The sequence below is a fragment of the Burkholderia sp. CpTa8-5 genome (genome assembly GCF_017815045.1).
GTDB lineage: Bacteria > Pseudomonadota > Gammaproteobacteria > Burkholderiales > Burkholderiaceae > Burkholderia > Burkholderia sola.
Map to the genome: position 1 here is coordinate 1 of NZ_JAGIQD010000037.1, position 48,585 is coordinate 48,585.

A 48,585-nucleotide genomic window follows, 5' to 3' on the forward strand; every position below is an offset into this window, starting at 1 on the left:
CGATCGGGCCGTCAAGTCCCGTCCTGCTCGTTATGCTGTCCGGTTCCTCAGAAAGAACCTTAACTGAACGGCATTACCGCGATTGCGGGGCTTTTGCGTTGCGGCGACCGGTACGGTACGGCGGCGAACCGCCGCGCGCGATCAGGTGCCGCCGCTCGGCGTGTTGGCCGCCGTCAGGCGCTCGCCGCCGCCGGCATCGAGCCAGTTGCGCAGGCGCGAGGCATCGGCGAAACGCGAGTACTTGCCGAACGAATCGAGCAGCACCATGACCATCGGCCGGCCGTGAATCGTGGCCTGCATCACGAGGCATTCGCCCGCTTCGTTGATGAAGCCCGTCTTCTGCAGGCCGATGTCCCACGAGCCGTTGCCGCGGATCAGCGCGTTGGTGCTGTTGTAGACGAGGTTGCGCTTGCCCGTGTACACCTCGTAGGTGCGATCAGTCGAGAACTGGCGGATCATCGGGTACTGGTACGCCGCATTGACCATCTTCACGAGATCGCGCGCGCTCGACACGTTCGAGCTCGACAGGCCGGTCGAATTCTCGAAATGCGTATCGGTCATGCCGAGCGACTTCGCCTTCGCGTTCATCGCTGCGATGAACGCCGGACGGCCGCCCGGGTAGTAGCGCGACAGCGCGGCGGCCGCGCGGTTTTCCGACGCCATCAGCGCGATGTGCAGCATGTCCTCGCGCGACAGCACCGAGCCGACCGACAGGCGCGAGCCCGTGCCCTTCTCGTAGTCGCGGTCTTCGTCGGTGACTTCGAGCTGATCGGTCATCGGCGACTTCGAGTCGAGCACGACCATGGCCGTCATCAGCTTCGAGATCGACGCGATCGGCACGACCGCGTGCGAATTCTTGTCGAACAGCGGCTCGCCGGAATTCTGGTCGACGACGTACGCGACGCTCGAGCGCAGCGCGAGCGCGTCGGGCGTGTCGTGCAGGCCGAACGCCTGGCCGACCGTCGGACGGCGCGGCTGGAACGCGACCTTGCGCACCGCGCCGCGATGGCCGCCATGCAGGTTGTTCGCCGCGAGCGTCACGCGCTTGCGCGACGCTTTCGCGCGCGGCGCATCGGCGTCGGCGACCTTGGCGGATTTGTCGGAGGTCGCCCGGGCCGACTTCTTCTTCGCTGACGAAGCAGGAGCGACGGCCTTTTTCTTGGCGGCTTGGGTCTTCGCAGTGGCGGCGAAGGCGTCGGCAGGCGTGACGGACGCGGTGGTCGCGAGCAACGCGACTGCGACCGACACAGCGGTGCCGAGCGTCATGCTCTGCAACAATCTGCGCGGTGAAAACGATTCGGCTTTCATTGGGGTCTGGACAAAGCGGGCGGGAGGTTTCCGCAAGTGTAGTTAAAGCTGAAAAAAAGAGCAATATTAGGCACTTACCGATCGTCTTTAAACCGGAATGTAAGAGTCGGCCAACCTCCGGCCAATCGACCCTTCCGTTCCCATCGAAAAAATCGATGGGACGCACTGCCCGACAGCGCCCGTCTCCCGATTACCACGCGGTTAATTGAGATAACGTCACTTCGGCGGCAATTTAAAGCGGGGAAAGTACGTATCCGATGCTCGGCGTGCCCAGGGCGCCGGTCTCGGCCGTAACGGCGGCACGTCGCCACGGCACGCGCGTCGAAACGGCGCGTTTTTCGACAGGAACAGAAGGATAACGTTCCATGGGCCTGTCAGGTTTACCTGTGCGTGATCATGGTGCGGCGCGTTTTCCCCGGCGCCGTGCGCACCATGTGGGAACACGCATGAAACCGATTCCGCACGGGTGCGATAACTCGTTGTTTTATCGATAATTTGTCGCGATTGTGCAACGCACAAAAAGTGCTTGACATCCGTGCTCTCTGCCCTAAAATAGGCCTCATTGCTGCGTTGCACAAAGCACGCGGCGCCGAAGTTCCCCAGCGTAGTGCCCTTTATCCTGCGATCGACGCGATCGCTTTTCAGGAGCCTGACATGTCCTTGCTGACCCCCGAGCAAATCGCCGCCGCCCAAAAAGCCAACCTCGAAAGCCTGTTCGGTCTGACGACCAAGGCGTTCGAAGGCGTCGAAAAGCTGATCGAACTCAACCTGCAAGTCGTGAAGTCGACGCTGGCCGAAGGCCAGGAAAACGCGCAGCGTCTGCTGTCGGTGAAGGACGCGCAGGAACTGATCGCGCTGCAAGCGAGCCTGTCGCAGCCGGTCGCGGAAAAGGTGCTGTCGTACGGCCGTCACCTGTACGAAATCGCATCGTCGACGCAAGCCGAGTTCGCGAAGGTCGCCGAAGCGCAATTCGACGAGCAGAACAAGAAGGTCCAGGCACTCGTCGACAACGTCGCGAAGAACGCCCCGGCCGGTTCGGAAACGGCTGTCGCCGCACTGAAGTCGGCGCTGAACGCTGCGAACACCACGTACGAAACGGTTCAGAAGGCCACGAAGCAAGCGGTGGAAATCGCTGAAACGAACTTCAACGCCGCTGCTGCCGTCGCAACGAAGGCTGCAACCGCCGCTGCCGCACGTCGTTCGAGCAAGCCGGCCGCGTAAGCGTCCCCTGCTCCTGAAAGAGCCGCGCCCAGCGCGGCTTTTTCGTTTCTGGCGCCGGAATGTGCCGTGCGGGCGGCCAACTGCCCGCCACCATCGAGCCTGTCGCGCGCCACGCAAAACAAAACGCCGCCGTCCGGTTTGCCCGGGCGGCGGCGTTTTCGTGGCCGGCGCGTGGCCGGCCATGCCGGTCGCGTTACTGTTACTTCTTGCGTTGCGGCGGCAGGTCCGTACAGACGCCTTCGTACAGCTCGGCGGCCATGCCGACCGATTCGCCGAGCGTCGGGTGCGGGTGGATCGTCTTGCCGATGTCTTCCGCGTCCGCGCCCATCTCGACCGCGAGGCACACTTCGCTGATCAGGTCGCCCGCGTTCAGGCCGACGATCGCACCGCCGATCACGCGATGGGTTTCCTCGTCGAAGATCAGCTTCGTGAAGCCTTCGTCGCGACCGTTCGCGATTGCGCGGCCCGAAGCGGCCCACGGGAACACGGCCTTGCCGTACTTGATGCCTTCGGCCTTGCACTGGTCCTCGGTCTTGCCGGCCCACGCCACTTCCGGATCGGTGTAGGCCACCGACGGGATCTGCAGTGCGTCGAAGTACGCCTTTTCGCCGTGCGCGGCTTCCGCGGCGACGTGGCCTTCATGCACGGCCTTGTGCGCGAGCATCGGCTGGCCGACGATATCGCCGATCGCGAAGATGTGCGGGACGTTCGTGCGCATCTGCTTGTCGACGTCGATGAAGCCGCGATCCGTGACCGCGACGCCGGCCTTGTCGGCACCGATCTTCTTGCCGTTCGGGCTGCGGCCCACCGCGACGAGCACGAGGTCGTAGCGCTGCGCTTCCGCCGGCGCCTTTTCGCCCTCGAACTTCACGTAGATGCCGTCTTCCTTCGCTTCCGCGCCGACCGTCTTGGTCTTCAGCATCACGTTGCCGAAGCGCTTCGCGTTGTACTTTTCCCAGACCTTCACGAGATCGCGGTCGGCGCCCATCATCAGGCCGTCCATCATTTCGACGACGTCGATCTCGGCGCCTAGCGTCGAGTAGACCGTCGCCATTTCGAGGCCGATGATGCCGCCGCCGATCACGAGCATGCGCTTGGGCAGCTGGCGCAGTTCGAGCGCGCCCGTCGAATCGACGACGCGCGGGTCTTCCGGCATGAACGGCAGCTTCACGGCCTGCGAGCCCGCGGCGATGATCGCCTGCTTGAACTTGACGACCTTCTTGCCGTTTTCGCCCTGCACTTCCATGTGGAACGGATCGACGAACGCGCCGACGCCGGTGACCACTTCGACCTTGCGCGCCTTCGCCATGCCGGCGAGGCCGGTCGTCAGTTTCTTGACGACGCCGCCCTTGAAGTCGCGCAGCTTGTCGAGATCGACTTGCGGCTTGCCGAACGTGATGCCGTGCGACGCGAGCGCCGCGGCTTCCTCGACGACGAGCGACGTATGCAGCAGCGCCTTCGACGGGATGCAGCCGACGTTCAGGCAGACGCCGCCGAGCGTCGAATAGCGTTCGACGAGTACGGTCTTCATGCCGAGGTCGGCGGCGCGGAATGCGGCCGAGTAGCCGCCGGGGCCGGCGCCGAGCACGAGCATGTCGCACTCGATGTCGGCGGCGCCGCTGTAGCTGCCGGCTTGCGGCGCGGGCGCGGGTGCCGGCGCGGCTGCGGCCGGAGCCGGTGCGGCGGCTGCGGGCTTCGGCGCTTCGGGCGCTTTCGCGGGAGCGGCTGCGCCTGCCGACGCTTCGACGATGGCGATGACGGTGCCTTGCGAGACTTTCTCGCCGGCTTTGACCTTGACTTCCTTGACGGTGCCGGCGACGTCGCTGGGCACTTCCATGGAGGCTTTATCGGATTCGAGCGTGATGAGCGTTTGCTCTTTTTCGATCACGTCGCCGGGTTTGACGTTGACTTCGATGACATCGACGCCGCTGAAATCGCCGATATCCGGAACCTTGACTTCGATGAGACTCATGACTGTCCCCTTCTTGAATAGCTGCAGAGAGAGAGGGAGGGACCGGCGGAAAGACGGAACCTGACGACATGCGGCCTGACAAGAGCACGCGACGTTGGGCAGGACCACCTTTGCCGTCCGCCCAAGGACGCGCCTTTCTTTTGGTCACTTTTCTTTGGAAGACAAAGAAAAGTGACCGCCGCCCCGCGCAGGGGCGACGCTAGCAGACCGTTGGCAAAACAGGTTCAACGACAAGAGCGTGGAGAACAGACACGAAACCACGCCCCCGCGAGCCCCTCATCTCATCAAAGAATGATGCGACGGAAATCCCCGAGCAACGCGCCGAGATACGCATTGAACCGCGCGGCTTCGGCGCCATCGATGACACGATGGTCATACGACAGCGACAACGGCAGCATGAGCCGCGGCACGAACTGCTTGCCGTCCCACACCGGCTTCATCTGCCCGCGCGACAACCCGAGGATCGCCACTTCCGGCGCGTTGATGATCGGCGTGAAGTTTGTCCCGCCGATCCCGCCGAGCGACGAGATCGAGAAGCAGCCGCCCTGCATCTGGTCCGGCTTCAGCTTGCCTTCGCGCGCGGCCTTCGACAGGTCGCTCATTTCCTTCGCGATGTCGACGAGGCCCTTCTTGTCCGCATCGCGGATCACCGGCACGACGAGGCCGTTCGGCGTATCGGCCGCGAAACCGACGTGGAAGTACTGCTTGAACACGAGGTTGTCGCCGTCGAGGCTCGCGTTGAAGGTCGGGAATTTCTTCAGCGCGGCGACGACCGCCTTGATCACGAACGCGAGCATCGTGAACTTCACGCCCGCCTTTTCGTGTTCCTTGTTCAGCTGGACGCGCAGCGCTTCGAGCTCGGTGATGTCCGCTTCGTCGTTGTTCGTGACGTGCGGGATCATCACCCAGTTGCGATGCAGGTTCGCGCCCGAGATCTTCTTGATGCGCGACAGCGGCTTCGCCTCGAACGGGCCGAACTTCGAGAAGTCGACCTTCGGCCAGGGCAGCAGGTTCAGCTCGCCGCCGCCTGCCGGCGCGGCTGCCGTTGCCGGCGCCGCGCGCTGGCCCGTCATCACGCCCTTCACGAAGCCCGTGATATCTTCCTTCGTAATGCGGCCCTTCGGCCCCGAGCCCTGCACGCGCGCGACTTCGACGCCGAGTTCGCGTGCGAACTTGCGGACCGACGGCGATGCGTGGCTCGCGCGATATTCGCCCGACGGCGCGGCGGCCGGAGCCGGAGCGGCGGCGGCCGGTGCCGGCGCAGCCTTCGCGGGTGCCGGTGCGGCGGCGGGCGCCGGCGCGGCCGCGGCCGGAGTCGGTGCGCTGGCCTGCGGTGCGGCGGCAGCCGAAGCGCCGGCGGCTTCGAGCAGCACGATCAGCGTGCCTTCCGACACCGAATCGCCCACCTTGACCAAGATGCCCTTCACGACGCCGGCGGCCGGGCTCGGCACGTCCATCGTCGCCTTGTCCGACTCGAGCGTGACGAGCGACTGTTCCTTCTCGACCGTGTCGCCGACCTTCACGCCGATCTCGATCACCGGGACATCCTTGTAGTCGCCGATGTCGGGCACCTTCACTTCGAGCGTGCCGCCGGACGCGGCCGGTGCGGCAGCGGGCGCGGCGGCGGCCGGTGCCGGCGCTGCTGCGGGAGCGGGAGCCGCGGCCGGCGCGGCCGCGCCATTCGCCTGCGCGCCTGCGCCACCTTCGAGCAGGATGATCAACGAGCCTTCCGACACGGAATCGCCGACCTTGACCTTGATTTCCTTCACGACGCCGCCGACCGGGCTCGGCACGTCCATCGTCGCCTTGTCCGACTCGAGCGTGACGAGCGACTGCTCGGGCTCGACCGTGTCGCCGACCTTCACGCCGATCTCGATGACCGGCACGTCCTTGTAATCGCCGATATCCGGCACCTTCACTTCGATCGCTTGACTCATCTGTTTCTGTCTCCATGGCCGCGCGCGCTCCTCGCGGGAGCGGCGCGCGGCATCACACGGCGTGTGCGTTAAACGGTCATCGGGTTGGGCTTGGACGGATCGAGGTTGTACTTGGCGATCGCGTCCGCGACCACCTTGCGCTCGATCGTGCCTTCGTCGGCCAGCGCGTTGAGCGCGGCGACGGTGACCCAGTGACGGTCGACTTCGAAGAAGTGACGCAGCTTCTCGCGGGTGTCCGAACGACCGAAGCCGTCGGTGCCCAGCACGACGAAGCGGCGATCGATCTGGCCGCGGATCTGGTCGACCAGCGCACGGACGTAGTCGGTCGAAGCGATGACCGGGCCCTGCGTGTCCTTCAGGCACTTCTGCACGTGCGACAGGCGACGCTCCTCGGTCGGATGGAGCAGGTTCCAGCGCTCGACCTGATGGCCTTCGCGCGCGAGTTCGGTGAAGCTCGGCACGCTCCACAGGTCGGCGGCGACGCCCCAGTCGTTCTTCAGCAGGTCGGCGGCGGCGATCACTTCGTTGAAGATCGTGCCCGCGCCGAGCAACTGGACGCGCGGCGCCTTCTTGTCGGCGTCGGCCTTCCTGAACGCGTACATGCCCTTGATGATGTCGGCCGCCACGTGCTCGCCCTGCGGAATCGCCGGGTGCTCGTAGTTCTCGTTCATCACCGTGATGTAGTAGTACACGTCTTCCTGGTCCTGCACCATGCGGCGCAGGCCGTCCTGGACGATCACCGCGAGTTCATAACCGAACGTCGGGTCGTAGCTCACGCAGTTCGGCACCGATGCCGCCCACAGCAGCGAGTGGCCGTCTTCGTGCTGCAGGCCTTCGCCGTTCAGCGTCGTACGGCCCGCGGTGCCGCCCAGCAGGAAGCCGCGCGAACGCATGTCGCCCGCGGCCCACGCGAGGTCGCCGATGCGCTGGAAGCCGAACATCGAATAGAAGATGTAGAACGGCACCATGATCTCGCCGTGCGTCGAATACGACGTCGCCGCCGCGATCCAGTCGCACATGCCGCCCGCTTCGTTGATGCCTTCCTGCAGGATCTGGCCGGTCTGCGATTCCTTGTAGAACATCAGCTGGTCGGAATCTTCCGGCACGTACTTCTGGCCTTCCTGGTTCCAGATGCCGATCTGGCGGAACAGGCCTTCCATGCCGAACGTACGCGATTCGTCCGGGACGATCGGCACGACGCGCTTGCCGAGCGCCTTGTCCTTCAGCAGGATGTTCAGGATCCGCACGAACGCCATCGTCGTCGAGATCTCGCGGCCTTCGCCCGTGCCCTTCAGGAGCGGCTCGAACGCGTCGAGCGCCGGCACCGGCAGCGACGTCGCCTTCTCGCGGCGGTGCGGCAGGTAGCCGCCGAGGTCCATGCGCTTCTGGCGCATGTATTCGAGTTCCTTCGAGCCTTCCTCGAACTTCAGATACGGCACGTCGGCGATCTGCTCGTCGGTGATCGGCAGGCGGAACTGGTCACGGAACTTCTTCAGTTGCTCGACCGGCAGCTTCTTCTGCTGGTGCGTGATGTTCATCGCCTGGCCCGACTCGCCCATCCCGTAGCCCTTGATGGTCTTCGCGAGGATGACGGTCGGCGCGCCCTTCGTGTTGGTCGCTTCGTGGAACGCCGCGTAGATCTTGTGCGGATCGTGACCGCCGCGGTTCAGCGCCCAGATGTCGTCGTCCGACCAGTCGGCGACGAGCGCCTTCAGTTCAGGCGTGTTGAAGAAGTGCTCGCGGACGTACGCGCCCGACTCCGACTTGTACGTCTGGTATTCGCCGTCGACGCATTCCATCATCCGGCGCATCAGCGCGCCCGACTTGTCGCGCGCGAACAGCGCATCCCAGCGGCTGCCCCAGATGACCTTGATCACGTTCCAGCCGGCGCCGCGGAATTCCGATTCGAGTTCCTGGATGATCTTGCCGTTGCCGCGCACCGGGCCGTCGAGACGCTGCAGGTTGCAGTTGATCACGAACACGAGGTTGTCGAGCTTCTCGCGGCTCGCCATGCCGATCGCGCCGAGCGATTCCGGCTCGTCCGTCTCGCCGTCGCCGAGGAACGCCCACACCTTGCGGCCTTCCGTCTTCGCGATGCCGCGCGATTCCAGGTACTTCATGAAGCGTGCCTGGTAGATCGCCATGATCGGACCGAGACCCATCGACACGGTCGGGAACTGCCAGAAGTCCGGCATCAGCCACGGGTGCGGGTACGACGAAATGCCCTTGCCGTCCACTTCCTGACGGAAATTGTCGAGCTGCTCTTCCTTCAGGCGGCCGAGCAGGAACGCGCGCGAGTACACGCCCGGCGACGAGTGGCCCTGCACGAACACGAGATCGCCGCCATGCTGGTCGGACGCCGCGTGCCAGAAATGGTTGTAGCCGACGTCGTAGAGCGTCGCGGCCGACGCGAACGATGCGATGTGGCCGCCGACGTTCGTGTCCTTGCCCGCGCGCAGCACCATCGCCAGCGCGTTCCAGCGCGTGTACGAACGGATGCGGTGCTCGATGTCCTGGTCGCCCGGAATCTTCGCCTGGGCTTCGAGCGGAATCGTGTTGATGTACGGGGTATTGGCGGAGAACGGCAGGTGTTCGCCGTGCATGCGGGCGAATTCGATCTGCTTTTCGATCAGGTAATGCGCGCGGCCGGTGCCCACGGAGGAGATCACGCCATCGAGCGACTCCAGCCACTCGACGGTTTCTTGCGGGTCGTCGTCACGTTCGGCGGCGACATACTTCATCACTTCGTTCGGTACAGCGGACATTCTCGTCTCCTGGGTCCTGGAATGTGAGGATCGCTCTCGTGCAGACGACGCGGCGCGGCCGGCTGCGGGCAAGCTCCGACGGATTGTAATGAGCGTGGACGGGCCTGCGCAACAAAATTTTCGAATCGTGAGATCTTTTCTCATGATGCGAAATATTGCTGCGCTGCACCCATATTTCGGGGCTCCGCAGCCCGTCTCGTCGGAACAAAACCGTTTCCGTTCAACCTATCCGGTATCGGTTTTCCATGTATTGCGCTGCGCTACAATCCTGCCATGTTGACCGATCGGCTTTTCGCACGCTCGGCGCGACCGCCGGGCCCGCCGGCGGAGTCGCAGCCGTCCCGTTGGCACCACGGACCGTGGTGGTCCAATTCCTATTTGCTGACGCCGCTGCTGTCGATCCTGGTGTTCCTCGTCGTGATGAGCCTCATCCTGTGGAGCCTCAACCGGCGCGAACAGCAGCAGCAGGAAGACACCCTGTTTCGCAACGTCGCGTGGGCCCAGCAGCAGATCCGCCTGTCGATGACGGGCGCGCAGGAACAACTGCAGGCGCTGTCGCGCGACCTCGCGTCCGGCCGCCTCGACCAGAACGCGTTCCAGATGGCGGTCGCGGACGTGATGCAGACGCATCCGGAAATCCTCTACCTGAACTGGTACACGGCGCCGGGCGTGCAGCGCTGGCCGGCCGTGCATCCGCCGCTGCTCGGCCAACGGCTCGCGAAGCCCGGCGACGCGCAGATGCAGGACGCGGTGCGCGGCGCGTACGACGAGGCGCGCAGCACGCGCCGCCAGGCGTATTCGCCGCTGATCTACGACGAGTTCGGCAACGGCTTCATCACGTTGCAGACGCCGGTAATGCGCGGCGACCGCGAATATCTCGGCTCGCTCGCCGCGGTGTTCTCGGTCGAAGGGATCCTGAAGCACGACATCCCGCAGGAGCTGTCGTCGAAGTACAAGATCTCGATCACCGACTCGAACAACCGCGAACTGTCGTCCACGTCGACGCGCCCGCGACTGCCGCGCGACTCGCACTACGATCTCCCGCTCGACCCGCCCGGCCAGGGGCTGACGGTGCGCGTGTACGCGTTCCCGCAGCTCACGAACCTGACCAACAACACGCTCGTGTGGCTCGTCGCCGGGCTGTCGTGCTTCGTGCTGTGGAGCCTCTGGAGCCTGTGGAAGCACACGCGCCAGCGCTTCGAGGCGCAGCAGGCGCTGTACGCTGAGGCGTTCTTCCGCCGCGCGATGGAAAACTCGGTGCTGATCGGCATGCGCGTGCTCGACATGCACGGCCGCATCACGCACGTGAATCCCGCGTTCTGCCGGATGACGGGCTGGGACGAGACCGATCTCGTCGGCAAGGTCGCGCCGTTCCCGTATTGGCCGCGCGACGCGTACCCGGAAATGCAGCGCCAGCTCGACATGACGCTGCGCGGCAAGGCGCCGAGCTCGGGCTTCGAGCTGCGCGTGCGGCGCAAGAACGGCACGCTGTTCCATGCGCGCCTCTACGTGTCACCGCTGATCGACAGTTCGGGCCGCCAGACCGGCTGGATGTCGTCGATGACCGACATCACGGAGCCGAAGCGCGCGCGCGAAGAGCTCGCGGCCGCGCACGAACGCTTCACGACGGTGCTCGAAAGCCTCGACGCCGCGGTGTCGGTGCTCGCCGCCGACGAAGCCGAGCTGCTGTTCGCGAACCGCTACTACCGCCACCTGTTCGGCATCCGTCCGGACGGCCATCTGGAGCTGTCGGGCGGCGGCTTCGACCGCGCGCAGGCGTCGTCCGACTCGATCGACATGGTCGACGCGTTCGCGGGCCTGCCGGCCGCCGCGCTGACAAGCAGCACGGCGGACGCGCAGGAGGTGTACGTCGAGAGCATCCAGAAGTGGTTCGAGGTGCGCCGCCAGTACATCCAGTGGGTGGACGGCCACCTCGCGCAGATGCAGATCGCGACCGACATCACGACCCGCAAGAAGGCGCAGGAGCTCGCGCACCAGCAGGAAGAAAAGCTGCAGTTCACGAGCCGATTGATGACGATGGGCGAAATGGCGTCGTCGATTGCTCACGAATTGAATCAGCCGCTCGCCGCGATCAACAACTACTGTTCGGGCACGCTCGCGCTCGTCAAGAGCGGCCGCGGCACGCCCGAGACGCTGCAGCCCGCGCTGGAGAAGACCGCGCAGCAGGCGCTGCGCGCGGGGATGATCGTCAAGCGGATCCGCGAATTCGTGAAGCGCAGCGAGCCGAAGCGCCAGCCGGCGCGGGTCGCGGACATCGTCGCCGACGCGGTCGGGCTCGCCGAAATCGAGGCCAGGAAGCGCAGGATCCGGATCGTCACGGAAATCCTCGCAAGAATGCCTATTATTTATGTCGACCCCGTGTTGATCGAGCAGGTGCTCGTGAACCTGATGAAGAACGCAGCCGAGGCGATGGCCGACGTGAAACCGGCGTCGGTGGACGGCGTGATCCGCGTCGTCGCCGACATCGATGCGGGCTTCGTCGACATCCGTGTGATCGACCAGGGCCCGGGCGTCGACGAAGCGACCGCCGAGCGCCTGTTCGAACCGTTTTACAGCACCAAGTCCGATGGCATGGGCATGGGGCTGAACATCTGCCGTTCGATCATCGAATCGCATCGGGGGCGTCTGTGGGTGGTCAACAACGTCGAGCCGGACGGCCGCATTTCCGGCGCGACGTTCCACTGCAGCCTGCCCATTGGGGAACCCGCTGATCTCGGCCAAGGGGGGCGCGAGGCATCGGCATCACATACCGTTACGGGAGAACTATGAATAGCCCTGTCACCACCACTCAGGAAACCGTCTTTGTCGTCGACGACGACGAGGCCGTACGGGACTCGCTGCGCTGGCTGCTGGAGGCGAACGGCTATCGCGTGCAATGCTTCTCGAGCGCCGAGCAGTTCCTCGATGCGTACCAGCCGGCGCAGCAGGCCGGCCAGATCGCGTGCCTGATCCTCGACGTGCGGATGTCGGGCATGAGCGGCCTCGAATTGCAGGAACGCCTGATCGCCGACAATGCCGCGCTGCCGATCATCTTCGTCACCGGCCACGGCGACGTGCCGATGGCCGTGTCGACGATGAAAAAGGGTGCGATGGACTTTATCGAGAAACCGTTCGACGAAGCCGAGCTGCGCAAGCTCGTCGAGCGGATGCTCGACAAGGCCCGAAGCGAAAGCAAGAGCGTCCAGGAGCAGCGCGCCGCGAGCGAACGCCTGTCGAAGCTGACCGCGCGCGAGCAGCAGGTGCTCGAACGGATCATCGCGGGCCGCCTGAACAAGCAGATCGCCGACGATCTCGGCATCAGCATCAAGACGGTCGAGGCGCACCGCGCGAACATCATGGAAAAGCTCAACGTCAACACGGTGGCCGACCTGCTGCGCCTCGCGCTGTCGAAGAAACAGGCCTGAGCGGGTGCTCCGGCCGCGGCGGCACGGCCCGCCCCGGCTGCCCGGCCCGCAACCGGCGTTTGCCGCCCCGCGCGATGCGGCCCACTCGCGCGGCGGCGGCCGTTCCTCCCGGCGCACGCGCGCCGCGGCCATGACGCTTCCCGTTGATTCGCTGTCGGACGGCAGCAGGCGAACGGTATAATTACGTGCTTTGCTACGGCGCTTCGGGCGCCGTACGCCCGCATTCCAACTTCCCGGCAGGACCCACCACCATGACAGCCCTCCTCATCGACGGCAACGCCCTTTCGAAGACCTTGCGCGCCCAGGCCGCCGAACGCGCCGCCGCGCTGACCGCGCGCGGCCACCAGCCCGGTCTCGCGGTGATCCTCGTCGGCGCGAACCCGGCGAGCGAAGTCTACGTGCGCAACAAGATCAAGGCGTGCGAGGACAACGGTTTCTTCTCGCTGAAGGATGCGTACCCGGCCACGCTGTCGGAAGCCGACCTGCTCGCGCGCATCGACGCGCTGAACCGCGACCCGAAGATCCACGGCATCCTCGTCCAGCTGCCGCTGCCCGCGCATATCGACAGCCACAAGGTGATCGAGGCGATCGCGCCGGAAAAGGACGTCGACGGCTTTCACGTCGCGAACGCGGGCGCGCTGATGACCGGCAAGCCGCTGTTCCGCCCGTGCACGCCGTACGGCGTGATGAAGATGTTCGAAGCGCACGGCATCGCGCTGCAAGGCGCGAACGCGGTCGTGATCGGCCGCTCGAACATCGTCGGCAAGCCGATGGCGATGATGCTGCTCGACGCCGGCGCGACCGTGACGATCTGCCACAGCAAGACGCGCGACCTCGCCGCACATACGCGCCAGGCCGACATCGTGGTCGCCGCGGTCGGCAAGCGCAACATCCTGACCGCCGACATGGTGAAGCCGGGCGCGACGGTGATCGACGTCGGCATGAACCGCGACGACGCGGGCAAGCTGTGCGGCGACGTCGATTTCGCGGGCGTGAAGGAAGTCGCCGGCTACATCACGCCGGTGCCGGGCGGCGTCGGCCCGATGACGATCACGATGCTGCTGATCAACACGATCGAATCCGCCGAACGCGCAGCGGCCTCCGCAGCCTGACACTGCCTTTGCCCGGCCGGCGCGCGGTTCAGCGCGCCGACGCCTCGCCAGCCGCACTCGCGCGGCTGCATCGCGCCGGCCGGCGCGCCCGACGCACCTCGCCGGCCGCACCTCGCCGACCGCACCTCGCCGGCCGTCCGCATTCGACCCTGCGTCAATCGCGTCATTAGAAACTAACGATTGGAAAGCGCACGATGCGCCCCAATAATGTCGATATCGGGCGCCGCTTCGTCGCGCCTCACCCTTTTCACCCCGGTTCATCCGGCAACAGACAGGGAGTCTTAATGTCCGCCAGCGCCAACACCAATCCGCTCCTCGACTTCTCCGGCCTGCCCCGTTTCGGCGAGATCCGCCCGGAACACGTGACGCCCGCGCTCGATACGCTGCTCGATGCCGCCAGCCGCGCGGTCGAAACGGCGAGCGCGAGCGACACGCCGTCGACCTGGGCCGCCGTCGTCGAGACGGTCGAGCGAGCCACGGAGCCGCTCGGCCGCGCATGGGGCATCGTCGGCCACCTGAATGCGGTCGCCGACACGCCCGAACTGCGGGCTGCCTACGGTGAAAACCTGCCGCGCGTGACCGAGTTCTGGTCGAGCGTCGGCCAGAATCTCGCGCTGTACGAAAAGTACAAGGCGATCGCCGCGAGCGCCGAATACGCGACGCTGTCCGCCGAGCGCAAGAAGATCCTCGACAATGCGCTGCGCGACTTCCGCCTGTCGGGCGCCGAGCTGCCCAAGGACCAGAAGCCGCGCTTCGCGCAATTGCAGGAACAGCAGGCCGCGCTGTCGAAGGCGTTCTCCGATCACGTGCTCGACGCGACCAATGCGTACGCGTACTTCGCGAAGGACGAAGCCGAGCTGGCCGGCCTGCCCGGCGACGCGATCGAGGCCGCCCGCGAAGCCGCGCAGAAGGACGGCAAGGAAGGCTGGAAATTCACGCTGCATTTCCCGTCGTACTTCCCGGTGCTGCAGTACGCGGACAACCGCGCGCTGCGCGAGACGCTCTACCGCGCGTATGCGACGCGCGCGTCGGAGCTCGGGCCGCAGTACGGCGACGGCAAGGCCGAATGGGACAACACGGCGATCGTCGCCGACGCGCTGAAGCTGCGCCGCGAAGAGGCGCAGATGCTCGGCTACCGCAACTTCGCCGAAGTGTCGCTCGCGCCGAAAATGGCCGAATCGCCGCAGCAGGTGATCGCGTTCCTCGAGGATCTCGCGACGCGCGCCCGCCCGCACGCGGACAAGGACTGGGACGAACTGCGCACGTTCGCCGCGAATGCGCTCGGCCTGACCGAACTCGCGCCGTGGGACGTCGCGTACGCGGCCGAAAAGCTTCGCCAGCAGCGCTATGCGTTCTCGGAAAACGAGGTCAAGCAGTACTTCCCGGAGCCGGCCGCGCTGAAGGGTCTCTTCACCGTCACCGAAACGCTGTTCGGCGTGCAGATCAAGCCGGACGACGCGCCGGTATGGCACAAGGACGTGCGCTTCTTCCGCGTCGAGAACCGCGACGGCTCGCTCGTCGCGCAGTTCTATCTCGACCTGTACGCGCGCGAAGGCAAGCGCGGCGGCGCGTGGATGGACGACGCGCGTTCGCGCGCGAAGCGCGGCAGCGACGTGCAGACGCCCGTCGCGTACCTGACCTGCAACTTCTCCGCGCCGGTCGGCGGCAAGCCCGCGTGCTTCACGCACGACGAGGTCATCACGCTGTTCCATGAATTCGGCCACGGGTTGCACCACATGCTCACGCGCGTCGACGAGCTCGGCGTGTCGGGCATCAATGGCGTCGAATGGGATGCGGTCGAACTGCCGTCGCAGTTCATGGAGAACTTCTGCTGGGAATGGGACGTGCTGTCGTCGATGTCGTCGCATGTCGATACGGGCGCCGCGCTGCCGCGCGCGCTGTTCGACAAGATGATCGCCGCGAAGAACTTCCAGAGCGGGCTCGGTACGCTGCGCCAGATCGTGTTCTCGATGTTCGACATGCTGCTGCACGTCGATTTCGACCCGGCCGGCGCCACCGGCGTGACCGCGTTCGCGCGCGAGATCAACGAGCGCTATCACGTGATCCCGCAGGCGGCGTTCTCGCGCTGGCCGAACACGTTCAGCCATATCTTCGCGGGCGGCTACGCGGCCGGCTACTACAGCTACAAGTGGGCCGAGGTGCTGTCGGCCGACGCGTACGCGGCGTTCGAGGAAGCGGCGGCCACCAGCGGCAGCGTGCTCGACGCGGCAACCGGCACGCGCTATCGCCGCGAAATCCTCGAGGTCGGCGGCAGCCGTCCGGCGATGGAGTCGTTCAAGGCGTTCCGCGGCCGCGAGCCGCAGATCGACGCGCTGCTGCGCCACAACGGGATGGCTGCGCCCGCGCACTAAGTGCGCCGCCAGCGCTTTCGGCTGCATGTGAGCAAAGGCACCGCTTCGGCGGTGCCTTTTTTCATGGCGCGGGCGTGTCGTCGCCCGCTTCGTCGTCGAACAGCAGGAATTGCCCGTGGCGCTCGGCCGTGTCCTCGTCGATACGCACGCCGACGCCGAGCAGCCGCACCGGCTGCGCGCGCCGCAACAACCCCTTCGCGAGCAGCGTGACGGCCGTCTCGGCATTCGTCGCGTCGGCCACGCACTCGACCGTCGTACGCTGGAAATCGGCGAAGCGGATCTTCACGTACAGCTTGCGGATCGACCGCGCGGCGCCGGCGCGCTCGATCCGCGCGTCGAGTTGCACGACGAGGCGTCGGATTTCGTCCGCGCATTGCTCGAGCGTCGTCAGGTCGGTCACGTAGGTCGTCTCGACACTGACCGACTTGCGCTCCTGGTCGGCCTGCACGGGCCGCTCGTCGATCCCGCGCGACAGTTCGTACAGCCGCCGCCCGAACGCGCCGAACTCGCGGTGCAGGTCGATCAGCGGCCAGTCCCGCAGCTGCGCGCAGGTCTGGATGCCGAGCCGGTCGAGCCGCGTGGCCGTCACCTTGCCGACCCCGTGCAGCTTGCGCACCGGCAGCGCCGCGACGAACGCGTCGATCTCGTGCGGCCGCACGACGAACAGCCCGTCGGGCTTGTTCCAGTCGGACGCGATCTTCGCGATGAACTTGTTCGGTGCGACGCCCGCCGACACGGTCACGCCGACCGTATCGCGCACTCGCTCGCGGATCTCGCGCGCGATCAGCGTCGCACTGCCCTGGCAACGCTCCGACCCGCTGACATCGAGGTACGCCTCGTCGAGCGACAGCGGCTCGACGTCCGGCGTGTAGTCGCGATAGATCGCCATGATCTGCCGCGACGCCGCGCGATACTTGTCCATCGCGGACGGCAGGATCAGCAGGGCCGGGCACTTGCGCATCGCCAGCGCCGACGACATCGCCGAATGCACGCCGTAGCGCCGCGCCTCGTAGTTGCAGGTCGCGATCACGCCGCGCTGGTCGGGCCGGCCGCCGACCGCGAGCGGCCGGTTGCGCAGCGACGGGTCGTCGCGCATCTCGACCGACGCGTAGAAGCAGTCGCAATCGCAGTGGATGATCTTGCGCATGCGCGGTGGCGCGTCGCCGGGCGGCGGCGCGGGCGGATCGGCAGGCGGGATGGTGGTCGGGCTCACGGTGCCGATACTGTACAAAAACACAGTACCGGTTTCAACTGCCGCGTATGACCCGAGTCGGTCGCCCGCCGCCGGCCACCCACAACCGGCTGCGCCGTACTGGCCCGGTTTGCACGGATCGTACCGGCCGGGCACGCGCAGCGGCGCCTATACTCGTCTGCCGCGATACACGAAACGCAGGGGTGTCAGATGAAGACGATCGGACTGATCGGCGGCATGAGCTGGGAATCGTCGGCCGAGTACTACCGGATGATCAACCGGCACTCGAAGGCATTGCACGGCGGCCATCACAACGCGAAGAGCGTGCTGGTCACGGTCGACTTCGCCGAGATCGAAGCGCTGCAGCGCACGCACGACTGGGCGGCGCTCGGCGAACGGATGGCCGACGCCGCGCGGCAGCTCGAAGCGGCCGGTGCCGATCTCGTCGTCCTGACGACCAATACGATGCATCGCGTGCACGACGCGATCGAAGCCGCGGTGACGCTGCCGTTCCTGCACATCGCCGACCCGACCGGCAGCGCGCTGCGCGACGCGGGCGTCGAGCGCGTCGCCCTGCTCGGCACGCGCTACACGATGGAGCTGCCGTTCTATGCGGAGCGGTTGCGCGAGAAGTTCGGGCTCGACGTGCTGACGCCGGACGAACGCGGGCGCGACAACGTGCACCGGATCATCTACGACGAGCTGTGCCACGGTGTGATCTCGGCGGAATCGCGCGTGACGTACGTGTCGGTCATCGACGAACTGGCAAAACGCGGCGCGCAGGCCGTGATCCTCGGCTGCACGGAAATCACGCTGCTGATCGGCGCGGACGATTCGCCGCTGCCGGTATTCGATACGACCGCGCTGCATGCGAAGGCGGCCGTCGAATGGGCGGCGCACTGAAGGACGCCCGCCATCGCGTGGCGTCAACCGTCGCCGGATGGCATCGCCGCATTGTTCCGCGCGGCAGGATTCAGTCTCCCGAGGCGCGCCTCGCCGCGCGCGCGACTCCGTGCTCTCGCCCGCCACACGGGCCTGGCGCGCACGGCCCGCGAATCACCCAACGCGGCTCGCGCGGGCGCGCCGACACGACTGGTTATTCATTGGTAATAAAGTGACCGCAAATTGGTACGCGAGCAGCGGCGCTCAATCGACCCTGCTCGTCGCAGTCTCTTTTCCACCAACAGGAAACAGGAAATTGAAAAAACTGAACACCGCATTCGGCGCGTTGCTCGCCGTATCGTTCACGCTCACCGCGCACGCCGACCCCAACATCACCGCATCGGCGGCCTCGACGCCCCGGGACGGCTTCGATCGCATGACGTGGGAGATCACGCCCGAGGTCGTGCCGACCCAGGTCAACGCGAGCTACTACTGGGCCAACCAGTTGTCGTCGCAACATGGCGGCCACGCGATCTACACCGGTATCCAGCCACGCACGCAAAGCAGCAACGTGGTGATCTTCAGCGCGTTCGGCACCGGCACGACGCCGCTGTCGGCGAATTGCCGCGGCGGCGCCGACGGCGGCTCCGGCACCTCGTGCTCGATCGCCTACCCGTGGAAAACGGGCCACGCCTACCGGTTGCAGGTCACCGTGACGCAGGGTAATCGCAGCGACGGGCGCTCGACCGTCGACGGCTTCATCACTGACGTCGCCACCGGCGCGACGACGCCGACTGGCAGCATTGCCGTGCCGGCCGACTGGGGCGGCCTGTCGAGTTCGGCTTATCTGTTCGACGAGTACTTTCCGTTCAACGCCGCGTCGAGGGACCCGATGCAGCGGCCATGCGTGCCGTATGCGCGCTACATGACGTCGCTGCCGCATTTCTATCTGAAGGACGTCGACTACCCGACGACCGAACGGTCGATCCGGCTGAATACGGGCCAGGACAAGTGCGCGGCGCTGTCGGGCACGCCGAACGCGCGGGCCACGCTGGTCAACACGACCACCTATCTGCTCGAGAACGGCTTCTTGCCCGGGAGCCCGGGCGCACCGAAATAACGAAGACGGACGCGAAAAACAAAAAACCCGGCACGGAGCCGGGTTTTTCGTAGACGAAGTGCGCATCGGTCAATTGCGCGGCACATCGTCTGGTGTGCTTGGTTGCGGGGACAGGATTTGAACCTGTGACCTTCGGGTTATGAGCCCGACGAGCTGCCAGACTGCTCCACCCCGCGTCAGAGAAATAAATTATAGGGTGAGGAAGTACTCACGTCAATACTTTTGTCACAATTTCTGCTTCCGTTGCCCAAGCGGCGATGCGTGACACATGCGCGAGCCCGCATGACGCACGCGTTCGCACCCCATGCTCGCGGTAAGATGGCGGCCTTCGCATTCACGCCGCACGCACCCTCCCGTTCATGAAAATCGCCACCTGGAACGTCAATTCGCTCAACGTCCGCAAACAGCACGTGCTCGACTGGCTCGCGCAAAGCGGCGCCGACGTACTGTGCCTGCAGGAACTGAAGCTGCCGGACGAGAAATTCCCGCGCGCCGATCTCGAGGCGGCCGGCTACCGCAGTTGGTTCACCGGCCAGAAGACCTACAACGGCGTCGCGATCCTCGTGCGCGACACGCTCGCCGTCGACGAATCGGACGTCGTGCGCAACATCCCCGGCTTCGAGGATTCGCAGCAGCGCGTGATCGCCGCGACGGTCGACGGCGTGCGCATCGTGTCCGCGTATTTTCCGAACGGCCAGGCGCTCGACTCCGACAAGTTCGTCTACAAGATGCAGTGGCTCGACGCGCTGCAGGCGTGGCTGCGCACCGAGCTGCAGCGCTACCCGAAGCTCGCGCTGCTCGGCGACTACAACATCGCGCCGGAAGACCGCGACGTGCACGATCCCGCGAAATGGGAAGGCCAGAATCTCGTGTCGCCGCAGGAGCGCGCGCATTTCACGCAGTTGATCGAACTCGGCTTCGTCGATGCGTTCCGTCGCTTCGAACAGCCCGAGAAAACCTTCACGTGGTGGGACTACCGGATGATGGCGTTCCGCCGCAACGCGGGGCTGCGCATCGATCACATCCTGCTGTCGCCGGCGCTCGCGGCGACCTGCGCGTCGTGCGAGATCGATCGCGTGCCGCGCACGTGGGAACAGCCGTCCGACCACACGCCGGTCGTCGCGGTCGTCGGCTGATCGTTCAGGGCCTGTTCACGCCGATAACAGGCCCCAGGCCGCCCGCGCGCGATCAGCGCCGCGCGGGCGCCGGCCCGAGATGGGCCCACAGAAAGCCGAATTCGGCTGCGTCGGCTTCCGCGCGTTCGAGATCGTCGGCGCTGCCGTGGCCGCCGTCGGTGTTCTCCCAGTACCACACCCGTTCGTGACCGAGCGCCTGCATGCGTGCGGCCATCTTGCGCGCATGCGCGGGATGCACGCGGTCGTCGCGCGTCGACGTCGTCAGCAACAACGGCGGATATGCGACGCCTTCGCGCACGCGGTGATATGGCGAATACGCGGCCAGCGCCGCGCCTTCGCGCGGATCGTCCGGGTCGCCGTATTCGTCGAGCCATGCGGCGCCCGCGTGCAGCTTCGGATAGCGCTGCATGTCGAGCAGCGGCACGCGGCACAGCACTGCGCCGAACAGCTCCGGACGTTGCATCATGCACGCGGCGACCAGCAGCCCGCCGTTGCTGCCGCCCTCGATCCCGAGCTGCGCGGCGTGCGTCACGCCGGTCGCGACGAGATCCTCGGCGACCGCGATGAAATCGTCGAACGAACGCTGCCGGTGTTCGCGCTGCGCGTCGACGTGCCAGCGCGGCCCGAATTCGCCGCCGCCCCGGATGTGCGCGAACGCCACCACGCCGCCGCGTTCGAGCCAGCCGATGCCGAACGCATCGCTGTAGCCCGGCAGGTTCGGAATCGCGAAGCCGCCGTAGCCTGACAGCAGGCACGGCCGCGCGACACGCGCCCTGCCTTCCGGTGCATCGAGGGCATCGCGCGGACCGATCAACGTGTACGGCACCACCGTGCCGTCGCGCGAACGCGCGCTCGCGCGGCGGACGACGAGCCCGACCGCATCGAACTGCACCGGCGGCCGGTCGAGCAACACGCGGCGCGACGGCGCATCGTCCGCGCGATCGGCAAGATCGGCCAGCCAGCATTCGGGCGGATCGAGATAGGTGTCGACGTCGACGTACACCTCGTCGTTCAGCGTCGACTCGACGGGCTCGACGTCGATCTGCGCGTCGCCCGGCCAGTCGAACGGCCGCGCGTCCCACGTCCATGACCCGTCTTCTGCTTGCTTCGGCTGCCACAGCATCGTGCGGTTGTGCACGTCGTCGAGCCAGCTCGCGATCAGCATCGTGCGCGTGTGCGTCCACGTACAGGCGGACGTCGTCCGGCGCGGCGCGAACAACGTCGTGAATTCGCGCGCACCGGCGAGGAACGCCTGCTCGCGGATCGCGAGCAGCGAGCCGCCCGCGTGGCGCACGCCGTTGCAGTCCCAGTCGAGGCGCGGCTCCAGCACGAGCCAGCCTTCCCAGAACCCGACCTCGACATGCGTCGGCACGTCGTAGCGCGCCCATTCGCCTGCGTCGGTCAGCCGGTACGCGTGCGCGTCGAAGAAGTCGACGCTGCGCCACGCGACGTGGCGGCGGTCGATCGGGTCGTACCATGCGCCGGCGCTGATGTCGTCCGGCTCGCCGCTGAACACGACGGGCGCATCGGCGAGCGCGGTGCCGCGTACCCAGCGCCGCGCTTCATACGGATAACCGGCCGCGGTCGCATGCGCTTCGCCGCGATCCCAGCTCACGTACACGGTGTCGCGGTCGATCCAGCCGACCGTGTGATGGCCCGGCGCGTCGATCGTGAACCCGCCGTCGACGAACCGCCGCTCGACGAGATCGAATTCGCGCACGACGACCGCGTCGGCGCCGCCCGGCGACAGCGACAGCAGCACGCGATCGCCGTCCGGATACAGGATCGCGTCCTGCTCGAACACCCACGATTCGCCCTCTTCGGCGCCGAGCGCGTCGACGTCGAGCAGCGTTTCCCACGCCGGCTGGCCGGCCCGCCAGTCGGCCCAGCGCGTGCGGCGCCACAGTCCCTTTGGATGGAGATCGTCCTGCCACAGGTCGTACGCCCAGTCGCGCCAGCGGGTCGGAATCACCGGGCGTTCGCGCGGCAGATACGCTTTCGCGAGACGCGCGGTCAACGCACGATATTCATCGTCGTCGCGCAGCGCGGCGCGCGTGCGCGCATTCTGCTCGTCGACCCACGTGCGGGCGCGCTTGCTGTCGAGTGCTTCGAGGAAACGGAACGGGTCGGCCCCGGTGGGCCAGCGGAAGGAGTCGGACATGGAGGATCGGCGGGATGGCAAACGGCGTGCAAACCGCGATTATGTCCGATCGCGGCATGCGCGGGCCCGCGCATGCCGCGAATCGTGCTCGGTCAGGGCTCCAGATGGAGTTCCTGGATCTTGCGCGTGATCGTGTTGCGGCCGATGCCGAGCCGCTCCGCGGCTTCGACCTTGCGGCCGCGCGTGAAGTCGAGCGCCTCGCGGATCACGGCCGCCTCGAAGCGGCGTGCGAGTTCGTCCATCACGTCGGCCGAGTTCTCGCGCAACAGCCGCGCGACTTCAGTGCGCAGCCCGTGCTCCCACAGCGGGTAGCCGGTCGGCGCGCTGCCGTTCGCCGCGCTCGCGACCGGCGCGGCCGTCGGCGCTGCACCGATCGCGGCAGGCGCCGCCGTCGCGTGGCTGCTGCTACCGTGCACGTCCGCGCCGTCGCCCGTCGCGACGACCGGCGCACCGGCCGGCACGAGGTCGGGCGGCAGGTCCTTGATCTCGACCGTCTGCGCGGGCGCCATCACGGTCAGCCAGTTCGCGAGATTCTCGAGCTGCCGCACGTTGCCGGGAAACGGCAGCGACGTCAGGTACGCGAGCGCGTCGTCGGACACGCGCTTCGGCTCGACGCCGAGATCGCGCGCGCTCTTCTGCAGGAAGTGGCGCGTGAGCAGCGCGATGTCCTCGCTGCGTTCGCGCAGCGGCGGCAGACGCAGCCGGATCACGTTGAGCCGGTGGTAAAGATCCTCGCGGAACAGCCCCTGCCGCACGCGCGACTCGAGATTCTGGTGCGTCGCCGCGATCACGCGTACGTTCGCGCGCAGCGGGTTGTGACCGCCTACGCGATAGAACTGCCCGTCCGACAACACGCGCAACAGGCGCGTCTGCAGGTCGAACGGCATGTCGCCGATTTCATCGAGGAACAGCGTGCCGTTCTCGGCCTGCTCGAAGCGGCCCTGCCGCGTCGTCTGCGCGCCGGTGAACGCGCCGCGCTCATGGCCGAACAGTTCGGATTCGAGCAGATCCTTCGGAATCGCCGCCGTGTTCAGCGCGATGAACGGCCCGTTCGCGCGCGGGCTGTGACGGTGCAGCGCCCGCGCGACGAGCTCCTTGCCGGTGCCCGACTCGCCGGTGATCAGCACGGTCGCGGCCGAATGCGACAGCCGGCCGATCGCGCGGAACATGTCCTGCATTGCGGGCGCCTGGCCGAGCATCTCGGGCGCCTCGGCCACGCGCTCGTCCTGCGGCGCACCGCCGCGCAGGCTTTCTTCCACCGCGCGACGGATCAGCTCGACCGCCTTGTCGACGTCGAATGGCTTCGCGAGATATTCGAACGCGCCGCCCTGGAACGCGGCGACGGCGCTGTCGAGATCGGAGAACGCCGTCATGATGATGACGGGCAGGCCCGGCAGCCGCTCGTGCATCGCCTGCAGCAATTCGAGGCCCGAGCCGCCCGGCATCCGGATGTCGGACACGAGCACCTGCGGCGTCTCGTGGTCGAGCGCGGCCAGCGCGTCGCGCACGTTCGCGAAGCTCTTCGTCGCGAAGCTGTCCCGGGCGAGTGCCTTTTCAAGCACCCAGCGGATCGATTGGTCGTCGTCTACTATCCAGATCGGCTTCATAGGTCGGTCAGGTATGGGTGAATCGCAATGCCGCCGCTCAATGGTCGAGCGGCAGCAGAATCTGAAATTCGGTACGTCCGGGCCGGCTTTCGACCTCGATCATCCCGTCGTGCTGCTGGACAAACGTCTGCGCGAGCGTGAGGCCGAGGCCGCTGCCGTCGTCGCGTCCGGACACGAGCGGGTAGAAGATCCGGTCGCGGATCTCCTCCGGAATGCCGGGCCCGTTATCGACCACGTGCAAGTCCAGTGCCAGCTTGTACAGGCGCTTCGCGATCGTGATCTTGCGCGCGATGCGCGTGCGCAGCTCGATCTTCGCGTCGCCCTGCGCGATCCGTTCGCGCAGCGCCTGCGCGGCGTTGCGCACGATGTTCAGCAGCGCCTGGATCAACTGCTCCTTGTCGCCGCGCAGGTCCGGCACGCTCACGTCGTAATCGCGCTCGATCGTGAGCCCGCGCGGGAATTCCGCGAGCATCACCGCGCGTACGCGTTCGCATACTTCATGGATGTTCACGTCGCCGACGATGTGCGGATGCCGGTGCGGCTCCAGCAACCGGTCGACGAGCGTCTGCAGGCGGTCGGACTCCTTGATGATCACCTGCGTGTATTCGCGCAATTCGCCGCGCTCGCGCTCGCCCAGTTCGAATTCGAGCAGTTGGGCTGCGCCGCGAATGCCGCCGAGCGGGTTCTTGATCTCGTGCGCGAGATTGCGGATCAGTTGCTTGTTGACCGCGGTCAGGTCGTGGATGCGCTCTTCCCGATCGGTGCGCGACTGCCGTTCGTTCTCGAACAGCTCGACGAGCACGAAATCGGGCGCGTTCTCGAGGAAGCCGACGATCGCATGCACGTGCAGCGGTTCGCGGCCGGGCCGATCGAGCACGGTATCGAGGTGCGTCGCGTGAAAGCGTTCCTGGCCGATCGCGGTGATCGTCGACGCGAGCTCGTTCGCGTTCGGGAAAATCTCGCCCCACGGCCGCTGCGCGAGCTGCCGCCGCGAGATGTCGAGCATTGCCTCCGCGGACGGGTTCGCGAACGCGACCCGCAGCGTCTTGCGGTCGAGCACGATCACGACCGTCGGCAGCGCTTCGAGCCCCGCCAGCAGACCCGAGCGCGCGAGCCGCTCGTCGTCCGTCAGTCGTTCGGGCTGCCCCGTTTTCGCCTTGATCAGATTCTTCAGAACCATCTGCGTGCTTGTCGCGCCTCACCGGGCAGAAAATGAAAATCGGCGGAACAAAAAAGGGACGGCCGGACGCCGTCCCCTTTCAGACTCCGCCGTTCCCGCCGCGAGCCGCGCGACGGGAACGAACCGGCATGACGGCGCTGAATCGAAGCGCCATCGCCGATTAGAGCGAGTAGTACATCTCGAACTCGATCGGGTGCGTCGTCATGCGGAACTTCGCCAGCTCCTGCTCCTTCAGCGCGAGGTACGCGTCGATCATGCCGTCCGTGAACACGCCCCCACGGGTCAGGAACTCGCGATCCTTGTCGAGCGCTTCGAGTGCCTGGTCGAGGCCCGCGCAGACGGTCGGGATCTTTGCATCCTCTTCCGGCGGCAGGTCGTACAGGTTCTTGTCCGCGGCTTCGCCGGGATGGATCTTGTTCTGGATCCCGTCGAGGCCGGCCATCATCAGCGCCGTGAAGCACAGGTACGGGTTCGCCATCGGATCCGGGAAGCGCGTTTCGATACGGCGGCCCTTCGGGTTCGACACGTGCGGAATGCGGATCGATGCCGAACGGTTGCGTGCCGAGTAAGCGAGCTTGACCGGTGCCTCGAAGTGCGGGACCAGACGCTTGTACGAGTTCGTCGTCGGGTTCGTGATCGCGTTCAGTGCACGGGCGTGCTTGATGATGCCGCCGATGTAGAACAGCGCCAGTTCCGACAGGCCGGCGTAGCCGTTGCCCGCGAACAGGTTCTGGCCGTCCTTCCAGATCGACTGGTGAACGTGCATGCCCGAACCGTTGTCGCCGACGACCGGCTTCGGCATGAACGTCGCCGTCTTGCCGTACGAGTGCGCGACGTTATGGATGATGTACTTCGACCATTGCGTCCAGTCGGCGCGCTGAACCAGCGTCGAGAACTTCGTGCCGATTTCGTTCTGGCCCTGGCCCGCCACTTCGTGGTGGTGCACTTCGACCGGGATGCCGAGCTGTTCGAGCAGCAGGCACATTTCCGAACGCATGTCCTGGAACGTGTCGACCGGCGCGACCGGGAAGTAGCCGCCCTTCGTGCCCGGACGGTGGCCCGTGTTGCCGCCTTCGAATTCCTTGCCTGCCGACCACGGCGCTTCTTCCGAGTTGATCTTCACGAAGCAGCCCGACATGTCCGTGTTCCACTGGACCGAGTCGAAAATGAAGAATTCCGGTTCCGGACCGAAGTACGCCGTATCGCCGATACCCGTGCTCTTCAGGTACGCTTCGCCGCGCTTCGCGAGCGAACGCGGATCGCGCTCGTAGCCCTTGCCGTCGGCCGGCTCGACCACGTCGCAGGTCAGCACGAGGGTCGACTCTTCATAGAACGGGTCGACGAAGGCAGCGCTCGGATCCGGCATGAGCAGCATGTCCGACGCCTCGATGCCCTTCCAGCCCGCGATCGACGAACCGTCGAATGCATGGCCGCTTTCGAACTTGTCTTCGTCAAACGCCGAAACCGGCACCGACACGTGCTGTTCCTTGCCGCGCGTATCCGTGAAGCGGAAATCGACAAACTTGACGTCCTCGTCCTTCACGAGCTGCATGACGTCGGCGACGGTTTTACTCATAACCTCTTCTCCTGATTGAACAATTCCGGCGGACTGGGAAACCGCCTCGTTTATCGAGCTGACCGGGGTCTTGCTTTGGCGCAGCGCGCCCCGATTCGACCGAATTCTATATAGCAGCTTCCGTGCCAACCATCGCAAAACCGACGCGAATCACGCCGGCCCGCGCCGCAGCGGGGCTTCGCTGCGCGATTCCGGGGCCGGGCGCCGCACCGGCGATGGCGACGTCGCACCGATATGGTGCAATCGATCGGACACATCCGCACAACGCGATCATTCTGGTGCACGCCGTCCATTCTGCACCGTTTTGGTGAGCGCGTGTCCGGCGCGCGCCGTGCCGCATCCGGACGTTCGTGCGGCGACGTCGCGCTAGAATGGCCGTTTGACCGATACGGAGACCCCTGCCATGAGTACGCTGGACCAGCTTTACGCGAAGGCCGACGAACGCCGCGCACAAGGCGCGCTCAACTATGCCGGCGCGCTGCTGCCGGTCGAGGCATTCGAACTGCTGCAGCTCGATCCATCCGCGCGCCTCGTCGACGTGCGCACGCGCGCCGAGCTCGACTGGATCGGCCGCCCGCTCGTCGGCGACGGCCAGTACCTGCACGTCGAATGGACGCGCTACCCGGGCGGCGTGCCGAACGCCGAATTCGTCAACGAACTGAAGGCGGCCCTCCCGGCCGATACGCCGATCCTGTTCCTGTGCCGCAGCGCCGCGCGCTCGAAGCTCGCGGCGGTCGCGTCCGCGCAGGCCGGCTTCACGAAGGCGTTCGACCTGCTCGAAGGCTTCGAAGGCGCGAAGGACGCCGAAGGCCACCGCAAGACGGTCGACGGCTGGTGCTTCCGCAAACTGCCGTGGATCGGCGCCTGACGGCGCGCCGCGCCCGCCGGTTGCGACAGCCTCATCGTCGAGCCGGGCGATGACATGCCGATGACGGGCCGCGTTGTGCGGCCCGTTGCTTTTGGTGCGGCCGCGTTGTTGCAGGCCGCCGCTCAGGCGCGCGGCGTGTCGGGCTCGACGACGTCGCCGCCGAGCAGGTGCACGCCTTCGCGCAGCTTCACGAACGCGGCCGCGACCGCTTCCGGCTCGCCCTTCACGCCGAGATCGATGTGACGGCGCGCATAGATGCCGCCGCGCTCCGCGTCGCCGACGCTCGGCAGGCTGAACACGCGCACGCCCGGGAAATCGCGCTCGATCTTCTCCATCAGCGGCGTCAGCGTCGATTCCGGCAGCTCGAACACGTACAGCGAGCGCTCGGCATGCGGCGTCGCGTGATGCAGATGCGCGTACTTCGTATCGAGCACCCACTCGATCATCGGCCATGCCATCACCGGGAAGCCCGGCACGAAGTGAAGATCGCCGACCGAGAAGCCCGGAATCCGGTTATAGCCGTTCGGGATGATCGTCGCGCCGGCCGGGAACACGCCCATGTTGAAGCGATGCTGGTTCTCCGGCGACTCGAAGTCGACCGGCGTGGCAGGATCGGTGTGCGTTTCGCGGATCCGTTCCGAAATCAACGCCTTCGCTTCCGGGTGCAATTCGAGCGGCACGCCGAGCGCGGCGGCCGCGCACTGGCGCGTATGGTCGTCCGGCGTCGCGCCGATCCCGCCCGTCGAGAACACGATGTCGCCCGACGCGATCGCACGCGCGAGCGTCGCGGTGATGCGCGCGGGATCGTCGCCGACGTATTCGGCCCAGTCGAGCGCGAGGCCGCGCGCGCCGAGCAGCTCGATGACCTTCGCCAGATGCTTGTCCTGCCGGCGGCCCGAAAGGATTTCGTCGCCGATAATGATGATGCCGATGCTCATGCCTGCCCCATGTCGATTGCGGTGGCGCGCGCACTCGCGCGCAGGTCTTCCAGCGCGCGCAGGCAGTAGTGCCCGAACCACAGCGCCGAGAAGACGAGGATGAAAGCGTAAACCCAGATCATGGCGGCCGCGACGAACGGGAACAGCACCATCATCCAGACCGACGAGACCCACACGAAGGTCGGCACGGTGCCGAGCAGCCCGGTCGCGACGCCGATGCCGATCAGCGGCCAGCGATGCCGGCGCACGAGCGCGCGGCGCTCGTCGCGGCTCGCGTGCAGCGCGAGCGCGTCGTAGGTCATCACGCGGTACGTGAGCCAGCCCCAGATCACCGGCGGCAGCAGCGCGAAGAACGGCGGAATCAGCCACAGCGGGATCGTGACGACGAGCAGCACGACGCCGACGATCGCCGCGCCGAGCGAATTGACCACGCTGCCGAGGAAGGTGCCGCCCCGCTTCGGCTCGAGCGCCGCGAACTGCCGGTTCGACAGGTGCTTGATCACGACCGGCATCGAGATCGTCGCGATCAGCAGCAGCACGGTCAGCACGATCAGCGGGATCGCGAGCGACACGACCACGAACGGCGCGACGACCGCATGCAGCTGCGACATGCCGATCGCATCGAACGCGCGATACAGCGCGGCCGTCAGCACGAAACCGTCGAGCGCGCCGCGCGCGAGATCCAGCAGCGTCTGCCACGAGAACCACAGCACGACGCCCCACAGCAGCGCCGACACGACGAACGGCATCAGGGTGAGCCACAGCATGCGCGGATGCAGCGCGCTGGCGAGCGCCCGGACGAAGGAACGCAGCAGGTCGTTCATGCGAGCCTATGAAATCTGGATTGACGGAGAAAAACGGGGAAAGCATAAACCACGCGGCCCGCGTGCGCCAAAGCGCAGGCGGGCCGCGTGGGAAAGTCGTTCACCGGGAGAAAGGCCCGATCGGGATGGGAATCAGGCCGACGCCGCGCCGCGCTTCGCGGGGAACAGGCGCCGGAAGATCCGCACGAACGCGAGGCCGTGCTGCGACCAGAAGCCGTCGCCGTAGGACACGCCCTCCACCTGCTCGCGGATGCCGGTCGGCTCGACCGTGCGGTTCCACGACGCGGTGCCGAACATCATGTCCCACCACGGGAACAGCACGCCGAAGTTGCAGCCGTACTTGGTGCCTTCGTGGCCGTAGCCGACCGCATGGTGGCGGCGGTGGAAGATCGGGCTGACGAGCAGGCGCTCGCCGATGCGGCCGTACGACAGCCGCGCATTCGTATGCTGGATGCTCTGCAGGAAGTTCGTGACCGCGGTCAGCACGACGAACTGCGACGGCGTCACGCCGATCACGAGCGCGATCGCCGCGAAGAAGCACGACTGGAGCACGTCGTCGAGCAGGTGATTGCGGTCGTCGCACCACAGCGACATCTGCCGCTGGCTGTGATGAACCGCGTGCAGCTCCCACCAGATGCCGAACTTGTGCTGCCAGCGGTGATACCAGTAGCCGGCGAAATCGAGCACGACGAGGTAGATCGCGAACGCGACGATCGGCTGCGAGGTCACGCCCGGCCACAGATAGTCGAGGTTCACGTTCGCGACGCCGTGCAGGCGCAGCCACGCCTGGAGGTTGTCGAACACCGGCTGCAGCGCGAAGAAGAAGAACAGCGTGTAGATGCCGAGCTTCGAGATCGCGGTGTAGATCACGTCGACCCGCACCGCGCGGCGGTTCTTCCAGCGCTCGACCGGCAACAGCGCCTCGAGCGGGCGCAGCAGCGCGAACATCAGCACCATCTGCAGCGCGCCGACGATCACCCAGTACAGCGCATCGTAGGTGTCCTCGTCGTAGTCCATCAGGTTGAACTTGAAGAGGAGCGGCTGCACGACGTCGACGTACAGCCAGGTCTGGATGTCCGACACGAACGCATCGATCAGGTGCAGCATCGTTCGCCTCCGCCCGTCACGCGCCGTTCGCCGCCTTCCACGGCGCGCGGTCGTAGAAGTAGATGCCGTGCGGCGAGCGGCCGACGGCGATCGTCTGCACCAGCTTGCGCGAGGCCAGATCGATGATCCCGACCTTCTTCGCGAAACGGAACGTCACCCACAGCGTCTTCTTGTCGGCGGACAGCTCCATGTCATCGGGGCCCGGCAGCAGGCCGGTGATGTCGCCGACCTTGGTGAGCGTGATCTCGTCGATGATGCTGATCGTGTTCGCGACGCGGTTCGTGATCGCGACGTGCGTGCCGTCGGCGAGCGAGCGGAAGTTGTGCGCGCCCTTGCCCGTCTGGATCGTCTTCACGATCTTCTGATTGCGCCAGTCGACGACCGCGACGTAATCGGCGCCCGTCATGCCGACCAGCAGGTATTTGTCGTCCGGCGTCATCCACAGGCCCGCCGGCACCTTGCCGACCGGCATCTTCCACTTGACCGTCTGCGTCGCGAGGTCGACCGCCGCGATCTCGCCGGACACCTGCAGCGACACGAGCACGGTCTTGCTGTCCTTCGTGAACGCGAGGTGGCTCGGCATCACCGCGAGCGGCAAGCGCTTCACGAGATGCAGGTCGCGGCCGTCGTAGCTGTAGATGTCGAGCCGGTCGAGGCGCAGCCCGGTCGACACGAACCACTTCTTGTCGGGCGAAAAGCCAAGCTGGTAAGGATCCTCGATGCCTTCGACCGTGCGCTGCAGCTTGCCCGTCTTCGGATCGACGAACATCAGGCTGTTCGAGACCGAATTTGCGACGATCAGCGACGAATTGTCGGGCGTCGCCATCAGATGGTGCGGCTCCTTCCCGGTCGGCATCGTGGATACGACCTCGCGGGACTGCTGGTCGATCAGGGAAAGCGTCGCTTCGGCCGAATTGAGGACGATCACGTTATTCGCGTGTGCGGCGGGCGCCAGCACGGCGGCGGCCAGCGCAAGCGTGCGGCCGAAGGAAAGGAAAGTGCGCATGAAGACTCACGTCGTGGAACAGCGGTCATTGTAGAACGTTCGGCGGGCCCCTCCGGTTGACCCATGCCGGTATTGCGCCGCTTTTGCGCCGCCTGTGCGTCACCTCGCCGCACGCCGCGGCGGCGGGACGAGCCGCCGCGGCCGGCGTCGCGGTGCAGGCCCGGCCAACCGACGTCGCGCTAGCGCTGCATCGACTCCCAGACCTTGTGCAGACGCTTGACAGAGACCGGCATCGGCGTGCGCAGTTCCTGCGCGAACAGCGAAATCCGCAGTTCCTCGAGCAGCCAGCGGAATTCCGCGAGCCGCGCATCGGCGACGCCGCCACGCTGAGACACCGCGCGCTGGTACTGCTGGGCCAGGGGCAGCAGGTCGGCCGACTGCTTCGCGTCGCGCGCCGGATCGGCCTTCAGCTTGTCGATCCGCAGCGCGATGCCCTTCAGGTAGCGCGGGAAATGCGCAAGCTGCGCGTAAGGCGTGTCGATCACGAAGCGCTTGCCGACCAGCGCGGCCAGTTGCTGCTGCAGGTCCGCATGGGCCTGCGCGAACGGCTTCGCCTGCGCGAGCTTCTTCACGAGCCCCGCGTATTCGGCCAGGATCTGTCCGACGAGCCGCGCGATTTCCTGCGCGAGCAGGTTCAGGCGGCTGCGGCCCTCGTCGCGGCGCGCGTGGAAGCTCGCGTCGTCGTCGGGCAGCGGGTCCTGCAGGCATGCGCGGTCGAGCGCCGTGTCGATCAGCTGGTCGCGCAGCTCGTCCTGCGTGCCGAGCGACATGTACTGCATCGCCATCTCGCGCAGGCCCGGCAGGTTCTTTTCCAGGAACTTGATCGGCTCCTTCAGCTGCAGCGCGAACAGCCGCCGCAAGCCGGCTCGGTGGATGCGCGCGGCCTCCTCCGGCGAATCGAACACCTCGACGTCGCAATGCGTGCCGCGGTCGACGAGCGCCGGATAGCCGTACAGCGTCTGGCCGCGCCGGCGAATTTCCAGCAGCTCGGGCAGCTTGCCGAAATTCCACGTCGTCAGGTTCTCGTACAGCGCGGTCGCGCCGGTTTCGGCCGGGGCGGCCGTCTGCGGCGCCGCGCCCTTGCCCGGCTTGCCGCCTCGCGCCGCCGAACCCGGCGGGGCGGCAGGCGCGGCCGTGTCGCCTGCGTCGCCCGCGCCCGCGTCGCCGCCGGTCGCGATCGTCGACGCCGCCGCAATCTTCTGGAACTGCTGTTGCGCCTGCGCGCCCAGCTCCTGGCGAAGCTGCGCGAGATTGCGCCCCATCGCGAGCTGGCGGCCGTGCTCGTCGATCACCTTGAAATTCATGAACAGGTGCGCGGGCAACGTCTCGAGCTTGAAGTCGGCCGTTTTCATCGCGACCTGCGTCTCGCCGCGCACGTCGGCGATCAGCGCCTCGACGAGGCCGCCCGCGCCGAAGCGCTCGCGCCCCATCCGCTCGACGAAACCGGCCGCGTACTCGGGCAGCGGCACGCAGTGCCGGCGCAGCTTCTGCGGCAGCGACTTCAGCAGCAACTGCACCTTCTCCTTCAGCATCCCGGGCACCAGCCACTCGCAGCGGCGCGCGTCGACCTGGTTCAGCGCGTAGAGCGGCACCGCGAGCGTCACGCCGTCGCGCGGCGTGCCGGGCTCGAAGTGGTACGTAAGCGCCATCTCGACGCCGGCCATCGTCGCGCGCTTCGGGAACAGGTCGGTCGTCACGCCGGCCGCCTCGTGACGCATCAGGTCGTCGCGCGACAGGTACAGCAGCCGCTGCTTGTCGTCGGGCAGACCGCCCTTCTTCACCTCGTCGCGATACCAGCGCTCGAACGCGACGCCCGTATGGATGCCTTCCGGGATCGCGTGGTCGTAGTACGCGTAGATCAGCTCGTCGTCGACCAGCACGTCCTGGCGGCGCGACTTGTGCTCGAGCTGCTCGATGTCGGCGAGCAGCTTGCGGTTGTGCGCGAAGAACGGCAGCTTCGTGTCGAATTCGCCTTCGACCAGCGCGCCGCGGATGAACAGCTCGCGTGCGCGCGCCGGGTCCTGCTTGCCGAACGCGACGCGCCGCCGGTGGTAGATCGGCAGCCCGTACAGCGTCGCACGCTCGAACGCGCTGACCTGCGCCGGACGCTTCTCCCAGTGCGGCTCCGACAGCGATTTCTTCAGCAGGTGCGCGCCGATCTTCTCGACCCACTCCGGCTCTATCTTCGCGAGGCAGCGCGCGTACAGCCGGCTCGTCTCGACGAGCTCGGCCGCCATCACCCAGCGGCCGGCCTTCTTCGCGAGCGCGGAGCCCGGCCACAGGTAGAACTTGATGCCGCGCGCGCCGAGGTAATGCGGATCGTCGTCGGCCTTCATCCCGAGGTTGCCGAGCAGGCCCGTCAACAGGGCCAGATGAATCTGCTCGTACGTGGCTTCGGCTTCGTTGAGCCGCCAGCCGTGCTCGCGCACCACCGTCAGCAGCTGCGAATGGACGTCGCGCCACTCGCGCAGCCGCAGGTGCGACAGGAAGTTCTGCCGGCACGCGTCGATCAGCTGGCGATTCGACTTCTTGTGCGCGACGGCCTCTTCGAACCACGCCCAGATCTTCAGCCACTGCAGGAATTCGGAGCGCTCGTCCGCGAACCGGCGATGCGCCTGGTCGGCCTGCTCCTGCGCTTCGATCGGGCGATCGCGCGGGTCCTGCACGGACAGCGCGCTCGCGATGATCAGCACCTCGCGCAACGACTGCTGGTCGCGCGCGGCGAGAATCATCCGGCCGACGCGCGGGTCGAGCGGCAGCCGCGCCAGCTCGCGGCCGAGCGGCGTCAGCGCGTTGTCGTCGTCGACCGCGCCGAGCTCGTTGAGCAACTGATAACCGTCCGCGATCGCGCGGCCGGGCGGCGGTTCGAGGAACGGGAACGATTCGATCGCGGTCAGGTGCAGCGACTTCATCCGCAGGATCACCGACGCGAGCGACGAGCGCAGGATTTCCGGATCGGTGAAGCGCGCACGCGCCTGATAGTCGCTTTCCTCGTACAAGCGGATGCACACGCCGTCGGCCACGCGGCCGCAGCGGCCCGCGCGCTGGTTCGCGGCGGCCTGCGAGATCGACTCGACCTGCAACTGCTCGACCTTGTTCCGGTACGAATAGCGCTTCACGCGTGCAAGGCCGGTATCGACCACGTAGCGGATGCCCGGCACCGTCAGCGAGGTTTCTGCCACGTTGGTCGCGAGCACGATCCGGCGCGCGTTCGACGCCTTGAACACCTTGTCCTGGTCGGCCGCCGACAGCCGCGCGAACAGCGGCAGGATCTCGGTGTGCGGCGGATGGTGCTTGCGCAGCGCCTCGGCCGCCTCGCGAATCTCGCGCTCGCCGGGCAGGAACACCAGCACGTCGCCGGGGCCTTCGCGGCACAGCTCGTCGACCGCGTCGACGATCGCGTCCATCAGGTCGCGTTCGGCTTCGCGCGCGCTCTTCACGCGATCGCGGCCGCCCGTGCCTTCGGCGTTCTTCACGGCCGGGCGATCCTCGGCCACCGGCCGGTAGCGCATCTCGACCGGGTACAGCCGCCCGCTCACCTCGATCACGGGCGCCGGACGTTCGTCGGTGCCGAAATGGCGCGCGAAGCGATCGGCGTCGATCGTCGCGGACGTGACGATCAGCTTCAGGTCCGGCCGCCGGGGCAGGATCTCCTTCAGGTAGCCGAGCAGGAAGTCGATGTTCAGGCTGCGCTCGTGCGCCTCGTCGATGATCAGCGTGTCGTACGCTTTCAGCAGCGGATCGGTCTGCGTCTCGGCGAGCAGGATGCCGTCCGTCATCAGCTTCACGGACGCGCCCGGCGCGAGATTGTCGGTGAAGCGCACCTTGTAGCCGACCACCTCGCCGAACGGCGTGCCGAGTTCCTCGGCGATGCGGCGGCCGGTCGACGACGCGGCCAGGCGCCGCGGCTGCGTATGGCCGATCAGGCCGGTGCCGCCGGCGCCGAGGCCGCGGCCGAGATCGAGACAGATCTTCGGCAACTGCGTGGTCTTGCCCGAGCCGGTTTCGCCGCAGACGATGACGACCTGATGACCGGCGATCGCGCGCGCGATTTCGTCGCGCTTGCCCGACACGGGCAGGCTTTCGGGGTAGGTGATCGGCGGGACGGGATTCGGCGGGACTGCCGCGCGCGGCGCACGCTCGCGGCGCGGGGCGCGCTCGCCGGTTGCCTGCGGCGCGCCCTTCGCGGCCGGCTGGCGCGCGTCGCCGCGCCGTTCGTCATGGCGCGGCCCGCGCGGCGCGGGTGCCGGCTTGCCCGCCGGCTTGTCCTGCTGCTGGCGCGGCGGCTGGCCCTGCTGCTCGCGCGCATCGGCCGCACCATCCGGGTGCTTCGCCGACGGCGTATTGGCCCGCGTCGGCGCGGGACTTTTAGAAACATTCGACATGGGGGCGCATTATAATCCCGCCCATGAATTCCCAAACCGACCTCCCTCCCGCCCAGACCGGCGCCGCGACGCCGCCGGCCGCCGACGATTCGGCCGCCAGCCACGCGCAGTTCGTCGACTGGATGCGCTCCGTCGCGCCCTATATCCACAAGTTCCGCAACAGCACGTTCGTCGTGGGGTTCGGCGGCGAGGTGGTGCAGCAGGGGCTGCTGAATGCGCTCGTGTCCGACATCGCGCTGCTGCAGGCGATGGGCATCCAGATCGTGCTGGTGCACGGCTCCCGCCCGCAGGTCGAGGAGCAGCTGAGCCTGCACGGTGTCGAATCCGAGTTTTCGCACGGGCTGCGCATCACCGATGCGCGCGCGCTCGAATCGGCGAAGGAAGCGGCCGGCGAAGTGCGCCTCGACATCGAGGCCGCGATCAGCCAGGGTCTGCCGAACTCGCCGATGGCGCACGCGCACATCAGCGTCGTGTCGGGCAACTTCGTGACCGCGCGGCCGGTGGGGATTCTCGACGGGGTCGATTTCGCGCACACGGGCATCGTGCGCAAGATCGACGCCGAATCGATCCGTCATTCGCTCGCGAGCCGCAAGCTCGTGCTGCTGTCGCCGCTCGGTTTCTCGCCGACCGGCGAGGCGTTCAACCTGTCGATGGAAGACGTCGCGTCGGCGGCCGCGATCGCGCTGCGCGCCGACAAGATCATCTTCCTGACCGAAGGGCCCGGCATCGTCGGCGACGAAGGCGAGCTGGTGCGTGAAATGTCGCTCGACGCGGCGGCCGAGCTGCTCGATTCCGGCAACATCCAGGGCGACGACGCATTCTTCCTCAAGCATTCGATCCGTGCATGCCGCGGCGGCGTGACCCGCGCGCACCTGATCCCGCAATCGCTCGACGGCAGCATGCTGCTCGAACTGTTCCTGCACGACGGCGTCGGCACGATGATCTCGTACGAGAACCTCGAGAGCCTGCGCGAGGCGACGCCGGACGACGTCGGCGGCATCCTGTCGCTGATCGAGCCGCTCGAGTCGGACGGCACGCTGGTGCGGCGCGGCCGCCACCAGATCGAACGCGACATCGACCACTTCTCGGTGATCGAGCACGATGGCGTGCTGTTCGGCTGCGCGGCGCTGTACCCGTACCAGCAGGAGAAGATCGGCGAGATGGCGTGCCTGACGGTCGCGCCGGAAGCGCAAGGCTCGGGCGACGGCGAACGTCTGCTCAAGCGCATCGAGCAGCGCGCCCGCGCGCGCGGCCTCACGCACATCTTCGTGCTCACGACGCGCACCGAGCACTGGTTCCTCAAGCGCGGTTTCGTCAAGGTCAGCGTCGACGACCTGCCGGAAGACCGCCGCAAACTCTATAACTGGCAGCGCAAGTCGCTCGTGCTGATGAAGCAGCTCTGAGCGCAGGCACGACTGCCCTTCCCCCCAGACCGATTACAGGAGAAGTACACGATGGCTCGAATGATCCAATGCGCGAAGCTCGGCAAGGAAGCCGAAGGCCTCGATTTCCCGCCGCTGCCGGGCGAACTCGGCAAGCGCATTTACGAGAGCGTCTCGAAGGAAGCGTGGCAAGGCTGGCTCAAGCAGCAGACGATGCTGATCAACGAAAACCGCCTGAACATGGCCGACCCGCGCGCACGCCAGTACCTGATGAAGCAGACGGAGAAGTACTTCTTCGGCGACGGCGCGGACCAGGCGTCCGGCTACGTGCCGCCGACGGAAGGCTAAAGCGACGCGACTCGCGACGGCCGCGCCGTACCGGCGGCGTCGCGACGTGAAGCCGATGTCCAGGCAAACGGCACCGTGTATCGCACGGTGCCGTTTGCTTTTGGGAATGCGTGGTCCGGCGCCAGCGAAGGCAACGCGACGCGCGGCCCGCCGGGCGCCCGATGCCGCGGAATCGCCGAATCGCCACCTCGCCGCATCGCACCGGCCTGCCCCGCTCAACCTGCCGGCTTCAACGTGCCGCGATCGTCGGGTTGCGCGGCTTCGCCTGCGAGGCTTCCCGCCCCCGTACTCTCGGTGCCCCACTCGGCCGCATCGCTGCGCTCGGCGCTCGACAGTTCGTCGGCGCGATACCCGGTGCGATCGAGCAGCGCCAGCATGCACGCGAGCGACACGAGCGCATAGAGCCCCGACGCGACCGCGACGCCGACGATGCTGCCGGTCGCGTTGAGGATCGCCTGTGCGAGCACCGGCGTGCCGCCGCCGACGACCAGCGCGCTCAACTGATACGCAAGCGACAGGCCCGTATAGCGGATGTTGGCCGGGAACACGCGCGCGAGCACGCCGCCGACCGCGCCGTAGAACATCGCCGACGGAATCGTCGAAATGCACATGCCCGCGACGGCGACCCAGTACGAACGCGTCGCGAGCGCATGGAACATCACCGGCATCAGCACGATCTCGGGAATCAGGATCCAGCACATCGCGCGCCGCATGTCGACTTTCGACACGAACCACGCGCCGACCGGCTGCATGAGGAATTGCACGACGAGCGAGATCGACAGGATGCCGAGGAACGTGCCCTGCGCGTAACCGAGCTCCCTGGTCGCCCACGACAGCGCGAACGTGCTGCGGAAATACGTGACGTTGATCACCGGCAGCGTGCCGGCCGCGAGCAGCACGACGACCCAGTGGTCGCGCACGACGTCGCGCAGCGGCAGCTTCACCGTGCGCTTGCGCGCGAGCACGCGCTGCATGTCGATCGACTCCTCGAGCCGCAGCCGGATCACCATCCCGATGATCACGAGCACCGCCGACAGCAGGAACGGAATGCGCCAGCCCCACATCAGGAACGACGGCGTCGGCAGCGCGCTCAGCGCGAAGAACACGGCCGTGGCCAGCAGGTTGCCGGTGGGCGAGCCCTGCTGCGCGAACGCCGCATACAGGATGCTGCGATGCTTCGGCGCATTCTCGCTCGCGATCAGCACCGCGCCGCCCCACTCGCCGCCGACCGCGATGCCCTGCAGCACGCGCAGCACGACGAGGCCCGCGGGCGCCCATACGCCGATCGACGCATAGCCGGGCAGCAGGCCGATGCCGGTCGTCGCGAGCCCCATCATCACCAGCGTGATCACGAGCGCGGTCTTGCGGCCGACGCGATCGCCGAGATGGCCGAACACGATCCCGCCGAGCGGCCGCGCGGCAAAGCCGGCCCAGAACGTGACGAACGCGAGCAGCGTCGCGACGCCGGGGTCCATCGTGCTCGAAAAGAACACCTTGCCGAACACGAGCGCGGCGGCCGTGCCGTAGATGTAGAAGTCGTACCACTCGATCGTGGTGCCGACGAACGCCGCGAGGGCGGCGCGGCCGGGCCGCGGCTGTGCGGCGGGCGGGGATTGCGGACGGCTCATCGATGTCTCCATGTTTGTTCGGCTGCGCGACTGTCGCGCGCGTTGCCGGGCGGCCGGCGTTGCGCCGCCGGCTGGCGGGATTGCGCTACGTTGCGTTGCCCCGGGGTTGCCGTCGATGTTGCGATCGGTCGGTTCGGGATGACTCTCATCTGCAGGGGCCCTCGCCCGTCACGTCTCGTCCGGCGCGACCTTCAGCACGCCGGCATGGAGCAGTTGCTGCTGGAGCGCGCGATCGATGCCGAGACGGTCGAGCACCGCGCGCGTGTCGCGGCCGAGCGCGGGTGGCGCCGACCGGTAGGTGGCCGGCGTGCGCGACAGCTTCACCGGCGACGCAGTGCCGCGATACGCGCCGATCTCGACGAACAGCTCGCGGTGCAGCGCATGGGGATCGCGCGCGACGTCGGCCACCGTGCGCACCGGCCCGCATGGCACGCCGGCCGCCATCAGGTCGCGCGCGAGCGGCTCGCACGCGTGCGCGGCGAGCCGCGCTTCCAGTTCGACCTTCAACTGCGGCCGGTGCGCGCAGCGGCTGCGGTTATCGACGAAGCGCGGGTCGCTGGCGAGCGCCGGCGCCCCGAGATGCGCGACGAGCCGCGCGAACTGCCGGTCGTTGCCCACCGCGAGGAAAATCGGCACGGTCGCCGTGCGGTAGCTGTCGTACGGTGCGATGTTCGGATGCGCGTTGCCGCTGCGTTCCGGCACGCGGCCCGACCCGAAGAAATTCGGCAGGTGCGGATGCAGCAGCGACACGCCGCAGTCGTACAGCGCCACGTCGATCGACTGGCCGCGCCCGCTCTTTTCGCGCTCCGCGAGCGCCAGCAGGATGCCGGCGAGCGCGTTCAGCCCCGTGACCATGTCGACGATCGGCAAGCCGATGCGTGTCGCGGCGCCGTCGCGCTCGCCGTTCACGCTCATCAGCCCGGCCATCGCCTGGATCACCGCGTCGTAGCCTGGCAGGCCGCCGAGCGGGCCGTCGTCGCCGAAGCCCGTCACCGCGCAATGGATCAGCCGCGGGAAGCGCGGCTGCAGGTCGCGTGCGTAATCCATCCCCCAGCGCGCGAGCGTCCCGGGCTTGAAGTTCTCGACGAGCACGTCGGCGTCTTCGAGCAGGCGCCACAGGATCGCGCGCCCTTCGTCGTGCGACAGGTCGAGCGCGAGCCCCTCCTTGTTGCGGTTCACGCCCATGAAGTACCAGGCCGTGTCGCCGAGGAACGGCGGCCCCCAGCCGCGCGTCTCGTCGCCGTCGGGCGGCTCGATCTTGATCACCGTCGCGCCGTGGTCGGCGAGCGCCTGCGTGCAGTACGGGCCGCCCAGCACGCGGCTCAGGTCGACGACCTTCAGGCCGTCCAGTGCGCCGCGCGTGGTGTTCGGCGTCGCCGCCTGTGTCGCTGTGATCGTGCTCATCGCTCGACCTCCGGCAGCAGGTCGAGCGCCATGTCGAGCGGCACCGGCGTGCCACGCAGCAGCGCATCGGACGCGGCCGATTCATCGTCGAGCGATGCCGGCGCGAGCGGATCGACCGGCAGCAGCTTGTGCCGCACGATCAGGTGCGCGAGCGCGAGACGCCTGAAATCCGGCGCGAGCCGCGCGCCCTCGCAGGCCATCAGCACGGCCGCGCTCGCGTAATACAGCGCGGACGCGGCCTGCCGCACGCGCGCGTCGTCGCCTTTGTCGGCGACCCGCATGAGCGCATCGCACGCCCGCGCCAGAATGCGCCGCAGCGCCGTGCGGCTCGCGTCGGGCAGCGGCGCCGCGCCCAGACGATCGCCGAGGAACGTGCGCAGCGCGTCGAGCGCATGTTCGCGCTGCGCGGCGCGCGCGACGTCGAGCGCGACGATGTTGCTCGTGCCTTCCCAGATCGAGCCGAGGTGCGCGTCGCGCACGAGCCGTGCGTCGCTCCATTCCTCGATATAGCCGGTGCCACCGCGCACTTCCATCGCGTCGCCCGTCACGCGGCGCGCGTCGCGGCAGGCGCGGAACTTGATCAGCGGTGTCAGGATCCGCACGCAGCGCGCCGCCTGCTCGTCGCCCGCATCCGCGTGCGGCAGCAGCAATGCGATCTGCATGAACATCGCGCGCGCGGCCTCGGCCGGCAGCAGCATCTTCATCAGCTGGCGCTGCATCAGCGGCATCTCGATCAGCTTGCGGCCGAACGCGTCGCGATGCGCGGCGACGTGCAGCGCTTCGTTCAGCGCGCGCCGCATCAGCCCGGCCGCGCGCACGCCGTTCGACAGACGCGACATGTTGATCATGTCGGCCATCTGGTGAAAGCCGCGGCCGATCTCGCCGATCAGGTAGGCCTGCGCGCCTTCGAGCGCGATCTCGCCGCTCGCCATCGAACGGCTGCCGAGCTTGTCCTTCAGGCGCACGATCCGGTAGCGGTTGCGCGTGCCGTCCGGCAGCGTCTTCGGCAGCAGGAACAGCGCGAGACCCTTGATGCCGTCCGGCGCGCCGTCGGGCCGCGCGAGCACCATCGCGAGATCGGCGTCCGCGTTCGAACAGAACCACTTGTCGCCGGTCAGGCGCCAGACGGTCTCGCCGTGCGCGTCGGTTTCGCGGGTCGCGCGCGTCGCGATCCGGCCGACGTCGGAGCCCGCCGCCTGCTCGGTCATGAACATCGCGCCCTGATACAGCGTGTCGAAGTCGCGCGACGCGAGCCTCGGCAGGTAGCGCGCGACGAGCTCGGGATCGCCGAAGCGGCGCAGCGTGCGCGTCAGCGAATCGGTCATGCTGACCGGGCAGCACAATCCGAATTCCGCCTGCACGAACAGGAACGTCAGCGCGTACTTGACGAGCGGCGGCACCGCGTCGGGCTGATGGCTCAGCGACGCGAGCCCGAGTTCCGCATACGCGACACGTTCGAGCGCGACGTACGCCGGATCCTTGTCGATCCGCTGCACGGCCTCGCCGCGCCGGTTGCGATGCTCGAGCACGGGCGGATGCTTGTCCGCACGCGACGCCCATTCGTCGAGTTCGCCCGATACGCGCGCGCCGAGCGCGCGCAGCCGCGGCTCGAGTTCGGCATAGTGCGCGTCGCCGAGATGCAGCTTCAGCAACGCGCCGAGATCAGGATCGACGGTGAAGAAATTGAGACCCCGGCTGTCGGGGATATTGGATGCGCCGGGGTCCGGCGTGCGAGCGGTGTCGTTCATGCGTGCGTCTCCTGGATTGCCTGCGCAGGTGCCCGGGCCGCGTGCCGCAACGCCCGGCCGGTCCTGCGTCAAGCCTTCCGAAGAGCGTAGGCGTGCGGTCGATAAGCGTCCAATACAGGATTTATCCGGTACGATAGATATCGCTTATCGATGCCGACGCCGGGAGGAGACACCGTGGAACTGAGGCAGTTGCGCTACTTCGTGGCGGTCGCCGAGGAGCTGCATTTCGGGCGCGCGGCGAAGCGCCTGTTCATCTCGCAGCCAGCGCTGAGTTTCGACATCCGCAAGTTCGAGGACGCGCTCGGCGTGCAGCTCTTCTCGCGCACCAACAAGACCGTCGCGCTGACCAACGCGGGCGAGGTGCTGCTCGGCGAAGCGCGCCGGCTGCTGCTGCAGGCGACCGAAGCCGAGCGCCTGACGGTGCGCTCCGCATCGGGCCTCGCGGGCCGGCTGCGGATCGGCTTCGTCCACTCGATGCTGTATCGCGGGCTGCCCGATGCGGTGCGGCGCTTCGAGGCCGACTATCCGGGCGTCGAAGTCGTGCTGAGCGAGATGAACACGCACACGCAGGTGCAGGCGATCCAGCGCGGCCAGATCGATCTCGGCTATGCGCACTGGGGCCGCTTTCCGCCCGACGTCGAATCGGCGCCCGTCTATGCGGAGCCGTTCGTGTGCTGCCTGCCGGCCGCGCATCCGCTCGCGCGGCGCCGGCAGATCGCGCTCGCCGCGCTCGCGACGGAACCGTTCATCCTGTTTCCGCGCGACGCCGCGCCGCACTATCACGACCTGATCATCGCGCAGTGCGTGAACGCGGGATTCAGCCCGCTGATCCGCCACGAGGCCCGGCTGTGGCAGACGATCCTGTCGATGATCGAGTTCGGGATGGGCATCGCGCTGGTGCCGCGCGTGCTGCAGCAGGCGAAAAGCGACCGGCTCGCGTTCGTGCCGCTGAAGGACGCGTCGCTCGAATCGCGCACGCTCGCGCTGAAACGCAGCGGCACCGCCGAACCGGTCGCGCTGCGCTTTGCCGGCTACGTGCGCGCATCGATCGACGCGCTGTCGGCGCTCGCGGGCTGAGCATGCGGCCTGAGAACCGGTGCTTGCGGCTATTTGAAAAAATTTGCAGAAAGGGCTTTACGAACCCCAAAAGCTCTGACATAATTTGATTCTTCTTTGGGCGGTTAGCTCAGCGGTAGAGCACTGCCTTCACACGGCAGGGGTCACTGGTTCGATCCCAGTACCGCCCACCAAAGATTCGAAGGGCCGGCAATCGCCGGCCCTTCTTGCTTTCCGGGCCAGCACTTGGCGAAATGTTCGTTAAGTGGCCTCTCGCCCAACCGGATTGTTGCCACATTCTTGTCACACTTCTTCTTCGAGGTGTCTGGTGCCAAGCCGATCTTCACGAGTTCAAGCCGGCCAGCGCGCACCAAGTTGTAGACGGTCGCCCTCGAGACGCCCAATCGCTGTATCACATCGGCAACGCGATATAACCGGTCGGTGTGCAGCTGCGGCGTCACTGGCGCGGCGGGGTTCCGCTGCTCCTGTCGATGCGCCGGTGTCGGCCGGCGGCCACACCCGCCTTGAAAGTCTTCAATACGTAGGGCATGGCCCTTCCTTCGAGGTCGATCACGACAAACAGCGCCCCGCCCTTTCCGGCGAGGCGCGCACGTGTTCAGTCCCAGCCAATAGCCTTGTTGATCGCGATGTCGAGTTCGTCGGTTGCTGCCTCGGCCCGTTGCCAAAACCACTCAGCGCCTGGGACGGTATCGAGGACGATCTTCTGCTCGAGCGCACCGCGCAGCGCGTAGATGCACGTCCGGAGTTCGCCCTGCAGTGCATGGATTGTGGCGATGTCACGTGACGACACCGAAATTTGATCAGGAATACTACCGATATGGAAAGCGTTCTCGGAAACGTGGAACGTCATGATGGGCTCCGTATGCGATCGCATCGCCCCGCTGTCAAACGGGGTGGGCAGCGACAAGCGGAGTTGACAGACCGGGGCATACGGAACCCGGCAGGCCGAAGCATCTCCACTCGCGCCACCCATAGAAGATGCGTAATCTCAGACGAAGAAAACCACCACTGCGAGCGGTTTACCGCCCCATGCATTCGGGCTGTCAACGTTGTTTGGGTCGACGGGTTCAGCACAGGGCACGCGAAAGCAAAATTGCAACAAAATCAGTATGTTATGAAACTCTTTACGACATGTACAGGTCTGCTTGACATCGTGTTAGCGGCCGGTGAGACCTGACTGAAACGGCTCCTTCACGCCTACTAGAATCCGAATCGCCTTAGGCGGCACTTCATCATTGCGTATCGCCTGCATACGCGAAATGACGTGCACATTACTTAACAGGGCTACAAGTTGAAGCACCGCCGGCGGTGTTTCACCCGCTCCTGTATGGATTGGGTTGAGGTGAACAGACACGCCTGTCGGAATCTGCTTGAACATCGCTTGATAGACATCGGAATCACCGCATTGCCAGCCTGCATCGCGTAACACCTGAGCTATCTGCTGACCGAATTGCTTTCCGTCTGCGTCGCCCATCACCGAAACGATTTGCAAATGTTGCCCTTTGAACGGCATTGCAGCCGCAAGAATTGCGGAAGCTTGGCTCTTCGACAGAGTTCGCCACATCAATTGCGACTGCAGGCGCAGGTTTTCGGCAGTAAGTCGTGCCGTTTCTTTATCAAGTTGCGCTGCACGCAACACCGCATCCGCGGCGCTTTTACCCGCCTCCTTCGCTTTCTCGTTGGCAACGGCGATTTGGAGGCTGGCGTCCGACTGATACTTGGCTAACGCGCGATCCTTCCTCTCGGAGATCCTTTCGTTCAATTTGAACTGCATATAGCCCGAAACTATCGTCACAACAGTAAAGAAGGCAGCGAGCGCACCCGCCACGTAATAGACCTTGTTTACCCAATCGAGCAAACCTTCATCAGACACCCCCGGCATCAGTCGCACTCCCGTCGCTAATATGAATGTGTTACGTGCGGTATTTTCGCACGGCACTGAGCGCCCGCACTTGCGCAGCGCCTTTCCTTTTAAACTTGACTTACAACCATAGTCCAAATCTCTTTCGCTTGGGGCCACGCTTGAATCGCTGCAGCTGTTACGGAAAGCACCGTCAGTATGCCAAGAGCAATTTGAATATTGCGATTTGTCTTATGCCGTCGCTCCTCGTTTTCGTAATTGTGCAAAGCTGTCAGCGCGCGCGGATGCAACACGAACATCATGTCTCGGCGCTCGAGCAGCCCCTCGTCGGCAAGTGAACGGAGTACTAGGTCGTAATAGGCGTAGCGTCTGTCGCGCCGTGGATGAAAGACCGAACGCATTCCATGAAGGTGTGTAGCCAATGTGATCGCGCCAACGCCACCTCGCTGGCCTTCGATCTCCCTCGAAACAATGTGCTTCAGCACCGTCAATCGATCAACAGTCGTCGATGATCGCCGGTTATACAACCGCTGCAGCAATCCATCTAACGCGACTACCAGCCGATAAATCCCGAACAAGTTGCGTAATTCGAATTCCATCGGGGAGGTGGTGAAAAACTCGTGCATGCGCAGGTAATAGCGAAACTCGACGGTCGCACCTTCAATGTCGCACCAACGGACCGTCCGTGCTTCGTCATATGCGGTCCCGTTCCATCAGAATCCCTCGACACCCTGAGAATTAACCCTGAACAACAACAGGCCCCACGCCTGGTCACCGCCTCGACTCGTGCTCTCCACGTGGTAGTAATCACGAAATACTGTGCGAAGACCTGATAAAGGGATTGGATTCGGCGCCAAGCGGCTCGCGGCACCCGTCAATGCGCGGCGAAGAAAGAAATTGCGGAACATAGCGCCCCCGGTATTTTATTGAACGCCTTTCGGTGTCGCTACGTTATCACCCCGCGTGCCGCGTCAAAGCGTCGAGATAAAGCAGCACGCTAGAATGTGCTCACAGACGACAACGCAACGGGGGCGCTGTGATTCCAACTCGACGCTATGCATTCGCCGCGTGCGTGAGCGCGGTGATAGTCTTCTCGGCGCCCGCCGACGCGCAAGCAGTCAACGCTCGTGCACGCCTCGTCACGACCTGGCAAGCAAAGGATCTCACGGGTAAATCGGCGGCCGTAGAGCGCCTCGCTGCACTCGAAGAAATGGACGAAGTTTACGACCGTCCCGGCGACAACTGCACGCAATTCATCGGGCCCGTCACCGTCGAGGGCATCCAGTTCACACCGAGCGGCGGCACTCTCGAAACGTTTCGATTCACTGACAAGAACGGAACCCAATGGTCCGTGCCAACGAACATCGGCCGCCTATCGAACGTCGACCGACAACGCGCGAACAGCCTCATCCGCGTCGGTAAGCGCTACCTCGTGCACGTACAGGTGTGCGGCAGCGGCGGAATCGCAAGCTTAGGCCGTGTCCGACGCCTAGTTTGGACGGGGGCTGGCGCCGGCGATACGGAACCAATCGAAATGCTATGAAAGCAATTCGACGGGACAGAACTTTCCGTATCGTTCACATCTGAAGGTCGCGCGGGCACAGGCGCACTCCGCTATAGCCGGGATGCATCGGTGTCTTATCTCGACCGGCTCCGCATCTGTCCGACACGCTAAGGCGCACCGCCGACGTTCCCAGGACTAACGCTTGCGCCGTCGCGGATCGATGCCATTTTGTTCGAGTAGCTTTCGCAAGCGGGCGTTATCGCCCCATAGCGTTGCGAACGCGATCAGCATCATGACGGTGGGGAACCATTCGCCGGTTCCGGCGATGATGGCCCAAGCGACGGCGAAACAGACTATCGCCGTGCCGATGAGAAGTAGGCGGTCGGCAATCCACTTCATCGCGCACCTCGGATCGCCGTGTTCATCTTCAACCCGAAATAGCTATGCGGGCCGGGCGCGAGAACCTCCGGATGCCGCAGGATTTGGGCCATGACGAGCGGATGAATCGCCAGCCCATAGCGTGTGCCCCATCGAGCGACTGCAAGCGACGTGTTCGCGTTGCCCTTGCCTGCGCCGCACGCCAATGTCGAATCGGTTGCGACCATCAGGCTACCGATGACCGCGCCCAGATAAGCGCTGCCAAGGATCGAGCCGACAACACCGACCTTTTCGACTAGCGTAGTCGCACCGAGCATTTCGCCCACCGTCGCGTCGGGGCCAAGCGCCTTTAGCGTCCCCATCATCGTACTGACAGCCGCAACCGACGTTTGTACCGTCGCGAAAAGCGTTGTCGGAACGGGCATATGCAGCGCGGTCATGTTCGTCTGGAAGGCTTCAAAGAAGCTCGGGCATGTCGGCATGGGTAGCTCCCCGGATCAAGCGCATGATTTTCGCATACCTGCCACGTCGGCCTACCTCTCACCGTTGACAGGCAATTCACTAGACCAGCGGCAGTTTGTTCATTGGCGCTACGAAAGAACGAGCCCGATTCGCCTTTTACCTGCGACGGCGCCCACCAAAGAATTCAAGGGCCTGCGTCTCACGACGCAGGCCCTTTTCGTTTTGGCGGCGCGCGTGTCCGCCCCGATACGGGCGCCGCGTCATTCGACGCCGCGCCTTCCGCACGCAGGTGTACCGTGCTTACCGCATGTCCCCCACCCGCTCCGCCGTCGCATCGAATGCGCGCTTCGCCTTGTCGACGATCTCGTCTACCTCCGCCTCGCGGATCACGAGCGGCGGCGACAGCAGCATCCGGTCGCCGGTCGCGCGCATGATCAGGTTGCCGTTGAAGCAGAAGTCGCGGCAGATCGTGCCGATATCGACACTCGCATCGAACCGCTCGCGCCGCTCACGATCGCGCGCAAGCTGAACGCCAGCAACCAACCCGCTCCCCGCGATCTCGCCGACGATCGGATGGTCGCCCAGCGCGTCGCGCAGCCGGCGCTGGAAATACGGCCCGATATCGGTCTTCACGCGCTCGACGATCCCCTCGTCGCGCAGCAGCTTCAGGTTCGCGACCGCGACGGCCGCCGCCACCGG

Annotated in this window: 36 protein-coding genes and 2 tRNA genes; 14 read left to right on the forward strand and 24 right to left on the reverse strand. The window is 66.3% G+C overall.

What is annotated here, in order from left to right; all coding sequences use genetic code 11:
• Positions 1-141: 141 nt before the first annotated feature.
• Complete coding sequence (pbpG, locus tag J8I35_RS31480) at positions 142-1,308, reverse strand: D-alanyl-D-alanine endopeptidase (RefSeq protein WP_050013009.1); 1,167 nt, start codon at positions 1,306-1,308, stop codon at positions 142-144.
• A gap of 654 nt (positions 1,309-1,962) precedes the next feature.
• Here pbpG and J8I35_RS31485 point away from each other — a divergent pair.
• Positions 1,963-2,529, forward strand: coding sequence for a phasin family protein (locus tag J8I35_RS31485; protein WP_034188948.1), 567 nt, complete (start codon positions 1,963-1,965; stop codon positions 2,527-2,529).
• A gap of 199 nt (positions 2,530-2,728) precedes the next feature.
• Here J8I35_RS31485 and lpdA read toward each other — a convergent pair whose 3' ends face one another.
• The 3 genes from lpdA to aceE all read right to left on the reverse strand — a co-directional run bounded on the left by lpdA (position 2,729) and on the right by aceE (position 9,203).
• On the reverse strand, positions 2,729-4,501 hold the full coding sequence (lpdA, locus tag J8I35_RS31490) for a dihydrolipoyl dehydrogenase (RefSeq protein ID WP_124557689.1): 1,773 nt from the start codon (positions 4,499-4,501) through the stop codon (positions 2,729-2,731).
• A gap of 284 nt (positions 4,502-4,785) precedes the next feature.
• Positions 4,786-6,438, reverse strand: coding sequence for a dihydrolipoyllysine-residue acetyltransferase (gene aceF / locus J8I35_RS31495; protein ID WP_209928877.1), 1,653 nt, complete (start codon positions 6,436-6,438; stop codon positions 4,786-4,788).
• A 68-nt stretch (positions 6,439-6,506) separates the two neighbouring features.
• Entirely contained in the window at positions 6,507-9,203 is a 2,697-nt protein-coding gene (gene aceE, locus J8I35_RS31500) for a pyruvate dehydrogenase (acetyl-transferring), homodimeric type (RefSeq protein ID WP_050013012.1), read from the reverse strand.
• Between the two features lie 273 nt (positions 9,204-9,476).
• Between aceE and fixL the strand changes: the two genes are divergently transcribed.
• From fixL to J8I35_RS31520, 4 genes are all read left to right on the forward strand, one after another.
• Positions 9,477-11,993 (forward strand): oxygen sensor histidine kinase FixL, encoded by a 2,517-nt coding sequence (gene fixL, locus J8I35_RS31505; RefSeq protein ID WP_050013013.1) that lies wholly within the window; start codon positions 9,477-9,479, stop codon positions 11,991-11,993.
• Entirely contained in the window at positions 11,990-12,628 is a 639-nt protein-coding gene (fixJ, locus tag J8I35_RS31510) for an oxygen response regulator transcription factor FixJ (protein ID WP_006493245.1), read from the forward strand. The genes fixL and fixJ overlap by 4 nt, the downstream gene beginning before the upstream one ends.
• 251 nt (positions 12,629-12,879) lie before the next feature.
• Positions 12,880-13,740, forward strand: a complete 861-nt coding sequence (gene folD / locus J8I35_RS31515; protein ID WP_050013014.1) for a bifunctional methylenetetrahydrofolate dehydrogenase/methenyltetrahydrofolate cyclohydrolase FolD — start codon at positions 12,880-12,882, stop codon at positions 13,738-13,740.
• 284 nt (positions 13,741-14,024) lie between these two features.
• Positions 14,025-16,112, forward strand: a complete 2,088-nt coding sequence (locus J8I35_RS31520) for a M3 family metallopeptidase (protein ID WP_209928879.1) — start codon at positions 14,025-14,027, stop codon at positions 16,110-16,112.
• A 61-nt stretch (positions 16,113-16,173) separates the two neighbouring features.
• Here the strand turns inward: J8I35_RS31520 and dinB are convergent, their stop codons facing one another.
• On the reverse strand, positions 16,174-17,349 hold the full coding sequence (gene dinB, locus J8I35_RS31525; protein ID WP_209928881.1) for a DNA polymerase IV: 1,176 nt from the start codon (positions 17,347-17,349) through the stop codon (positions 16,174-16,176).
• A 165-nt stretch (positions 17,350-17,514) separates the two neighbouring features.
• Between dinB and J8I35_RS31530 the strand changes: the two genes are divergently transcribed.
• Together J8I35_RS31530 and J8I35_RS31535 are read left to right on the forward strand one after the other, a co-directional pair.
• Positions 17,515-18,207 (forward strand): aspartate/glutamate racemase family protein, encoded by a 693-nt coding sequence (locus J8I35_RS31530; protein ID WP_209928883.1) that lies wholly within the window; start codon positions 17,515-17,517, stop codon positions 18,205-18,207.
• Positions 18,208-18,502: 295 nt separating this feature from the next.
• The gene (locus J8I35_RS31535; RefSeq protein ID WP_050013018.1) at positions 18,503-19,306 is read left to right on the forward strand and encodes a DUF3472 domain-containing protein; all 804 of its coding nucleotides are present in this window, start codon (positions 18,503-18,505) and stop codon (positions 19,304-19,306) included.
• Positions 19,307-19,405: 99 nt separating this feature from the next.
• On the opposite strand, the gene J8I35_RS31540 is transcribed toward J8I35_RS31535, so the two are convergent.
• A tRNA-Met gene (locus J8I35_RS31540) sits at positions 19,406-19,482 on the reverse strand.
• Positions 19,483-19,665: 183 nt separating this feature from the next.
• On the opposite strand from J8I35_RS31540, the gene xth reads away from it, so the two are divergent.
• Positions 19,666-20,442, forward strand: coding sequence for an exodeoxyribonuclease III (gene xth / locus J8I35_RS31545; protein ID WP_209928887.1), 777 nt, complete (start codon positions 19,666-19,668; stop codon positions 20,440-20,442).
• 52 nt (positions 20,443-20,494) lie between these two features.
• Here the strand turns inward: xth and J8I35_RS31550 are convergent, their stop codons facing one another.
• The 4 genes from J8I35_RS31550 to glnA form a co-directional block, all read right to left on the reverse strand.
• Complete coding sequence (locus J8I35_RS31550; protein ID WP_209928889.1) at positions 20,495-22,603, reverse strand: prolyl oligopeptidase family serine peptidase; 2,109 nt, start codon at positions 22,601-22,603, stop codon at positions 20,495-20,497.
• 92 nt (positions 22,604-22,695) lie between these two features.
• Positions 22,696-24,210, reverse strand: coding sequence for a nitrogen regulation protein NR(I) (ntrC, locus tag J8I35_RS31555; RefSeq protein ID WP_050013021.1), 1,515 nt, complete (start codon positions 24,208-24,210; stop codon positions 22,696-22,698).
• Between the two features lie 37 nt (positions 24,211-24,247).
• Entirely contained in the window at positions 24,248-25,390 is a 1,143-nt protein-coding gene (gene glnL, locus J8I35_RS31560) for a nitrogen regulation protein NR(II) (RefSeq protein WP_179233407.1), read from the reverse strand.
• Positions 25,391-25,550: 160 nt separating this feature from the next.
• Positions 25,551-26,966 carry a type I glutamate--ammonia ligase gene (gene glnA, locus J8I35_RS31565; protein ID WP_017331833.1) on the reverse strand — a complete coding sequence of 472 codons (1,416 nt, stop codon included), beginning with the start codon at positions 26,964-26,966 and terminating at the stop codon, positions 25,551-25,553.
• A gap of 403 nt (positions 26,967-27,369) precedes the next feature.
• Between glnA and J8I35_RS31570 the strand changes: the two genes are divergently transcribed.
• Complete coding sequence (locus J8I35_RS31570) at positions 27,370-27,834, forward strand: rhodanese-like domain-containing protein (protein WP_050013022.1); 465 nt, start codon at positions 27,370-27,372, stop codon at positions 27,832-27,834.
• 122 nt (positions 27,835-27,956) lie between these two features.
• On the opposite strand, the gene J8I35_RS31575 is transcribed toward J8I35_RS31570, so the two are convergent.
• The 5 genes from J8I35_RS31575 to hrpA form a co-directional block, all read right to left on the reverse strand.
• The gene (locus J8I35_RS31575; RefSeq protein WP_074802464.1) at positions 27,957-28,772 is read right to left on the reverse strand and encodes a molybdopterin-binding protein; all 816 of its coding nucleotides are present in this window, start codon (positions 28,770-28,772) and stop codon (positions 27,957-27,959) included.
• Positions 28,769-29,596 (reverse strand): EI24 domain-containing protein, encoded by an 828-nt coding sequence (locus tag J8I35_RS31580; protein WP_050013024.1) that lies wholly within the window; start codon positions 29,594-29,596, stop codon positions 28,769-28,771. Before J8I35_RS31580 ends, J8I35_RS31575 begins: the two co-directional genes overlap by 4 nt.
• Positions 29,597-29,728: 132 nt before the next feature.
• Positions 29,729-30,703 carry a sterol desaturase family protein gene (locus tag J8I35_RS31585; RefSeq protein ID WP_124557652.1) on the reverse strand — a complete coding sequence of 325 codons (975 nt, stop codon included), beginning with the start codon at positions 30,701-30,703 and terminating at the stop codon, positions 29,729-29,731.
• 16 nt (positions 30,704-30,719) lie between these two features.
• Entirely contained in the window at positions 30,720-31,709 is a 990-nt protein-coding gene (locus J8I35_RS31590) for a beta-propeller fold lactonase family protein (RefSeq protein WP_089488603.1), read from the reverse strand.
• 179 nt (positions 31,710-31,888) lie between these two features.
• Positions 31,889-36,094, reverse strand: coding sequence for an ATP-dependent RNA helicase HrpA (gene hrpA / locus J8I35_RS31595; protein WP_209928891.1), 4,206 nt, complete (start codon positions 36,092-36,094; stop codon positions 31,889-31,891).
• Between the two features lie 23 nt (positions 36,095-36,117).
• Here hrpA and argA point away from each other — a divergent pair, with 23 nt between their 5' ends.
• Entirely contained in the window at positions 36,118-37,497 is a 1,380-nt protein-coding gene (gene argA / locus J8I35_RS31600; protein ID WP_050013028.1) for an amino-acid N-acetyltransferase, read from the forward strand.
• Positions 37,498-37,548: 51 nt separating this feature from the next.
• Positions 37,549-37,824 (forward strand): oxidative damage protection protein, encoded by a 276-nt coding sequence (locus J8I35_RS31605; protein WP_006478357.1) that lies wholly within the window; start codon positions 37,549-37,551, stop codon positions 37,822-37,824.
• 215 nt (positions 37,825-38,039) lie between these two features.
• On the opposite strand, the gene J8I35_RS31610 is transcribed toward J8I35_RS31605, so the two are convergent.
• The 3 genes from J8I35_RS31610 to J8I35_RS31620 all read right to left on the reverse strand — a co-directional run bounded on the left by J8I35_RS31610 (position 38,040) and on the right by J8I35_RS31620 (position 42,604).
• Positions 38,040-39,452 carry an MFS transporter gene (locus J8I35_RS31610; protein WP_209928895.1) on the reverse strand — a complete coding sequence of 471 codons (1,413 nt, stop codon included), beginning with the start codon at positions 39,450-39,452 and terminating at the stop codon, positions 38,040-38,042.
• A gap of 168 nt (positions 39,453-39,620) precedes the next feature.
• A complete protein-coding gene (locus J8I35_RS31615; protein WP_209928898.1) occupies positions 39,621-40,856 on the reverse strand; it encodes a CoA transferase in 1,236 nt (411 codons plus the stop codon).
• Positions 40,853-42,604 (reverse strand): acyl-CoA dehydrogenase family protein, encoded by a 1,752-nt coding sequence (locus J8I35_RS31620; RefSeq protein WP_124631430.1) that lies wholly within the window; start codon positions 42,602-42,604, stop codon positions 40,853-40,855. The genes J8I35_RS31615 and J8I35_RS31620 overlap by 4 nt, the downstream gene beginning before the upstream one ends.
• Positions 42,605-42,778: 174 nt before the next feature.
• Between J8I35_RS31620 and J8I35_RS31625 the strand changes: the two genes are divergently transcribed.
• Complete coding sequence (locus J8I35_RS31625) at positions 42,779-43,681, forward strand: LysR family transcriptional regulator (protein ID WP_209928900.1); 903 nt, start codon at positions 42,779-42,781, stop codon at positions 43,679-43,681.
• A gap of 98 nt (positions 43,682-43,779) precedes the next feature.
• Positions 43,780-43,854 (forward strand) — tRNA-Val (locus J8I35_RS31630).
• 422 nt (positions 43,855-44,276) lie between these two features.
• On the opposite strand, the gene J8I35_RS31640 is transcribed toward J8I35_RS31630, so the two are convergent.
• The 3 genes from J8I35_RS31640 to J8I35_RS31650 all read right to left on the reverse strand — a co-directional run bounded on the left by J8I35_RS31640 (position 44,277) and on the right by J8I35_RS31650 (position 46,141).
• Positions 44,277-44,531, reverse strand: coding sequence for a hypothetical protein (locus tag J8I35_RS31640; protein ID WP_124631432.1), 255 nt, complete (start codon positions 44,529-44,531; stop codon positions 44,277-44,279).
• Positions 44,532-44,837: 306 nt separating this feature from the next.
• Positions 44,838-45,554 (reverse strand): hypothetical protein, encoded by a 717-nt coding sequence (locus tag J8I35_RS31645; protein ID WP_209928904.1) that lies wholly within the window; start codon positions 45,552-45,554, stop codon positions 44,838-44,840.
• Between the two features lie 98 nt (positions 45,555-45,652).
• Positions 45,653-46,141 (reverse strand): hypothetical protein, encoded by a 489-nt coding sequence (locus J8I35_RS31650; protein ID WP_209928906.1) that lies wholly within the window; start codon positions 46,139-46,141, stop codon positions 45,653-45,655.
• A gap of 437 nt (positions 46,142-46,578) precedes the next feature.
• Between J8I35_RS31650 and J8I35_RS31655 the strand changes: the two genes are divergently transcribed.
• On the forward strand, positions 46,579-47,085 hold the full coding sequence (locus J8I35_RS31655) for a hypothetical protein (RefSeq protein ID WP_209928908.1): 507 nt from the start codon (positions 46,579-46,581) through the stop codon (positions 47,083-47,085).
• A gap of 156 nt (positions 47,086-47,241) precedes the next feature.
• Here the strand turns inward: J8I35_RS31655 and J8I35_RS31660 are convergent, their stop codons facing one another.
• From J8I35_RS31660 to J8I35_RS31670, 3 genes are all read right to left on the reverse strand, one after another.
• Positions 47,242-47,445 carry a hypothetical protein gene (locus J8I35_RS31660; protein ID WP_124557644.1) on the reverse strand — a complete coding sequence of 68 codons (204 nt, stop codon included), beginning with the start codon at positions 47,443-47,445 and terminating at the stop codon, positions 47,242-47,244.
• On the reverse strand, positions 47,442-47,906 hold the full coding sequence (locus tag J8I35_RS31665; protein WP_176016047.1) for a hypothetical protein: 465 nt from the start codon (positions 47,904-47,906) through the stop codon (positions 47,442-47,444). The genes J8I35_RS31660 and J8I35_RS31665 overlap by 4 nt, the downstream gene beginning before the upstream one ends.
• A 280-nt stretch (positions 47,907-48,186) precedes the next feature.
• Positions 48,187-48,585 (reverse strand): aminotransferase class III-fold pyridoxal phosphate-dependent enzyme (locus J8I35_RS31670; RefSeq protein WP_209928913.1); only part of this gene is annotated, 399 nt, incomplete at its 5' end.

Bases quoted from the DNA above. Each gene is read 5' to 3' on its own strand.
- pbpG (WP_050013009.1), bottom strand. From the start codon at position 1,308: ATGAAAGCCGAATCGTTTTCACCGCGCAGATTGTTGCAGAGCATGACG.
- J8I35_RS31485 (WP_034188948.1), top strand. From the start codon at position 1,963: ATGTCCTTGCTGACCCCCGAGCAAATCGCCGCCGCCCAAAAAGCCAAC.
- lpdA (WP_124557689.1), bottom strand. From the start codon at position 4,501: ATGAGTCTCATCGAAGTCAAGGTTCCGGATATCGGCGATTTCAGCGGC.
- aceF (WP_209928877.1), bottom strand. From the start codon at position 6,438: ATGAGTCAAGCGATCGAAGTGAAGGTGCCGGATATCGGCGATTACAAG.
- aceE (WP_050013012.1), bottom strand. From the start codon at position 9,203: ATGTCCGCTGTACCGAACGAAGTGATGAAGTATGTCGCCGCCGAACGT.
- fixL (WP_050013013.1), top strand. From the start codon at position 9,477: ATGTTGACCGATCGGCTTTTCGCACGCTCGGCGCGACCGCCGGGCCCG.
- fixJ (WP_006493245.1), top strand. From the start codon at position 11,990: ATGAATAGCCCTGTCACCACCACTCAGGAAACCGTCTTTGTCGTCGAC.
- folD (WP_050013014.1), top strand. From the start codon at position 12,880: ATGACAGCCCTCCTCATCGACGGCAACGCCCTTTCGAAGACCTTGCGC.
- J8I35_RS31520 (WP_209928879.1), top strand. From the start codon at position 14,025: ATGTCCGCCAGCGCCAACACCAATCCGCTCCTCGACTTCTCCGGCCTG.
- J8I35_RS31530 (WP_209928883.1), top strand. From the start codon at position 17,515: ATGAAGACGATCGGACTGATCGGCGGCATGAGCTGGGAATCGTCGGCC.
- xth (WP_209928887.1), top strand. From the start codon at position 19,666: ATGAAAATCGCCACCTGGAACGTCAATTCGCTCAACGTCCGCAAACAG.
- J8I35_RS31550 (WP_209928889.1), bottom strand. From the start codon at position 22,603: ATGTCCGACTCCTTCCGCTGGCCCACCGGGGCCGACCCGTTCCGTTTC.
- ntrC (WP_050013021.1), bottom strand. From the start codon at position 24,210: ATGAAGCCGATCTGGATAGTAGACGACGACCAATCGATCCGCTGGGTG.
- glnL (WP_179233407.1), bottom strand. From the start codon at position 25,390: ATGGTTCTGAAGAATCTGATCAAGGCGAAAACGGGGCAGCCCGAACGA.
- glnA (WP_017331833.1), bottom strand. From the start codon at position 26,966: ATGAGTAAAACCGTCGCCGACGTCATGCAGCTCGTGAAGGACGAGGAC.
- J8I35_RS31570 (WP_050013022.1), top strand. From the start codon at position 27,370: ATGAGTACGCTGGACCAGCTTTACGCGAAGGCCGACGAACGCCGCGCA.
- J8I35_RS31575 (WP_074802464.1), bottom strand. From the start codon at position 28,772: ATGAGCATCGGCATCATCATTATCGGCGACGAAATCCTTTCGGGCCGC.
- J8I35_RS31580 (WP_050013024.1), bottom strand. From the start codon at position 29,596: ATGAACGACCTGCTGCGTTCCTTCGTCCGGGCGCTCGCCAGCGCGCTG.
- J8I35_RS31585 (WP_124557652.1), bottom strand. From the start codon at position 30,703: ATGCTGCACCTGATCGATGCGTTCGTGTCGGACATCCAGACCTGGCTG.
- J8I35_RS31590 (WP_089488603.1), bottom strand. From the start codon at position 31,709: ATGCGCACTTTCCTTTCCTTCGGCCGCACGCTTGCGCTGGCCGCCGCC.
- hrpA (WP_209928891.1), bottom strand. From the start codon at position 36,094: ATGTCGAATGTTTCTAAAAGTCCCGCGCCGACGCGGGCCAATACGCCG.
- argA (WP_050013028.1), top strand. From the start codon at position 36,118: ATGAATTCCCAAACCGACCTCCCTCCCGCCCAGACCGGCGCCGCGACG.
- J8I35_RS31605 (WP_006478357.1), top strand. From the start codon at position 37,549: ATGGCTCGAATGATCCAATGCGCGAAGCTCGGCAAGGAAGCCGAAGGC.
- J8I35_RS31610 (WP_209928895.1), bottom strand. From the start codon at position 39,452: ATGAGCCGTCCGCAATCCCCGCCCGCCGCACAGCCGCGGCCCGGCCGC.
- J8I35_RS31615 (WP_209928898.1), bottom strand. From the start codon at position 40,856: ATGAGCACGATCACAGCGACACAGGCGGCGACGCCGAACACCACGCGC.
- J8I35_RS31620 (WP_124631430.1), bottom strand. From the start codon at position 42,604: ATGAACGACACCGCTCGCACGCCGGACCCCGGCGCATCCAATATCCCC.
- J8I35_RS31640 (WP_124631432.1), bottom strand. From the start codon at position 44,531: ATGACGTTCCACGTTTCCGAGAACGCTTTCCATATCGGTAGTATTCCT.
- J8I35_RS31650 (WP_209928906.1), bottom strand. From the start codon at position 46,141: ATGGAATTCGAATTACGCAACTTGTTCGGGATTTATCGGCTGGTAGTC.
- J8I35_RS31660 (WP_124557644.1), bottom strand. From the start codon at position 47,445: ATGAAGTGGATTGCCGACCGCCTACTTCTCATCGGCACGGCGATAGTC.
- J8I35_RS31665 (WP_176016047.1), bottom strand. From the start codon at position 47,906: ATGCCGACATGCCCGAGCTTCTTTGAAGCCTTCCAGACGAACATGACC.